A 51,254-nucleotide genomic window follows, 5' to 3' on the forward strand; every position below is an offset into this window, starting at 1 on the left:
CTGTTCTGGCAGCTCATTAACATCCAGCAACTCTATCGGTAACGAGGTCACCCGTCTGCTAATCGCCAGCCACTGATTTTCCTGCTCAGACTCATGTCGGGCCAGACCTTCACTGATAAGTTGCAGAGTTCCTTGCATGCTGTCAGCAAGATAACGGTCAACCCTTTCACTCTGCCAGTAGCGGTATATAGCCGCAGAACCTGCAGCAATAACCACAGATGCAAACAGCAGCCCAAGGTAAATTCTGAAAAAAATACTTCGCATAATCCCAGGTTCGCCTGATATCAGACACAAGTCACAAGAATGTTTATATGATTACGCTATTTTAATAGCAATGACGCAGAAAATAAGCTTTAACAAGTATCTTTATGTACTCATATAGCGCTGTCGATGACATATCATGTAAAAATATCCCGGATGCCCGGAATATATAACAACCAGGATGACAGAGTATGCCTATGCCCCTTATAACCAGAACAATCACACCTTTATTTGCCGCCTGTATATTGTCGCTAGCTGTCAATCAGGCTATTGCTGATAACGATACCACTCTGGTACAGAGAGGAGTGATCGGCAAAGGTGCCGGAGATGACCTTTATGTACTCTCCCCTCATCTGATTGACAGCAATTCGACTATCACGATTACAGATACCCAGGGCAGTAATACCATTCAGCTGACAGCAGGACTTGAAGTCACCAGCTCGAAAGTTGCAGCAGATAGCCTGCAACTAACTCTGAGTCATGGCACTGTCATCACGGTGCTTGGGGCGGGTAACATGGAATATATTGTTGGTGGAGATCCCCTGACAGGGCAGAGTGGTAATAGTTTTTCCTATGACTCATTTGTCACGGGTATTCTGAGTACATCTGTACCATCATCGGGAATATCTGATGGTGGCAGTGCCACTCTGAATGCCGATGGCTCAGCAGAAACAACGCCCCCCATTAACGATACGGCCACGAACACGATAACTTTGACCAGCCCGGCACTTAAATCTCAGTCGATTCTGCCACTCAGTGCTACTTGCGATGGTGCCGATAATGGCCGCATGATCCCGTTACAATGGGGCGGTCTGCCCACAGGCACCCAGTCACTGGCAATCACTATGCACCATTTCCCGAATCCGAATGATACCGATTTATCAGGTGCCCACTCTTATCTGGTACTTTATGATATCCAGGCATCAGAAACCGATATGGACGAGGCTGAAACCAATATAGGCGTTCTGGGTATTAACAGCGTCAACGATCAGCAAAGTTACTCTGCACCCTGCTCTAAAGGCACGGGTGATAATGACTATATCATCACACTGCATGCCTTATCGGTAGCTCCGGGAGGGCTGGGGATTAATGGCTCAACAACAGATCTGCAGACATTTTTTACAGCAGCCAGCGCCAGCACTCTGGCAACGAAAGAACTGACCGTCAGCCGCTCCCGGTATAACCCGGAGAATGACGATCATGTCCCCACCAGCATACCGGCTACCTGTGAAGAAAAACAGGCTTCACTATCTGATTATAATCACCTGATTAGTACCAGTTGCACAGATTCAGAAATGATCATCACATCTGCAACCAGTCTGCCAGAGCGCTCGGAGCTGAATGATGACAAAGAGAATGTCGGCATTCAGTCATGGATTGGCCGGGTGCCATTAAGAGATGATGTATCCTGGGCAGTACCAATGAATCCCGTTTATCTTTCTGAACCCGTGAGTAATATTAATATTCATCATCCCATTGGTATCGCGGCAGATGGCGTCCCCATTCTGCACTACGCCAAGGAAAGTGAACCGGATGAAATTGCTCAGCTGGGTCAGGATTACAGCGACCGGGATACAGTACTACTGGGAGAGATAGACCAATGCGGCGCCCACGCAGGTAATGGTGAAGACTACCATTACCATATGGCTCCGGTGTGTATGATGGATACACACAACCCCTCTGAGCCTATTGCCTGGATGTTTGATGGTATCCCGCTTTACTTTGGTACCGGAGGCGGCATCATGACTACCAACGGCACCCATTATGGCGGTGGTCGCTATTCGGATCTGAATTATCTGCCTCAGGCCATTAAAAATGGATCGGCGTTTCTGGATGAGTGTAACGCATATGATCTGCATGGTGATGGCAGTGAATACGTGTACTACACTACTACCAATGCTCCCTATACTATTGGCTGTTACCGGGCTCAGGCCTCTCAAAGCGGCAGTATTGACGGCCCGAGACACTTTCAGGGAGGCAACCGTCTGGATGATTTCACATTCGGTACGGAAGTTACCCTGACCGACTACGATACTATGTCATTTGACAACAAACAGTGGCAATTCGTGACAGCAGAACCCAAACCTGAGAATAAAAATATTCCTCAGGATAATACTGCTCAACTGATTTATCGCCTTCTGGAAGAAGGAGAAGACGGTTATCAGGCCGGACTGGATTGCTACACCTTCCGATATCGTATTGATGCCACTCAGACAGACGGCAGCGGTGATACCGTGACCACTCATTGCCGATAAAACCGCGAAAACATTTTATTGTTCACTGATACAGGCAAAGGCAGCGTTGCTAAGGTGCTTTTGCCTGTAATCTGTCTCTTTCAGGATAACTATCAGATATGAAATACCTGACACTGTGTTTTGCCTTTATGCTGGCATTACAGATTACGGATGCATCAGCACATGGCCTGCGTATGACAACAGCCGATGTTGCACTCAGGCATAACAAGCATCTGACCATCACAATACGTACATCTGTCAGTGATTTATTTCGTCAGATGAACTGGCCAGGGAAACCCTCTTCACTGCTGCACCTTGCCGCAGCCGATAAAAAAACGTTCAGTCAGTTTCGTTCTGCCCTGATTAAACTACTACAGCCAATTCCGGTCCAGGCTGGCAAGTACGCCCTGCAAAACCGTCGTTTGCAACTGCCGGGGCTGGCGGACTTGCAAAAGCTGGTTCAGGTTGAGGTCGCTGAGCAGGCTTTACAAAAAGATCTTGACGTATCGAAACACGCCCATTCCGTTAATGATCGACAGAATTATCTCAGAGCAGAGCTATCAGGCTTTATCAACAACAAACCTTCGATACCACAGCAATCTCAGGTGTTACAAATAGTATTTCCAGCGGCTCTGGGGAAAATTCTGGTCACCTACAGCAAACCACAAACACGAACGCTATCACCGGGCAAAGACAGCACCTATTATCGCCAGATGCTTTAACATCGGATACAGCAGATATTTCTGACTACGGGTGATGTGACAATAAAACGAAAGCCCCTCAGGTAAAGTGTCCAGTGAGGCCGTTCTCTTTTACAGAGCCCGACCCGTAGTCAGATAATGTGCCCAGTCACCACGTTCACGCTGCGTCGACAGCCGGGCTGCCGTCGCATAATCATAATCTACCCGGATATGCTCAACATTCCATCGCTTTTTCTTCTGCTCAATAATCGCATAAGAAGCGTGGGGGGAGTAATTTTCCATAGAGTGCAAGCAAGGCTCATCATCACGATAAGCGGGTAACCCTACACTCCCCGGATTGACAACCAGTTGTCCGGTTTCCAGCTGTACCGTTCTGGGAATATGAGTGTGGCCGCATAGAATCAGAGAAGAGGTATTTCCTTTAATCAGTTTCAGTATCTCTTCCTGAGAACGCAGCACAGGCCGTCCATCAGAGACATCCTCCAGCAGATAAATCAGGTCATCTCCCGGAATACCATGACACAGATAGATATCATCTGTTAACTGCAGTTCAGACGGCAGCTGCATCATCCACTCCAGAGGTTCTTCTCCCAGATCTTTATGGATAAATGCCATCGTCGCATTCGCTTCAATATCCTCAGGGGAAGCCTGCCAGATCTGTCGATCCTGGTTACCACTGATAGTCACACAGGGATGCTGTTGCAACAGTAAATAGGTTTTAAAAGGCGCAATAGGCCCATAAAGGATATCTCCTAAGTTGATCACATGATCAACCTCCCGGTAGCTGATATCATCCAGTACAGCCTGCAACGCAAAAGCGTTACTGTGTATATCGGAAAGAACGGCTAATTTCACAATAAAATGCTCTTCTGTTAAACACGATCCATCTGATGACATTACACAATACTGACGAGGGCAGCCAGTGTTCAGCTTTTTGCCTTTGCTCCCGGACCTGATACAGCCAGAACCCCACCCAGCGTAATCAGAACGATCCCTGCTATCGTGTTCATCTCAAGACTCTCACTCCATAACCACCAGCCCATCAAAGCAGCGAAAGCAACAGAACCATAAGTAAAAGGCCCTAATTGTCCAGCAGGTGCCATACCATAGGCTTTACTCAGAAACAGCTGGGCCAGCGTAGAAGCTGCAGCCATAACCAGCAACCAGAACAACTGAATCATCGTCACAGGTTGCCATACTAAAGTAGCGGGACCCGCTGACAGAATGGCACTGAAAAAAGCAAAATAAAATACAATTCTCTGGGGAGACTCACTGTCACGCATCCGCCGAATCGTCACTTTAGCCAGAGCCCCCAGCATTGCACCAGCCAATGCAATAAGCACCGCCAGATTCATAGCCCCATCCTGTGGATTCAGTACAAAAACAGTACCCAGAAAACCGACCACGATAGCAAACTTAACCATCGTGCTGATGCGTTCTCCCAGCCAGATCAGCGCAATCACCGGGATAAAAAAAGGTGCGGTCTGTTTGATCAGCGCGGCCTGTGCAAGTGGCAGATGCCCCCATGAATAGAAAAGGCAGGTCATTGCTACAACCCCAACACCGGCCCTCATAAAATGAAAACGCAGTTTTTGTGTACGGATTGCCGATAATCCATTACTCATCAGCCAGGGAACCAGCAACAGAATGCCCAGAAAATTACGAAAAAAAACGATCATTTGCACCGGCATATCGTCGGCAATATATTTTACCGTCATACCCGAAAGAACCAGAAACATTTCGGATATCAGAATCAACCCTGCGCCAATGATCAGACTTCGCTGCATTGAGAGAGTGGAATGCATAGGCTATCTCGCATTTGCAAAACAAAGCATTATATACAAATCAGTCAGTTAGCTAAGCTTATTCTGATAAAACACGACCAAAGACTGAATCTATATGTCGCTTCATTCTGGATCAGCTTTCTGACCAGAAGCCTTTAACAGGCCACTGACAATAAGAGTTAACATGTTAATATCTCTGGAAAAATAGCGGCGTTGATATAGCAGGAGACAATATGTTCACACTACATCCCAGATTAAATCAGGACACATTTCAAATTGCTGATTTGCCTCTCTCACGCCTTTGTATGATGAATGATGAGCGTTTCCCATGGTTCATACTGGTGCCCCGTGTTAATGATATTACGGAGATTCATCAGCTTGCTGAAAATGACAGAATGCAACTGATGAGGGAATCATGTGTTCTGGCAGAAACGCTGATGAGTATTTTTTCCGGATACAAAATGAATGTTGCTGCTCTGGGGAATATGGTACCTCAGCTGCATATACATCATGTCGTTCGTTTCCAGGAAGATGTCGCCTGGCCTGGCCCAATCTGGTGTACCGGCACGCCTGTTGCAATGGATGATCCAACAGTATCGCAAAGGCAGAAACAAATACTTGATGCTCTTTGTCAGATATTACCGGATACTATCCGATTATGATCCTGATACAGGACTGAAACGTAAACCAAACACGGATCAATCGGCATTGGAGCAGATATGCAGGCTTCTTTCATTTCTTCATTAAATGACATCACTGAATCACAGTGGATGCAGCTGACACATAATGGGAATCCTTTTATGCGCAGAGAGTTTTTGCTTGCGATGGAAGTCTCAGACGTCACCTGTCAGAAAAGTGGCTGGCAACCCATGCATATGATACTGACTGACCACCAGGGACTGGTGGCTTTTATGCCGGTATATCTGAAAAACCACTCTTATGGAGAGTATGTATTCGACTGGTCATGGGCTGATGCCTGGGAAAGGTATGGACTGGCCTATTATCCTAAGCTGGTCAGTGCGGTGCCTTATACCCCCAGCCAGAGCCAGCGTATTCTGTTAAGAGCTGGTATTCAGTTAGCGGATGTTGCTCATCTGATCTTTGATACGATCAGACAGCAAGCCTTGCGGCTCGGTGCCTCATCCTGGCATCTTCTGTTTCCGGATGATGATGAAAATAAACAGCTGGAACAAGCTGGAAGCATGACCCGGCTGAACTGTCAGTTTCACTGGTTTAATACTGGACAATGGCAGGATTTCGAGCAATTTCTCGGTAGTTTTTCCTCCCGAAAGCGTAAAAACGTACGCCAGGAACGAAAGAAAGTTGCTAAACAGAATTTATCTCTCAGACGTGTTATGGGACAGGAAATCACCGACCAGGAGCTGGAGCACTTTTACCACTGCTATCATCTCACATATATGCGGCGTGGCCGTCAGGGGTATCTGAATAAGGCATTTTTTGAGCATATTGTCCGATCTATGCCTGAACAGATTATGCTGGTAATTGCAGATTATCAGCCAACCGATACAACAAAACCTGAATCCGTTGCAGCAGCGCTGTTTTTTTATGACGAGCACTCTTTATACGGGCGCTACTGGGGCAGTAAGGTTGATGCGGATTGTCTGCACTTTGAGGCTTGTTACTATCAGGGCATAGAGTTCTGCCTGGAGCAGGGCCTGCAACACTTTGATCCGGGAACTCAGGGAGAGCATAAAATCAGCCGTGGATTTCATCCGGTGATTACCACATCTAACCACTGGATCGCGGAAGAAGGCTTTATACCGGCCATTGAACAGTTTATTCAGGATGAAGCCGAGCATACTATGCAATATGCAGAACAGGCCTGTGAATTATTGCCTTACAAAGATCAGTAGATAGCCACAATATGTTTCGGAGTAGCCCCGCATAGAGTATGGAATAATGGCCTGATCAGCGGGTCATTTTCTTCACAAATACGACAACAAACAGTGCCAGGGTAAAACTGCCACTAAACGCTTCTGCTGCAGTAAAAAAACGATTCCAGCCAACAGGAGTAATATCTCCGTATCCCAGTGTCGTAAACGTCACCACACTGAAGTAAAGCACATTCAGAAAGCTGACAATATTGTCTGATAATGATGCTTCAGAGTTGAACTGCAGAAGCTCTTCACTATCAATGACACCATTGGTGAAAAAGACAATGGCATAACCCAGAATCATCATGACAGAAAAAACAATTACCCGGAGAGGTCTTTCACCATAACCACAAAACAGGTCTACCATTTTAGAGACCATACGCTGTGTTGACCATAAAGGCATCTGATAGCGACGCATAACCATTTCACGCCGGAAAAAGTACCCAGCCTGTTCAAACAGGCCTTCATTTTCCAGAACCCGTCGCAGATTACGATAAACTTCTTCTGCCTGTTCGAAATAATCCAGCCTGACGGTTTCAGTCTCACTCTTTCGCGCTATTTGTTCCTGGGCTACATAGTGCCCCCACTGAACATGATCCAGTCGGGCCCCTTCCAGTCGGGTACCCAGTAAGTTAGCATTTTTCAGATTGGCACAGTGCAGATTGGCTCCTCGCAAGTCCGCCTTCATTAAGGATGCACTTTCCAGATTAGCTGCAAACAGGTGGGCTTTTTGCAGATTCGAACGATAAAAATCACAATATCTGAGATCAAAACCTGTTTTTGAACCATGATTGACCAGGTTAACATCATTCAGATCAGTGCGACGCAGGTCATAGCCCTGCATGATACTTTGCTGCTTAGATTGCTGCTCTAAACGTGCCTTAAGATCAGGTTCTTTTTTAAGTGTTTCAGCATCATGCCAGTAACACAGATTCCGACCATCTGTTTTTTCCTTGCAGGAAAAACCCTCAGGGCTGACATAACAACACTGATGTTTCTCAGACATAACCTGTCTCCAGCAAACCAGAACAATCCGATAAACACCTGAACAGCAATACCTTGCTCAGGCATATATCCCGCACATATTGTTACAAAGTGTTGTATCTGATCGTCAAAGTCGCAAGTAATCAACAGCTTAAAATGTTAATTCTGTAAAAAAATCCTTTATGCGGGTTCCATAGCGGGTGGTAACGAAGAATCAGCAACTGTGTTTTTCAGGGCTTCAAGGCGATTAGCAAAACGCCTGTTCTCTGGTATCTGGCTCAGTACCTGTAGCTTTTCAAGCGTTCGGACAACGGGATTCTGTAAGCCAGCTATAGCCAGCTCACATCCGCTTTCCTGGCACTGCTGAATTAGCTCTTCAATAACCATCGCAGTAGAAGAGCCGATCAGAGGCACATCAGTCATATCCAGTATCAGCAGGTTGTAATCACTATAAGCAACCAGCTTCTGGCGTACTCCTCTGGCGGCGGCAAAACTTACCGGGCCACGTAAAACATACAATAATGTTTTACTCTGATGCCCTGATAACAAAGCTCTCTCTTCAGCACTCAACTCAGAGGCACTTTCTGCTTCACGGTACACTGAAAAGTTCTTCAGCTGAATTTCCGAAAGTTGCCTGACGGTATACATATTAGCGATAAAAACACCCACACCAACCGCAGTAATAAGATCAACAAATAGTGTGAGCCCAAGCACCAGTAACATCAGAAAGGATACAAACGGAGGGGCTGAAAACAGTCTGCGGATAAAACTCCAGTCAATAATATCCCAGCCAACTTTAATAAGCAGACCGGCAAGAACGGCCAGAGGAATATATTCAGCGGCACTGCCTGCACCAAGAACAACAATCAGTAACACAACAGCATGAGTCGCGCCTGATACAGGCGTCTGGCCACCTGCTCTTATATTCACCACTGTTCTCATCGTAGCCCCGGCTCCAGGAAGCCCACCAAAGAAACCAGAAACCATATTGCCAAGCCCCTGGCCCGTCAGCTCTTTATCAGAATGATGCTGTGTATGAGTCATGTTATCAGCCACTAGTGAGGTCAAAAGGGAATCAATCGCTCCCAAAGCCGCCAGAATAAGCGCAGATACCAGCATATCCATGACCAGTGATGCTTCAAATACAGGCCAGTGCCATTGAGGAAAACCGGTGGGAATTTCACCGATAGTGTCTACGGTTAGTGGGTCCGTTAACCCCATCGCAACAAGGGTTCCAACGCACAGGGCTAATAGAGGTGCAGGAATAATTTTACTGTATCGGGCAGGCCAGATACTAACCAGAAAAAGAGTCCCCAGCGCTAATAAAACGGCAGGCCAGTGAATTGCCGCTAACTGATCCGGTAATCTCTCAAGCGCCATCAGTACACTTTTTGATGACTCATGCCCCAGAACAGGCCCGAGTTCAATCATGATGATGATAATGCCGATACCACTCATAAATCCTGAAATAACAGGAAAAGGAACCTGGGTAATATATTGTCCGAAGCGGAGCATGCCCAGTAACATCTGAAAAAGACCGCTCAGCATGACTACAGTAAATGCAATGGCAGGTCCGGTGACCGGATCAATCGCAGCATACTGGGTGTACACTGCGGCCATAACTACCGTCATCGGCCCGGTTGGCCCGGAGACCTGGGCAGGCGTTCCACCAAAAACAGCGGCAAAGAAACCGGTAAAGATAGCCCCGTATAAACCGGCAATAGCTCCCGCTCCGGAAGAAACTCCAAATGCCAGCGCTAATGGCAAGGCAACGACAGCTGCGGTTAGCCCTCCATAAAGGTCTCCTTTCAGGTTTCCTGCACTGAAACTTGCAAGCGACATAACCTATCTCCTTATTTTTGTTTTTCTATGATATTTCCTTGTCACAGAATCACAGGCCGGTAAATATAGTGATCTCATGACCAGGCATTCACAAGCCCCACCTTAGACTCATAACCCTGTAAATAACGCAGTTATATCCGTTACAGAAAGATTCTCAGATTTTATATACCCTTTTGTCGTGGTATCTTATTCGCAAGCATCAACTTTGATTTAGAAAAGGATAAGACGTTGATTAACTCCTTGAATACGATGAAAAAATGTCTGGTCGGAGGCTTACTGGCTCTATCTCTTACGGGCTGTCAGAGTGCGTATTACTCAGCAATGGAACAGGTAGGATTTCATAAGCGGGATATTCTGGTTGATCGAGTTGATAGCGCCAAAGAAGCTCAGGAAGAAGCTCAGGAACAGTTTAAAGACGCTCTTGAGCAGTATAAGTCTGTTGTCAGCTTTGATGGCGGAGAGCTTGAAAGCCTGTACAACCGCCTTGAAGCGGAATATGAAGACAGTAAAGCGGCAGCTGAAGGTGTTACCAGCCATATAGCCAAAGTAGAAGATGTTGCAGAAGCATTATTTGAAGAGTGGCAGGAAGAACTTGAGCAATACCAGAATCGTCGTCTGAAAAGCCAGAGTGAACGCCAGTTGCGTGATACCCGTTCACGCTACAGAAAACTGATCGCTTCTATGAAGAAAGCAGAAAAACGTATGGAGCCGGTATTAACAGCACTGAATGACAACGTACTCTTTCTGAAGCATAACCTGAACGCCAGAGCGATTGGTGCCCTGAAAGGTGAACTGTCTACGATCCGTCAGGATGTCGATATTCTGATTCGTGATATGCAAGCTGCCATCAACGAGTCGGATAAGTTTATTGAAACTCTGGGCAAGAACCAGTAAAACGGCCCTGGGTTCAGGCAAGGTAATCATTCTGGCATCGCTTATGCCGGAATGATTAACCTTCAGTGTCAGCTGATGCAGATATTTATTCGAGATTTCAGAACGATACGTCTTTGCCTTCTGGCTCTTTCCATTTTAAGACCCAGACTGGGTTAAACTCTGCCCGGCCAATAGAGCAGGCAGAGTCAGATCTGAACTAATACATCTGGACAAGCGCAGACAGAGTCAGGATTTGCACCGATAACGAGGCGTTATTTCTCTTTCAGGTCCAGGTTGTCGATAACATACAGCGTGTTACTATCAATAACCGTTTTGCCCTGATCCAGATATTTCTGCTCCAGCTTACCTTTAGTAGCCCAGGTAGCAAAGTCATCATCATTCAGCACGCCCAGCTTCGTCGGACTGATCAGCCACATACCTTCCAGTTTGTCGTGAGGGTAGTTTATTGCTTTCACCAGATCGACAACCAGAGATTTGGTCACGGGTTTGATACCCTGCTGCTCCAGTTCAGCCCAGCCTTTTTCCAGTACAGTTTCCTCTACGGTTTTACCATTGATCATAAGCCCGAGCTTCTCATCCTGAGATAAGGCTGCGTCTGCTTCCAGTGATTCAAGGTTAGTTGCATCAGCCAGATCAATACGATAGATGTGCTTCATCGCTTCAGGCTTATCACGCAGGAATGCTCCATCCCGTTCAATAACAACAAACTCTGTTGCAGAAAGCGCCGCGATACCAGAGTTAGAGTTTTGCGGTTTTTCCTGTTTATAAAGGTACTGCCCTGTTTCACCGCTTTTCAGGTTAACCGTAACAATACGTGCCACATTCAGGTTTTTAACCTTTTTATCCGGGTTATACAGAGTCGACTGCATAATCCCTACCAGCGTTGTCTCATCAGGGGTAATGGCTAAACCTTCCATACCACGATTCGGTCGACGATTTGCGAATTCTGCAGGTAAATTAATACGGGTTCTGTCATCGTGAGCGAACGCATTAATACGGCCGACCTCTACACCATTCTCATCAAAATGTACGATATGAGGGCCATATTCATCACTGATCCAGAATGAACCATCTTTCAGAGCCACAAGGCCCTCACCATCCAGTCCATAATCATCCAGGCGGATTGGATTGCTATTAGCATCGTAAGGCTGATCTTGTCGCTTAGTGATTGGCTGCCCCATGTTGTCATAAGGAGTTTCACCTGTACCTCCAAGATCAGAACGATTAGGCAAGCCACTGATAGGCGTACCATCAGGCTTTCTGAGCAGAATGGTTTTCACCAGATTCACATTGCCATAAGCATTCACTTCAAACAGGCCAATACGTGGTGTGTAATCCGGTGTCGGGAAGATTTTTCCCTTACCATACTGCCCTTTTTTGTAAGTTGCATTAGGCCCACGGTCGGTTAAAGCATAAAACTGATTCCGGTTAGTCGGATGCGCTGTCATATCCGAACCATAACCACCGTTACGAATTTCAAGCATATTCCCCGGCTTTGCATTATCGGCGATATCATTTCTCAACACCTGATAAGGCAAAGGAGCACCCTGTTGCTTATTTACTTTATCTGCATTGAGCGTTTCAGCAAAAGAGTTGCCAGGGGCGATGCACAACAGTGCTAAAGACAGGGTCGACAGCCTTTGTTTTAACGTCATCTTGTAACCTTTTATTGTATAGAGAAGCGCTTGCTGCTTCAGGCTAAAGTCGACGGCATACTAGGCGAGAGATATTACTGACTAATGAACAAATTTTGACAAAAGGCGACCATATTTCAGCCCTGGACGAGCTGATTCCGATAAACAGCTGATTAAAAAATTAAGGCAAGCCCGAAAGCCTGCCTTAACTGCAAAGCACTAACGATTCGATATCGTCAGAGCAAACCTTTAAATCATTTCAATCGCTACTGCAGTTGCTTCACCGCCGCCAATGCACAGAGAAGCCACGCCGCGCTGTTTACCCAGACGCTTCAGCGCATGGATCAGAGTGACCATGATACGGGCACCGGATGCACCAATCGGATGACCCAGTGCACAGGCACCACCGCTGATATTAACTTTAGCAGGGTCCAGCCCCAGCTCCTGAGTTGCCAGCATAGTGACTACGGCAAACGCTTCGTTGATCTCAAACAGATCAACATCATCTGTGCTCCAGCCCACTTTATCCAGCAGTTTTTGCATAGAACCGATCGGTGCAATGGTGAACTCAGCAGGCTTTTGTGCGTGAGTTGTATGGCCAGCAATACGCGCCAGGGGCTGCAGGCCACGGGCTTTGGCTTCGCTTTCACGCATCAGTACCAGCGCTGCGCCACCGTCAGAGATAGAGCTGGAGTTAGCCGCTGTTACTGTACCATCTTTTTTGAATGCAGGGCGCAGAGTAGGAATCTTCTCTGGCTTAGCGTTACCTGGCTGTTCATCAACGGCTACCTGAACTTCACCTTTGCGAGACTTAATAGTGACTGGCGCGATTTCAGCTTCAAACCAGCCTTCAGCAATTGCACGGTTAGCGCGACTCAGAGACTCAATAGCAAAATTGTCCATCGCTTCACGGGTAACACTGTATTCATCAGCAGAAGCCTGAGCGAAGGTTCCCATCAGGCCACCTTCGTATGCATCTTCCAGGCCGTCAAAGAACATGGAATCCAGTACCTCACCGTGGCCCAGACGCATACCGCTACGGGCCTTAGGCAGCATATAAGGTGCCTGACTCATGTTTTCCATACCACCGGCAACCATCACATTGCTGGAACCGGCCAGAATCTGGTCATGGGCATCCATAACCGCTTTCATACCAGAACCACACATCTTATTGATAGTGACACAACCGGCAGCCAGAGGCAGACCTGCTGCCAGAGAAGCCTGACGCGCCGGAGCCTGGCCCAGAGCACCGGGCAGTACACAGCCCATAATAACCTGATCAACATCTTCAGCCGGAATACCAGCACGCTCAACAGCTGCTTTAATTGCAGTTGCACCCAGATCAGGAGAACGAACATCGCTCAGAGAACCTAACATGCCACCCATAGGGGTACGGGCTGCAGAAACAATTACTACCGGATCTTGTGTATTAGACATCAGTCTTCTCCCAATGTACCTGCTGCATAATAATCATAAGTTTTTTGCAGACACAGCATGTACTGAAATGAATATTTATACATCGTACTATGTATGAACAAGCCGTATCATAAAACGTCATTAAGTGACCATTTAAGGCACAAAAAATTACACCTTATTCACTATAACGTGATGCAAAGGCTTACTGATATCAAACGTTCAGGCCACGCCAGGGCAAGCTGCTTTCAGGTTTACATAAGCATTGACTGTACAGCTAAGCCTTTTTCTATAAAGAGCTTTGCTATGACAGACATTATTCAGATCCATAAGACCAAATGTGCCCGTTCAGAGACAGAGTGACTCCTTCCTTCAAGTTAGTCGCCGATGCCTTGCATCGGCGGTAACCCGTTCAACAGCCTTGCAGTAAATATATATCAGGTGCTGAAAACCGATACGGCATCACGCAGAGATTGTGCCTGATCATCAATTTTCTGACTGGCCTCTCTGTTCTGATGCACTGTTGTGGCGGTCTGATCTGTAATTTGACGAATCGTGCTGATATTTCTGCTGATTTCATTAGCAGCACTGCTTTGTTGTTCAATAGCAGAAGCCACCTGAGAAGCCATATCAGAAATTTCCGTCACATCTTCGGTGATAGCTTTCAGAACCGCTTCTGCTCCAGATGCCTGCTGGCGACTATCGCCGCCTTTCTCCCGGCATTCATCCATCAACTCAACAATACCCATCGTTTTCTGTTGTAATGAACTAATGATGCCAGAAATTTCAACCGTCGCTTCCTGAGTACGTCCGGCCAGAGTGCGCACCTCGTCAGCGACAACTGCAAACCCTCGTCCTTGCTCACCGGCTCTGGCAGCTTCAATCGCCGCATTCAGTGCCAGTAAATTCGTTTGTTCAGCAATCTCCTGAATAACATTCAGCACCGAGCCAATAATTTCACTTTCTCTCGATAACTGTTCAACAGTAGAAACAGAGCTTTCCAACTGATCGGATAATGTATGAATTTTTTCAATTGCCAATTGAACCTGTTTCTGTCCTTCCAGAGCATAGGCATGAGTATTGATCGCTTTATGAGCAGTCTTTTCTGTATTACGGGCAATCTCTTCAATAGTGCCAACCATTTCGGTAATTGCATGATTGACCATGGAGGTTTCTTCTTTCTGACGTTCTATATCATCCACGGTCTTTGCCGCATTATCTGATAAAGCCTTCGTCGACGAATTCATTGTATCCACTGCCATATTGACCCGACTGATAACATCCTGAAATCCAGCCAGCATCATATTCAGGGAGCGGGCTATCCCGGCTATTTCATCATTGCCTTTGTCCTTCATGCGCAAACTCAGGTCATGCGTCTCATGAATTCTTCGCACCGCGCCCTGAATATTGTCAATTGACCGGAAAACAGAACGGCCTATACGCCAGGACAGGGCACTGCAAAGTATCAGCATGCCAACAAATAAAAGACTGGACAGCCATTGAGACTGCTGTATACGAGCTTCCAGAATAGTGTTTACTGAAGTAAACAGCGCCTCCAGCATCTCTTCAGTACTGCGTACTGTTTTTCTCATCTCAAGGAGTAGGCCCTGCTGACTATCCAGCCCAAGTGCCTTAGCCTGATCAGCATATTCCCGGAATCGGGTGCCATATAACTCCGCCAGCTCAATCAGCTCACGATCCGCAGCTCCAGAGCTTACCAGATACTCTAACTGCCTGAGCATACTGCTATGCAGACCATCAAACTTTTTCAGGTATTTAACATTACTACGCAGCATAAAGTCCTTTTCAGCCCGGCGTAGCTGTAGCATGGTGATCATAATTTCATCGGCCCTGACACTCTTCAGCGCTTGCTCCAGCTGATGCACTGCGGCTCTCAGTTCTCCCCTCAAACCCGATGTATGATCTAACCCCATCAGCACCGTAACATCCGTTACGTTGTGAAATGATTGCTGATAGCGCTGCGTCACCACTTTCAGCTGCTCCAGTTGCTCTGTACTTTCTCCCTGAGTCCGCAGCAGGGCAATCAACTGATCCTGATTTTGAAGCATCTGCACTGTTTTCTGATCAAAGCGCTCTACGTATTCCAATTCAGAGCGAGCAAGGAAGTCTTTCTCTTCTCGTCGTAACTGAAGCATATCAGTTTCCATCTGCAAGGCCAGAACCTTACCTTTGTTCAACTCTTTTACCGTCTCAAGAGTAAAAATAAACAGTAAATACATAATCCCCAAAGAACACACTGCAATGAGGGCATTTGTCATCAGTTTGTGCTTAATCAGCATGAGGTTTTTTACCTTAAAAATAATTATCATTCAGTTTTTTATTGTTAGCTGAGTATTATCTGCCAGAGAAAAGCTGCGTTACCCATAGCAATCCAATGAAACAAAACTGAAACAATTATGTCACATTTAATTCTGTTTACATACCTTTACTAAATCAGATAAAGACAAAAAAAGACGTTAACACGCACTATCTATCCTACATTGCGCCGGGATCTGTACGACTTAAGAAGAATAGATCCGAAACAAGAAATACCGGGTAAACCTTCACAACAATTTCATCTGCACTCCGGTAACTTTTAAGCCTCTGTTAAGTTTTACATGCTTATATATTTACAGCTCTGAACAAAATATTCTGGTATGCCCTGAAAATACAGCTGCGTCCTGTGCAAAAGCCTGGTTCAGAGATAAAGAAAATAGTACAGGTATTTTTTCAGTTTCAGTGTGATACAGTAATGAAGCGGAAAGATAAACATGCTTTATTTAACAATAACTTAAAAAGAAAGTATTCAACCATGGATATCAGGATGTTAAAAAACTGGCGGCCCGGAGCAGCCTCTTGTAGTTTTATTTTTTTTGCTATTTTATTTACCGTCTGGCCTGAACTGGACATCATGGTCACCGGTTATTTTTTCGATAGCACAACATCATCCTTCCCCGCCAATCAGAATCCCTTTGTCAGGTTCATTTACTGGTTTTTTAAAGAACTGCCTAACCTTATCGTTCCCATCCTGCTGATTTTCAGTCTGGCAACTCTGTTTAAACGCTGTCCGGAAAAATACAAAGCCAATAAGCGCAAATGGTATTTTATGCTGGCTTTTCTTTTAATTGGTCCGGGCATACTGGTACACACAGGTTTTAAGGATAATTGGGACAGAGCACGCCCCAGAGATGTGGTTGAGTTCGGCGGCAATCTTAACTTTACTGCGCCATTGCAAATCAGTGATCAGTGCCAGAAAAACTGCTCTTTTGTCAGCGGACATGCCGCTATGGGCTTTTCTTTTATTGCTCTGGGATGGGTACTGAAAAGCCGGTTATGGCTGATGTGTGGTATTGGTCTGGGGTTATTTGTCGGCGGCATACGAGTGATGCAGGGTGGGCACTTTCTGAGTGATATTATTTTCTCTGGTTATATCTGTTATGCCTCTGCCTGGATTATGGCCCGCTGGATTCTTCGGGAGGAGGATAAAACCGTTGATAAAAAGCCAGACCTGGTTGAAACGTCCTGATTTTATCTGTGCTCGAAACATTAAACCCGAATTTTATAAATCGGGTTTGATGTTTCCAGAGTCTTTATTGCCTGATGAGCATACTTTTCACAATACTCCAATTCTAGCAGGCCCTGATTCAGCAGAACTAACGATTAAGACTCAGTATGTAGCAGATGCTCAGCCAGAAATGCTCTGGCCTGCTCCGTCAGAGGACTGGAACGACGGGTCACTTCATCCATCTGTACAATCACAGTTTCTGCATTGGCCACGCATCTGCCATTCTGAAATACACTCTGATATAGCCCGATTGAACTATTGCCCAACCGAATCAATCCGGTACCAATATCTACTTGCCCCGGCCAGCGAATCTCACCCATCAGATTCAGATTGAGATTAGCAATGACAAAAGCGCCATTTTCGGCAGTCAGCGGCGTATCAGGGTTATAGAGAAACTCCACACGCCCGGTTTCCAGAAAGGTAGAAAATACCGCATTATTAACATGTCCCTGACGATCCGTATCAGCATAACGAATCTTATCAAATGTCTGAAAAGGAAAATCCTCCAGTTTCAGATCTGCTCTTAGCGTCATACTAAACTCGCATGATAATAATCATATTAAAGCCAAAATATCGCATGATTATCATCATGTCAAAATACGATATATCCAGTCAGTAACAACGACAGCGATAAAGGACAGAGTTAATCAGCCATATCAGAAGGCCAGTTTTCAAAGTGAGACACACGATAAGCCGCAGCATACCTTGCCATAGCATCAGGAATCACGGCTTCGCCCCAGTTTTCACCAGCAAAGTTGATCAGACTCTGCACACTTTCCCACTGACTAATCATCAGATAAGTATTCGGAGTCCACTGCGTCGGCTTTCCGATGCTGACAGTAAGACAACCCTCTGTGGCCTGAGTTGCGGGTAAAGCCAGATTTGAGAAATCATGTTCAAACTCAGTTCTGAGAACTGGATTTATTTCAACTTCAAAAATTCGGGTAATCATTTTTTACTCCTTGTGATCAAAATAGCTACCGTGATCAAGAACCAGTTACATTCAGCTATCTCTAAATCAGACATGAAAAAGACATATACAGTCGCACCTTCAGCGATACTCTGCGCAACACCGGTCAGAAACGTTTCAGACAGAAATAATGCAATGAAATAGCTCGATTTTTAACCACTGACAGCGTAATGATATTGAGCTATAACGGGGAATAATTGTATCTGTCGATACTCTTTGGCAACACCAGAATCAGCAGAGTAAATGGACATGCAAGAACAAGAATTCGATCAGCTAAAGAAAAAAATTACCGGACTAAAAGAGCGCCTGAAATACCCTGAAGCCATACAGGCTATCGAAGCAAATTCTGGCAGTGATAGTTTTAATAAAGAACAATCGACCTGGCTGACTCAACAGCAAGCACAATGTATCTATCAGGATCGGGAGCGACACCCAGGGCAAAGACTGGATGAAGCTCTGGATAAGCTGCAGGAGCTGAACCCGGAAACAACAGAAAACAGTGAAACCCTGGGGATTGCCGGTGCCATTTACAAGCGAAAATATCTGTTTACCGGACAATCCCACTATATTGATGCTGCACTGAACTACTACCTGAAGGGGGATAGATATAGCGATAAATCCCAGGACCATTATGACGGCTATAACGCGATTAATGCGGCTTTTTTGCTGGATCTGAAAGCATTTAATCTGGCTCAGAGCACGCTCTGCCTACAAGATCACAGTCCTCAGATTGATGATTTTCGCCAACAGGCAGAACAGCTCAGACGGGAAGTCATTCGAGATATAACACTGCCATCAGAGCATATCAATAAGCAGCATTGGTGGTCATTAATCACATTGGGTGAAGCTCAACTGGCACTTGGGGATAGCGAATCTGCCAAAGATACTTTCCAGAAGCTGGCTCCATTGATAGATCAGCATCCAAATAACAAAAATAGAGTTCCTAAATGGCAGCAAGATTCCAGCCTTCGGCAACTGGCACACCTGCCCCATCTGCTACCCAGCCTGGAAAGAGACGACACTCGAAAAGCCCTTTCAGTCTTCTTCGAAGGTAACGATGCTGCTTTTGATTCAATAATTGAAGGTAAAGTTGGATTGGCTTTATCAGGAGGGGGATTTCGAGCCGCATTTTATCATCTGGGTGTACTGGCTAGACTGGCTGAAACGGATACTCTGCGTAAAGTCGAGGTATTGTCTTGTGTATCCGGCGGTTCAATTATCGGAGCACGCTACTACCAGCTGGTTCGCCATCAACTATCTACTCTGGCCCCGGCAGTGCTGAATGCTAATCCAGAAGGAACTCGTGCACTCTACATCGATATTGTTAAACAACTTAGAACAGACCTTATCACGGCAGTCCAAAAGAATCTTCGTTCCCGTATTCTGGGCAAGTCTGATCGAATCTTAAAAATGATCACAGATCCAGAGTACACCCGAACCAGCCAATTAGCAGAATTATACGAAAAACATTTGTATAGTTTGCCGACAGAGCTACAGCATTGTTCTGAGGCAACAGAAGAGTTAATGATGATAAATCAGGAATATCTGGAGAGTGGAAACCTCACTGTACCGGATATGTCTGCCGAAGATAAAACAAACTGTATTCTAAGCAACCTGATCATTAAGGTACCAGGCGAATCAAACTACAAACCTAGATGGGACAATTGGAAAAATGCCTGCAAGGTGCCGATTCTGGTACTGAATGCCACTAATCTGAATACCGGGCGAAGCTGGCAGTTCACCGCAAACCGCATGGGCGAAGCGCCCTGGAGTCTGGAACCTGAAGTGAACAGCAATGATCACCTACACTGGTTCCGCTATAGTGAAGGTCCGGGTAAATATTCACGGTTTTCTCTGGGCACAGCAGTCGCTGCTTCATCCTGTGTTCCTGGGCTATTTCATCCAGTGTCATTGCCCGATATCTATTCAGGGCATACCGTACAATTGGTCGACGGTGGTGTATTTGACAACCAAGGCTCAGCAGCACTTTTAGATGAGGGCTGTAATGTTGTTCTGGTCAGTGATGCATGTGGCCAAATGGAAACGGACACTGATCCATCTCCAAGTATTGCAGGCTCTGCTTTGCGTTCCAGTGATGTGATTCAGAGTCGTCTTCGCGTCGCCCAATACAAAGAACTTAGAGCCAAGGAAGAAAGTGGCATCATCCAAAAAATGATGTTTATTCATCATAAATCGGGCTTTGAACCTACTGTATGGGAAGCCTTATCGGATGCCCCTATCACGGATGATAACGCCGAGTCAGGCTATGCCAAATATAAGATCCATCCTGACTATCTGGAAGCCTTATCCCGAATTAGAACCGATCTGGATTCATTTTCTGACTTGGAAATTGATGCTCTGATGTACAGTGGCTATCAGATGACAAAATTTGATCGCGAGATGCTCCCGGTTAATCCCGACGATGATGAAGAGTGGGGTTTCTGGGCTATAACCCAACTTGCAAATGGGCCGGAAGCTCCTCGAACGGATATCCTGCATCTTCTGCAAAACGGGCAGAACATGTTCTTTAAAGCCCTACAATCCCGTTTGGTCCGGTCATACCTTAAGCCTTCAATAGGTCTGCTGATAGCTATATTGGTAGTCGTGCTCGCACTGGTACTATTTATGATTGGCTTTTCTCTAATGGACCGATTTACCTTTTTCGTAATCATCGGCGCTGCAATTGGAGGGTATCTCTGGTACCAAAAGCGTAAGAAGAAACTAAAACCCATTATACGAAAAGTGAGAAAAGCACTACTGGGATGCCTCGGCATGGTGCTCCATATTGCCTTTAAAATAAACCTTAAATACTTAGATCCAGCTTTTCTTAAATCGGGAAAACGCTCCAATCTCAATCAGGATGATCAATGATTAAGCCTCAGCTCTTTATCAGCTACCGACATTCACAAGAAATCAAGGCCCAAGATCTGGAACAGCAACTGGAAGAAGCAGGTTTCAATGTTTTTCTGGATCAATCCAATATAGAAACGACAGATAGTATCAGCGATGAAGTGAAGGAAGGCCTTTCTTCCTCTCATGTCATGCTGGTGCTGTTCAGTAATGATTATCCTGAAAGCCGGTTTTGTCAGTTTGAATTGACCACAGCATATATCGCCGCCTTTAACGAACTGAACGGTGCACCCAATAAACGGATTTTTGTACTTAACCTGGATGAAGGCAAAGATAAAAACTCCAAAGCTCTGGAAAAGCTTCCCATAGAGCTACAAGGTGCGCTACATCTGCCAGGTGATCATCAAAGCCTGATCGAAGCGATCAGAACGCAGATGGACATCATCACCCATCAAGGCAACAAAACACTGGGCGAACTGGGGGCTTTCCAATTTGCTCCCGGATATGGCCGCAGAATCCACAGTTCTCCTCGTTTTGTCGGACGCGAAGCTTATTTCTGGCAACTACACTCAGCATTGCAGCAAACTCAGAATCCTATGATTACCGGCCAGACCAACCCGGATTTAGCCGAAGTCTCTGGAATGGGCGGTATCGGAAAAACCTTACTGGCTGAAGAATACGCACTGCGATTTGCCGCCGCTTATCCCGGCGGCATTTTCTGGCTGGATGCCTACGGTAGCTTTGATCCCAAAGCACCAGATATCGAAACCTTTAAAGCAGCCTGTACAGAGCAATATCGCAAAGTAGCCGCAGAGTATGGACTACAGCTAGCTCACGATGCTGATTTACCAGCTATTCAGTATCAGATTCAACAAAAGATCAAACAGCAGGGCCAACGCTGTTTATGGATAGTGGATGATATCCCTTCTGGACTGGCTAAGCACCTCAATAATGAGATCAAAACTTGGTTTAGCCCCTGCCCTGAACTAGCCCCGACATTAGTTACTACCCGCAGTCGCGAATACAGCACCATAGGTAAAGATTTACCCCTGGATGTGCTGGATCATGAGGCTGCTCGTCAATTGCTCAGACATCACTTAAAAGAGAAGCTTGATCATCAGAACTCAGAAGCAGATCAACTGATTGAAAAGCTGGGCCATCACTCTCTGGCGTTGGATATTGCGGGTACAGCCATTGCCGAGTATCAGCAATCTATCGCAGAGTATCTGGAAGAGTTAGACGAAGATATCGCTGAACTGATTGATGTCCCTGACGAGATTGTTGCAGCGGTTCCCACGGGCTGTGAAAAAAGCATCGTCCGATCCCTGCAAAAAAGTATTTTAAAACTCTCCGATAACAGCCTGGATTTTCTCCGGCTGGCCGCTAACCTGGCACCAGCTCCAATTAAACAGAGCCTGTTTGCAGAGATTCTGAAAGTTACAGATGAACTCTCAGCATCAAAGGCCAGAAAACAGGCCAAATTATCATTGCTAGGGTGTAAACAGCTCAATCTGAGCAAACAGTTTGAACCGAAAGAGGACGATGAAAGTAATCAAACTGATGAACGCTTCTGGTCAGTACATGCCTTAGTGTCTGAAGTGATTCGTTTTATGGACGAGTCAGAAAACGAACGGTCATTGGCCTTAAAAACGACAGCAATAATTGTGCTTACCCGTGTTATTAAAGTCATGACACACGGTACGGACTATCAGTCCATTCAGGCAATCAGCTCAGAAATTGAGCATAGTCGTTACCTGACTCAAAACCTTCAATCGGAATATCAAAAAAACCTATTGATTACCTTGGGTGAGTTTGAGCATCACAGAGGGAACCCGAAACTTGCGATACGATACTGGCAAATAATAAGCAATTACTATGAGGAAATTTTAGGTAAAGATGCCTCTGAAACTTTATCTTGTATGAATAACTTAGCTTCTGCATATGGAAATATTGGTGACCATGCTAAAGCGAGGGAGTTACAAGAGTATGTATTAGAACAACGGCTGATCTCATCACCTGAAAATGAACAGAGTATTTTATCCAGCATGAATAACTTAGCTTCTACACTGTGTCATTTGAAAGAACTTCCTCGTGCTAGAAAATTACAGGAGGATGTGCTTGATAAATCGAAAGCCTTGTTTAGTGATAAAGATCCAAAAATTATTGCTGCTATGAATAACTTGGCATCTACGCTGTTTCATTTAGGAGACTATCCTGAAGCTAAAAAGTTACAAGAAGGCGTGCTGGAGCGTCTCAAAGCTCTGCCTGATAAAAATTATCAAGATATATTGACTGTTATGAATAACTTGGCATATACATTCTGGTTCTTATCAGAGTGGGAAGATGCAATTGAGTTGATGATCCATACAAATAGAGGCTTCGTTCACTTTTTAGGTAAAGATCACCTTAAAACGTTGAAAAGCCAGAGCACTCTGATTAGTTTTATGACTCAAGTTGGCCTCGCTTCTAAAGCCAAGCCTTTGATCTTTGAGTTACAGCAGACCTTGGAACAAAAACCCGAGCTTAAACAGCTTTTTTCAACAGGCTTAATATTGAAATAGGGATGCTTATGCCAAATCAAAAAAACGCACCATTATGCTTTATCCTGATGCCTTTCGGTGTTAAGCCTGATACCAATGGACGTCTGATCGATTTTAACGCCGTGTACACAAAGATTATCAAGCCTGCGGTTATTGATGCGGGGCTGGAACCGCTGCGGGCAGATGAGGAAAAGTATGGTGGAGTGATTCATAAAGCAATGTTTGAACGTTTGCTATTGTGTGACTATGCCATTGCAGATCTGACTTCCGCCAACGCCAATGTATTTTATGAGCTGGGTATTCGTCATGCTCAGCGCCCGGCTTCAACCGCTCTTATTTTTGCAGAAGGACGCGGCGCATTACCCTTTGATGTGACTAATCTCCGGGGTTTACCTTATCAGTTAACAAAAACAGGCAAACCTAAACAGGCAAAGATAGATCGTAAGCGTTTAACCAAAATGCTCATCACTCAACGTGAGCAGCCTGCTGATGATAGCCCTTTATATCAAATACTGAATAATTACCCCGATATTCAGCATATGAAAACAGATACTTTCCGGGATCAGGCAGATTATTCGGAGCAGATAAAAGAGGCCCTTGCCGAGGCTGTAGAGATCGGCAGCAAGCAAGAACATCATAAAAAAGCGGTTAAAGCAATTAACCGTATTCTGAAGCAACAAAAAAACCTGGCGGAGGCTGAGCCCGGCATTTTAGTGGATATTCTGCTTTCTTACCGTGAATGCAGTGCCTGGCCAGAAATGGTGTCACTGGTTGAAAAGTTGCCAGAAGAACTGAAGAAAACAGTACTGGTTCAGGAGCAGTATGGCTTAGCTCTCAATCGCAATCAGCAAAGCGCTAAAGCCGAAAAAGTCCTGAAAGCCCTGCTTGATCAGCATGGCCCATCATCTGAGACACTGGGAATCCTTGGACGAGTTTATAAAGATTTATGGAAAAATGCGATTGATGCCAGGCAGACCCGGCAAGCAAAAGGCTATCTGAAAAAATCTATTGATACTTATGTTGCCGGTTTTAATGCTGATATTCGGGACGCTTACCCAGGTATCAATGCTTTGACGTTAATGGTGCAAAGTGACAAACCTGACCCAAGGGCTGAAGAGCTTAATACTGTCGTTGCTTTCGCAGTAAAACAGAAGATGGCAAAAGGTAAACCGGATTACTGGGATTATGCCACGCTGCTGGAGCTGGCTGTTCTGGCACGTCATAAAAAGCAGGCCGATGAATATCTTAACGAGGCTTTGGCCTTTAAGGGCGGTTATTGGGAAGGAGAAACCACAGCCAATAACCTCAATATGATTTGCTCTGCTTATCAAAAGCAAAATATTGACACTGGCTGGCTGGAAGTAATTATTCAGGCGTTGCTTGAAGAGGAATAAGCGGGCCATGCAAATTGAGGCTGAAGCCATACAGCGAACAGGCTCTCTTGAAAGAGCCCAGGCTGTTTTCAGCCCCAATTTATTGCTGAATACTTTGCAGGAAGGTAAAAATTGATATTCCCTCTTCTGACGAATTCAGCATTCTGCGTTGGATTATGGATCTGGTGTCGGCTCGAACACGGGTTCCAGAGTATCCGCAAACAGTATATTTTCACTCCACTGTGCCAAATCCTCAGTTTCAGCAGATTCGAGTTTATCTGATACCCAGTCAGGCAATTCACCAAAGCGACGGTTAAGCAGACGGGTTAAAAGCTCAATCTGCCCTTTTCTCTCGCCAATTTCTATGCCTTTTTCCATGCCATTATCTGTAGCATCTTTTAACAGGCTGGCTTCCTCATACCGTGCCCTTTCTCTGACAAATGCCATACGCTGGGCTTCTTCATCAGCACTTAAATCTTTAACCCGTTGCAAAGCATCTTTTACCGGTTGATAAGCAATATCGGCCATGATTAATTCCTCCTGCCAGTGTTCAAAGAACGTAATCCAGGCATTTAAAGCACCTGACGAAAGATTCAGCTTGTCAGCTTTTCTCATTTCGATCAGATTCAGTTGCAGCTCTTTCCCTAATCTTACCTCAGGTTGGTGACGATCTCTCTGTTCAATCAATAACCAGAATCTGACAGTCAGCCCTGTATTCCTGACTGTTTTTCTGGGACAATGCGCGACTTCGTAGCACACGCTATAATTTGCCCGTGATTAGCCTGATAGAAAGCGATAACGAATGAGCGCATTGACCAGTAAACATAAATCAGCCCCTAACCTGTTCTCCTACCCTCTTTACTGGGCGGAGTGTTTTGGTACGGCTTCATTTCTGCCGACAACACGGGAGGAGATGGATCAGCTGGGCTGGGATAGTTGCGACGTTATTATTGTCACCGGTGATGCTTACGTGGATCATCCGAGTTTTGGTATGGCGGTGATGGGTCGTCTGCTTGAGGCTCAGGGGTTCCGTGTCGGCATTATTGATCAGCCGGACTGGCGTAATCCTGACGACTTTATGCGTCTGGGCAAGCCGAATTTCTATTTCGGTGTCACGGCAGGCAATATGGACTCACTGATCAACCGTTATACGGCTGATCTGAAAGTACGTAACGACGATGCTTATACCCCTCATGGTGAAGGTGGTAAGCGACCAGATCGTGCGGTTATCGTCTATTCTCAGCGTTGTAAACAGGCCTATTCTGATGTGCCTGTGGTGATTGGTGGTATTGAAGCCAGTCTGCGTCGTATCGCTCAATATGATTACTGGAGCAACGAGGTACGCCGTTCAGTGCTGATCGACTCGACCGCTGATATTCTGCTGTACGGTAACGCAGAACGCGCCATTATCGAGCTGACTCAGAAAATGGCAGCAGGTATCGAGCTGGATGAGCTGACCGATATTCGTGGTACGACGATTGTGCGTGATGCCGCCCCTGGTGGTTATACCGAAATTGATTCCAGCCGTGTGGACTGGCCGGGCAAGGTTGATCAGATCCCAAGCCCCTATGAGTATATTCCTGAAGGCAAATGTCAGGATGGTGACGACGAGGACGAAGATCCTGATGTAATGCCGATCCGTGTGATTCCGGCACCGCTGAAGGGTAAATACGGTAAGCTGGAGCAGGAAAAAACCTATATCCGTCTGCCTTCCTTCGACAAAGTACATAAAGATCCTGTGCTGTATGCTCATGCTTCCCGTGTACTACACCTGGAGTCCAATCCTCATAACGCTCGTGCTCTGATTCAGAAGCATGGCAAAAAAGAGATCTGGGTTAATCCACCGCCAATTCCGCTGGAAACCGACGAGATGGACGGTGTATTTGGTTTCGCTTATCAGCGTGTCCCGCACCCGAAATACGGCGATGCTAAAATCCCGGCCTATGAGATGATCCGCTTCTCGATCAATATTATGCGGGGTTGTTTCGGTGGCTGTACCTTCTGTTCGATTACCGAGCACGAGGGCCGTATTATTCAGAGCCGTTCTCATGAATCCGTTCTGAATGAGATCGAAGATATTAAAGAGAAGCTACCGGCTTTTACCGGCCATATTTCTGATCTGGGTGGTCCGACCTCAAACATGTACCACCTGAACTGTAATGATCCTGATATTCAGGCATCGTGCCGTAAACTGTCCTGTGTTTACCCGACGATCTGTAAAAATCTGAACACCGATCACAGTCCGACGACGGAACTGTACCGCAAGACCCGTGCGATTGAAGGCGTGCATACCGTATCCATCGCTTCTGGTTTGCGTTATGACCTGGCGGTAGAAGATCCGGAATACGTCAAAGAGCTGGTGACCCATCATGTTGGTGGGTATCTGAAGATTGCACCGGAGCACTCAGAAATGGGTACTCTGAGTAAGATGATGAAACCGGGTATGGGAACATACGATAACTTTAAGCGTATGTTCGATAAATACTCAAAAGAAGCCGGTAAAAAACAGTATCTGATCCCATACTTTATTGCTGCTCACCCTGGCTGTGAAGATGAGGATATGATGAATCTGGCACTGTGGTTGAAGAAAAATGATTTCCGCCCGGATCAGGTGCAGACTTTCTATCCGTCACCTATGTCCCTGGCAACAGCCATGTATCACTCTAATAAAAACCCGCTGAAGCAGGTGACCTATAAGAGTGAAAAGCTGTACACCGCTAAAGATTATGATCAGCGTCGTACTCAGAAAGGCTTCCTGCGCTATCACGATCCTAAGAACTGGCCTGCTCTGCGTCAGACGTTGCGGGATATGGGACGCCCGGATCTGATTGGTGATGGCAAACATAAGCTGGTACCCGGTGAAGATAAAGATCCGGTCAACCCGCGCAGCCCACGTAAAGCACGTCCGGGCCAGCAAACCGGTGCTTCGCATAGCTCTAATCGTCCTACGCTGAATAAATCCGGTAAAAAAGCCTCAGGACAAGGCAGCGGTAATAGTCGTAACCAGAGTGCCAGCAATAAAGGTGGTTACGCTAAAGCGGGTGGCAGTGGCAAGACCGGGAACAGTGGTAAAGCTGGGAATAGCAGTAAGAAAACAGCTCGTCCTTCTGCTAAAAAAGCAGCAGCATCCGGAAAACCAGCAGGTAAAAAAGCAAGGCCAACCAGTAAAAAGCGCGGCTAAGCTATTGAATGATAACAAACAGAGGCTATAGCCTCTGTTTGTTATAGTAAGGGGCAATCTTTTATGCTGCAGCCATAATACGCTGGAATGCCAGTTGCTGGCGAACACTCTGATTACCTTCACACCAGTTGTAACCAATACGCTGCCAGATCGGATCATTGGCATCCAGACCTAATGCCTGAATAAAGTCCTGCTGTACCACCATAAACTGGTGTTTATAAGGCAGCAGATATCCCCCTTGCTGCTGATGTACAGTCAGTGCTTCAGAGTAATCCCTGCACCAGTGATTAAGGAAAGTCGTACAACGGCCAGGATACCAGAACTCTCCGTAGCCTTGCCGATGGTCAAACCGGCCTTGCGGGCCATGCTCAGCAAAATAGGACTCACAGCTTAAAACCTGACGGGCATGTTCCCAATCGCTAAAACCAAATTGACGGGCAATATAGCGCTGACAATGTTTCAGCTGTATCACTTTTTGTTCTGCGATATTTTGTTGAGCAGCATTGTGCTGATCAGTATTTTGCCGGTCATTATCTTGTAAAGCGGCTTTTTTTAAATCAGCGTGGCGCTTTGTTGATGCCGTATCAGATGCGACGTGTGATCTACTGACAAGCTGCACTAATCCAGCAGGTGCCGGTGAGGTTTTCAGAAGTTTTTTCGCGCGGATTTTCAGCTCTTCTATTGGCGTAGTCATTATTCAATCCCAGAGTCATTTTTGTTTCCCGCATAACAAAGCTTCAGAATTAAATGATAATGCTGGCCAATGATGGCTATTTATTCAGAACAGGGTGAGATCCTCTTGGCGGGCAGGCGTCCCTGAACACCTGTCCGCGCATTATGACGATCCTTGTCCGTAAAGGCAAATCGATTAATCAGGCAACAGAGCGCTTACTCACCCGTCCCTTCAGCAATAAAAAGACAAAATAGCTACCGCCAATCAGTGATACGACAGTGCCAGCCGACAGCTGAGCAGGATAGATCACGACCTGCCCCAGCCAGTCCGCCAGTAACAAAAAGGTAGCGCCCAGCATAGCAGCGACTAACAACTGAGGTACAACGGCTCTGGCTCCCAGCATAGCGGCCATATGAGGTGCTAATAGTCCGATAAAAGCCACAGGTCCCATAACGGCCGTTGTCAGTGCGCACAAACCGGCTGATATCATTAATAACAGCACAAAAGCCCGATTCACATCTAATCCACGGGCCTGCGCAACTGATCGTCCAGCTGAAATCAGTGTTAGCCAGCGATGGCAGATCAACGCCAGCCCGACCATGATAACGGTTCCGGCTAACAGCAGTATGGCTTCTGACGTGTCGACTTTATAGGTCGAACCCGATAACCAGCGCAGAATAGAGTACACATCATCGGTGCCTTTAATCAGTACAAACTGCACCAGGGTTTCAATCAGTGCTGCCAGGGCAATACCGGTCATAATGACAACAGAAGGCGCATACGCTTTACGCCTGCCCAGCATCAGCAAAATAGCCAGCGTCAGCATACTGCCGCCAAAAGCGACTACCGGACCAGAATTATGATCAAACTGCCCTGCCAGCATGCCTGAGACCACAATGGCAAACACTGCTCCGGCAGACATACCTAACAGATCCGGGCTGGCCAGTGGGTTATGAATAAGACGTTGCATAATCACTCCGGCAATGGCCATCCCCGAACCAGCCGCAATGGCAGTGCTGATTCTTGGCCAGCGCAACGACCAGATAAATTCACTGGGAATGGTCACCAGCCAGCCTTGTTTCAGTAGCTGAACAAAACTACTGGCAAACAGCACCAACAGGAACACCAGCACCAGAGCCAGCAGCGTAATACGACTTAATCGCTCTGCCCCTTGTGGCATACGGAAAAACAATTGATCCTGCGCAGATAAACGCCGGTGTGTAAACCAGATCAGAGCCGGAGCACCCACTAAAGCGGCAGTAATACCAGAAGGAATAAGCTCTACCGTAAACTGACTCAGATAAAGCGCCAGGCTATCGGTCATAAGTAACAACAGAATCCCCAGTGCCGCACTGACCAGTAATTCGCTACGAGCAGTCACCGCACCAAGTGATCGGGCAATATTCGGGGCGATCAGCCCGATAAAACCAATCACGCCGACAACCGTCAGTACTGATGACACCAGCCAGATGCCGCAGACCATCAGCAATAAAAACAGCGCGGCTACATTCATACCACGAGCAGCAGCACCTTCCTGCCCTAAACGCAATAATGTTAATACCCTTGGCCCAATCGCCAGAATCAGCACTATGGCACTTAAACGGGGTAGTAACCAGAGAACAGAATCCCAGCCATTCTGTGACAGATCACCGGCTCCCCAGATAAACAGGTTACGAGCATACTGATCATTCAGCAGGATAATGGCGCTGGTCAGTGCTCCTAGCAGAATATTTACCGACATACCCGCCAGCACAACCGGTAAACCACTCAGGTTCTGCCAGCCCGCAATCAGAATGACCAGTGCCATCGACAATAAAGCCCCCAGCATGGCAAAACTGGCAGCATAATCTTCTACCAGAGCAGGCCACCAGATATTAAGAATAATCAGCGCCAGCCAGGCACCACTGGAAGTGCCCAGAGTCATGGGTGATAACAGAGGATTACGGGTCAATTGCTGAATCAGACTACCGGTTAATCCCATCACCATGCCGACTAACAACACCATGGCTAAGCGAGGTAAGCGGGCATAAAAGTACTCATAATCACCGAAAGTATCTGAGGGTTGCCCCATAATCAGCTGCCACTGTCTGGCCGGTGAAATTTCTGTCCCTATCTGCAGATAAATCAGAGACAGAGCAATAATCAGAGCTGTAAATCCCGGAATAAAACGATTTCGGGGCACACTACCAGCTACAGCATGAGGTAAAGAAGATGACGTCAACACTACGTCCTTATAGGTCAAATCAGGGTCAAATGAAATCAGGGCGTATCAGGTCAGGTTAGCCCAATGGAGCCATATCTGGCTTAGTTATAATTTAGTCCGCAGCCAGTAGCTTATTCATCAGCTACTGGTTTCATTGCCAGCGAGTTACCAGCATACTGAGGCGCAATTTCTAACAAGCTTTCCGTTAGTGCTTCAGCCATATAGCCCAGAGACATAGCGCCACCGTATGTCCACGCCGGTTTAATACGATTACTGCGCCCGGAGCGGACAAAAGGCATCGCCTGCCAGATAGCTGAGCCTTTAAGCTTCTTCTCCTGCTCAAATGGCGTAAAGTACAGCACCACGCCCTGGTTAATATCTCTGAGATTGAGCAGCCGGGTCTGAGTAATGCCCCATTGGGTCATCGGCTGTGGCATTGCCGGACGGATACCCAGCATCTCCAGCGCATATTGCGACATCGAGTTATCACCATAGACATACACAGAGGTCAGGCTGGCAAAGCGAATGGTGGTCACTTCTGGCAATTTGCCATTAAAAGCCCGTTGCAGTTTGTTTTTCAGTCGATCAACACGGGCCTGCATCTGCTGTAGCTTCTGTTCAGCGAGAGCTTCTTTCTGCACCAGTCTGGCCAGAGTCCGGAACGTCTCAACTGCTGCTTCTGCGTTATTATGATGTTTGCTGAAAGTATCGAAGTACAACACCGGAGCAATACGCATCAAACGTTTTTTCAGAGCTTTATGGCGATGAGTAATCAGAATCAGATCCGGTTTTATAGCGGCCAGACGCTCCAGGTTAGGCTCATCCCGTAGCCCCAGTTCCTCAGTCGAGTCAGGGACACGGGGCCTGACCACCCATTCGTGGTAGGCATCTATTTCCGGGATAGCCACCGGAGTAACACCCAGTTCTATCAGTTGCTCTGTCAGATCCCAGTTCAGTACTGCGATGCGCTCAGGGGGGCGTTCAAAGTAAAAACTCTTTTCTGAGTCTTTAATCACATAGCCCGTTTTTTCAGCAGTCTGATTCAGGGAAGCCTGGTCAGAACTCTGTTGCCAGTCACTGTCGCTTAGTCCGACACGACGATCAGACATCGCCAGTTGCAGATTATCGGTGGAAATAACCCGGCTATTTTTATCATCATAGGCATCAACCGAAGGACTCAGTAGCAATAACAGCGCCAGCCAGAACAATAACCCGAAGATCACCGTAAACGGCAGGGTAAACCGCAGCTTAAAATTCATGCGATACCAGATGGCCTGGCCGGTATTTTTCGGGAAAAAACGCTTTAACATACCACCGCCACCTTATGCAGATTATCCGGGTGATTCATCAGTCTGACTGGCACCTGATACAGCTCCGTTAGCAATTCATCATTCAGGAAACCGGTATCCTGTTCCTGTGTGCGCCCCTGTTGCTGTTCTGAACCATGCACAGCACCCTGATAAAACAGCTCTCCACCTTTCAGTGCGATCACCTGATCAGCAAAACGGGATACCAGATTCAGGTCATGCAGAATCACTATTACTCCGCGTCCGGTTTCCTGGTTCAGTTGTTTCAGCAACGCCATCAGGTCGTACTGATGACTCAGATCCAGTGCCGAGGTGGGTTCGTCCAGCAGTAATACCGGGGATTGCTGAGCTAACAGCATGGCGATCCAGGCTCTTTGCCGCTCACCACCGGATAACTGATCAGCCAGAGTATCGGCATAAGCACTGACTTCAGTTTGCTGCATCGCCTGAGTAATAATCTGCTGATCTTCCTTTTGCCAGCGCCCCAGCGTACCCCTCCACGGGAAACGTCCCTGACGTACCAGTTCTCTGACCGTCAGCCCTGCCACTTCAGGCAAGCGCTGCGGTAAAAACGCGATCTGGCGGGCCAGCATTTTTTGCGATAATGACGCCAGTAACTGTCCCTGGAATGCAATCTCTCCCTGATCCGGCGTTAACTGTCGCGCCAGCAGATTCATCAGCGTCGATTTTCCCGAACCGTTATGCCCGAGAATGACCGTGAAGGCCTTATCATCAATACTCAGCTGATCCAGTTTCAGAATCACCCGCTGATTTCTCTCAATACGGATATTATGTAGCTCAAACATCAGATTATTCTCGGTATATCACAGGGTATAAAAGTGCCAGTCAAAGCTATTCGTCATCGTCATCAGGCCGCTTTATTTTTCTTCAGCCGGGGACAGTTTGCGCATAAATCACCATCTTCCCGGCGATAATGCATGCAGCAGGTCAAGCGCTTCAGGTACAGGCCCGGCCCATGCGGCTCAATCATCTCAGTCGAAGACACCGCCAACAGAGCTGGTTTTTCTTTCAGTCGCAGATAATGTTCAACCGGCAGTTCCAGTCCCTTCAGCCATAAAATGGCATCAGCAATAAAACGCTCTTTTTCATTAAGTCTCTGGTGCAACCAGGGCGCCGCAGTAAAACCCCAGTGCTGCTGCTCTTCTTGCGTTAGTGTTTGTTTTACAAAGCTATTCAGCTCATTTGATGCTTCCGCAAGCCGTAGTAACGTCAACAGCACGCGATCTGCCATAACCCGCTGGCTTTTAGCTTTCGAAAAACCACTGATCCGCTCAAACTCCCACTGCAACTGCTGAATAACAGGCCTTATCTGCTGACAGGCCAGAGCAATCAGTTCGGGAACCGTACATCCGGAATATTTCAGACAGTACCAGCGTCCTTCAGGTAAAAAGAAACCTGAGACCATGTCACCTTTCTGCTGCTGGGCCAGTTTGCCCAGAGAAGAAGGCACAGATCCCAGGCAGTAGAGACTGAGAAAAGAAAGGTATAATGGCTGCCAGGTCAGCACGCCCCAGCCCCGGGTCTGCCAGTAAGGTTTTCCCGAGGACGCATGAAGACTCTGCAGCTGATGATAGAAACGCTGCAGAGCTAGAGTATTGTCCTGCCCGGCCCGGATCAGCTCCGGGCCACCTTCGCCACTTTGCCCCGTCAGGGCTGGAGATACCTGGCTGGCCAGATCAAACAGGACTTCATTTTTTTTATCAGAGATAACAATATCGGGCATCAGTGCCTTATTTACCTTGTATTACGTGAATCAAAAGTCATATTTCAGACTGGCCTCCACAGTGCGCTCCGCACCAAACCAGCAGTTATTAGCGTCGTAGCAGGTGTAGGATTTTTCATCGAACAGGTTACTGATGCTGAAGCGCACACTGGCACCGGACATGGCGGCATTAAGGCCAGCCAGATCATAGGAAACAGACAGGTCTGTCAGCGTGGCAGATGGCACCGTATCCGTATTCAGAGCATCCATCTGAGCTTTACCAATATGGCGGATGCCATAGCCCAGGGTGGTTCCGGCCAGCGCGCCGGTATAGAAGTCATAATTGGCCCAGACAGATACCATCTGTTCCGGAGAGCGGATCGGAGTCTTACCCTGCAGACCATTGTTGTCTTTAGTCACTTCCACATCCTGCCAGGTATAAAACGCCGACAGGGACAGGTTATCGTTCAACTGAGAACTCAGCTCCAGCTCGACACCTCTGGATTCGATCTCACCGGCCTGAATCTGATCATATGGCGAACCCTGAGGGTCACGGGTTGGAACATTATCCTTGGTGATGTGATATGCCACTACAGAACCGGACAGGCGGCCATCCTGAGATTTATACTTAACACCGGTCTCCCACTGCTCACCAGCAGATGGTTTGAATTTATCGCCATTACGATTAGAACCGGTCTGAGGCTCAAAACTCTGGGCGAAGCTGACAAAAGGCGCAAAGCCATTATCCAGGCTATACAGCGCGCCCACACGACCAGACACCTTGTGCTGAGTCACCTCATTATCAACCGGCGCACTATATTTGGTGCCTTTCTCAGACCCGGAGTAATCGTCATAACGCACACTGCCGATCAGAGTCAGCTGATCAAAACGGATCTGATCCTGCAGATAAACTCCGATCTGCTCATGCTTTTTATCGAAATTACTGCTGTACAGCGTGTTAGTCATATTGACCGTGCTGCGATCCACCAGGTTATTGTTCTGGTTAAACAGATCAATGGCGACAATGGTGTCATCTTCATAACGGATGTCAGAATCCAGTTTCTGATAGTCCAGACCAATCAGCAGATTATGCTCAACAGAACCGGTCATAATGCGGCCTGATAACTGATTATCCAGCGTGATGCCATCACTGGTCTCATCGGTCATATAAGCCTGACGATTCAGTGTGCGCATATCCTCATTCAGTGAAGAGGAATAGGTGTTTTCCTGATACGCTTCGGCCTTCATTACTCGGGCCTGATGCAGGAAGGTCCAGTTATCGTTCAGTTCATGGTTGATTTTGTAGCCGAACAGCGTGACTTCACGTTCATAGGCGTTCCAATTCTGATCACCGGCATAGCTGTTATTATCAAACTTACCATTCGGATTATCACGAAACATACCAGCCGCTGGCATGGTATTGTGAATTCCCATTTCAGGATCATCCTGATAATAGAGGTTGAAGTTGATCAGGGTACGATCAGACACCTGCCAGTCCAGCGATGGCGCTATCATACGGCGCTTATCACTGGCCGTATTAGCCTGCGAGTCCTGATCACGCACCAGACCCACGACCCGGTATGCAAAATCAGACTCACCGATCTGACCGGTAGAATCAAAGCTGGCTTCTTTTTTATTGTAGCTACCAGTAGCCAGCTCAATGCTGTGTGCGGACTCTGTCTGTGGCTTTTTACTGATCAGGTTAACCATGCCACCTGGTGGCATACTGCCGTACAGTGCTGATACCGGGCCTTTAAATACTTCAACCTGCTCCAGCGCTTTCGCATCAATCTGAGGCTGAATATTCCAGTCGTTATACAGCAGCTGCAAACCGTCGTAAGCGTTCAGATAATTAGAGAAACCACGAATGGTAAACTCATCAAAACGAGTCACTGCTCCACCACGCAGCTCAGTATTAACACCTGTGGTGTAACGCAGAGCAGCTGCAACAGAATCAGCGTTGCGCATCGTCAGGTCTTCCTGATCAATCACTGAATAACCCTGTGGGGTCTCTTCTGGTGGCAATGCCGTTTTGGTTGCGGTATTACGGTAGGTACCACCATAAATCACCAAATCATCCTGAGCTTCAGCGCCACTATCTGCCGTTACGGTAATCGGTGAAAGCGCTGCAGCAACAGCCAGTGCCAGCAGATGCGGCCTGAAGCCTGGTGCAGATTGAGATTGATACGGTGTATTCATGGAGTCTCCCGGATAAAATCGAGTAGTAAGAATGAGTTATCTTTGAAATAGAAATTATTCTCAATAATATTGATTTTAACCGTCCCAAACTTAACCATTTGGTGCAAATCACCTGGCCAGTTATCATTTTTACCACTCTACTGAGACACCACTGGTATCCAGTACTCCATCTCCAGATGTTCGCCATTAGCTACGAAATCGGCTGGATATATTTCAAGATCAAACCGATTCAGCCCGCTATAACCCGATCCTGGTAACCAGTGACAGATAAACCACTCCAGAGTGTCATCCAGTAGATGAGCCGGACCAGAAAAAGGAATCACCGCATACTCCTGGGCCGGAATGGTCAGTTGCTCCAGAGAAGGCACACTGGTTTCTGCACTTCTGACGCAGGCCCAGTAATTAATACCGGTATCTCCGTCATCCAGACCACTGGTATCCAGTACACCTATACCCTGCACTGAATGTTCATCAAAAATCACATCGTTCAGAGTGCACTGATTCAATAAACACGAGGATAATGTGCGCCAGATCTCGGGCACTCTGGCAGCAAAATCAGGTTGTTCAGAAAAAATGCCCTGAATCCTGCCGGTTACACCCTGTACCTGGAACTCCGCCTGACTTTCCACTCGAATCTGCAACAGCTTATTTGCCAGTTCCTGTGGCAAACTGATCTCTCTTGCAGGCCACTGCAAAGACACTAACGGCGTTTTTAAACCGGTGCGCTTACCACGCTTACGATACTGGCCCGGTGTACAGGCAAACATCTGGCGGAAACTTCTGCTAAAGCTGATCTCTGATTCAAAACCACATTCCAGAGCAATATCCAGCTGCTTTCTTTTGCTGATCAACAATAGCTCTGCAGCCCGACTCAACCGGAGCTCCCGGACATACTGAGCCACACTCAATCCGGTGTAATGATTAAATACCCGCTGAAACTGCCAGCGTGACCAGCAGCTTTTCTCTGCCAGAGACTCGACAGTTAAGGTCTCATCGAGATGATCATGTATATGATTCAGAGAGCTCTGAATTCGTGAGAAGGCGGTATCCTGCATCGCTATCTGCATCGGCAATCAGTTGATGACAAAAAGATAACAGCAAATAATAATAATTTCTATTTAAAGTTTTAAAAACCATATGTCGTAATATTTTGTAATACCCGAATACGCAGCTCGTTGCTACTTTAAGCTCATTCACTCTGGCTTATATCTGAATTTAATCACTACACATACCTGCAACCATATGGCGTAAAAACAAAGCAGATAATGTATTTAAGCCCTCCATCTGCTGAACCAAACCAGACTAACAACAGGGTGACTCATGTCCACTCAGATATCAAACAATCAACTCCGGTCAGATTTGTGCCACCACTTACCGAAACTGGGGTTTGGTGTGAGCCTTCATAGCAGTCACTTTGAATGGTTACTCAGAAACGATCTGAATCCAGCCGCTTTCACTTCCCTTGTACGCCCGGTAGACTGGTTTGAAGTTATCAGTGAGCACTTTCTGAGTGATGATGGTTTTACTCATTACATTCTGGATAGGATTCGGGAACGTTATCCTGTCGTCATGCATGGTGTTTCCTTGTCTATCGGAACAACCGCTCCTGTAAACTGGCACTATCTGCACCGGTTGAATGCCCTGATCAAAGGTATCCAGCCTGCCTGGGTATCAGATCATATCTGCTGGAGTGGAATATCAGGAACACATAGCCACGACATGCTTCCTTTGCCTTATACAGAAGAAAGCCTCAAGCACGTGATTAAACGGGTTAACGAAGTTCAGGATTTTCTCCAGCGCCCTCTGGTACTGGAAAACCCTGGTTGTAGTCTGCAATTCCAGCATGCCGGAATGAGTGAAATTCAGTTTATTACGACACTCTGTAGCGAAACGGGGTGCGGTTTACTGCTTGATATTAACAACCTGTACCACTCATCTTTAAATCATCATTTTGATGCAGAAGACTATATCCGGTCACTCCCACATCAACAGATTGTTCAGATGCATCTGAACGGATCCGTTCATTGCGACAGACAAAGTGATCATACCCACAAGGCTACAACCTCGGGACAGGTATGGCAGTTGTATCAAAAAGCCCAACAACAGGCTCCGGATTGTCCTACGCTGCTGGAATGGGATACCAGTATTCCTGAGTTTCCACATATGGTAGAAGCACTTAATCAGGTAAGGCGTGCTTTAAGCAAAGACTTACCCGTTGGAGAAATGCGCTGCAAGCCCGGAACCATACTTCCGGATTCAGGTATTACGTCGCAGCCAATTCACGATAACCTGCGAACCCGTTACGCTGAATCTGAATGATCCGCAGAGAGAACAAGAAGAATCTCAGAATCAGAAAAAAGCTGATGTGATATCCCTCAAAGAGATACAGAGGAAACAGAATATGACTGTCTCCTCTGATAAAATCGTATGTTATGTACCAGAGAGGTTTATGAAACACTCTCTTTTTTAGCCGCCAGCTTCTGGTGAATATTATTCTGACGATAGTTCAGAGTCGGATGCAGCTCGGTTAATTCAAAGCCAATACTCATATAACGGCGATCAAAAACAGGCTGAAGCTGCTGAGTGAAGGTCTCAAATACTTTATCTGCGGCCGCTTTCAGTACCTCAGGCTCACGACCCGAGCCCACTTTGGCTGTCAGATGAACAAACGTATTATCCGGATCACCTTCTGCAATACGGTAATGCTCACAACGTACAGCGCGAGTACGGATACCACCAATTGGAAAAACACCCGTGGCAATAGCCGTTTCATTCAGTGCTTCAAATAATGCCGGAATATCCAGGTCATCATCCAGATTGGCAGAATATTCCATAATAAAATGCGGCATAAATCATCTCCTGGAAACAGTATCAAACGGTTCTGAATCAGATGACCAGCTCCGTCAGATTAAAACAAAAAAACCACAGCACCTGTTCTCCAATGAGAACAGGCGAACTGTGGTAAATAGCACAAGCAAGTGTCTGAAAAAAATCATTCAGTCGGATTAACGACCTAAAACAGGTACACGGTGAGTATCGTGAGCGATACACACGTTTTTGGTTTCCATGTAGAAATCAAAACTCCAGTCACCGCCGTCACGACCGATACCGGACATCTTCATGCCACCGAACGGAGAAGGCAGGTTACGGTTGTTTTCTGAGTTCACCCACAGCATACCGGCTTCAACTTTGTCCGCCATACGCATGGCACGACCAGTGTTAGCGGTCCAGATATAACCGGCCAGACCGTAAATGGTGTCGTTAGCCAGTTGTACCGCTTCTTCTTCAGTGTCAAATTCAATCGCAGTCAGCACAGGGCCAAAGATCTCTTCCTGGGCGATACGCATGTTGTTTTTCGCTTCAACAAACAGCGTTGGAGTCACGTAGTTACCCGGACCCATTTCATCACGCAGAGACTTACCACCGACCGCGATCGTTGCGCCGTCTGTTTTAGCAATCTCAAAGTAGCTGGTCACTTTCTCGTAGTGGCCAGTGTGAACCAGAGGACCTACTTCAGTGTTAGGGTCCAGAGAGTGACCTACTTTCAGGTTGGCCACACGCTCTTTCAGTGCTGCTAGGAACTTGTCTTTGATACCGCTTTGGATCAGCAGACGGCTGGAGCTGGTGCAACGCTGACCGTTCAGGCTGTAGATCATAAATACAACCGCATCCAGAGCGCGGTCGAAGTCGGCATCGTCAAATACGATCACTGGGTTCTTACCACCCAGTTCCAGGTGCAGACGCTTCAGTGTATCAGCCGTCTGTGCCTGAATCTTTTTACCTGTCGCAGAGTCACCTACCAGAGCAACCGCTTTAATCGCAGGGTGTTGAGTCAGTGTCTTACCCGCAACAGCACCAAAACCGTTAATGGTGTTCCAAACACCTTTTGGCAGACCGGCTGCTTCTGCACACTCGGCCAGAATCGCACCAGTCAGCGGGCTCAGCTCAGCGGGCTTATGTACAACGGTACAACCCGCTGCCAGTGCTGGAGCGATCTTCCAGGTGGACAGCATGAACGGCGTGTTCCATGGCGTGATAACCGCCACAGGACCGATTGGGCTACGTACCGTGAAGTTGGTGTGTTGGTCCTGATGCAGAGACAGACCATTACGGGCTTCAGGGGCCTGATCCGCGAAGAAACGGAAGTTAGCTGCGCCACGTACTGCCGCCTGACGCATAAAACGCAGAGGCTGGCCACAGTCCATCGCTTCAACCAGAGCAATCTCTTCAGCACGTTTTTCCAGCTCGTCACCCAGACGGTGCAGAATCTTCTTACGCTCAGCACCTGGAGTAGCGGCCCATGCAGCCGCTGCTGCCGCTGCCGCTTCACAGGCTGCATTGACGTCTTCGTCAGTAGCTGCAACAACTTTACCCAGGTAGCTCTGGTCAGTTGGAGTCGTGTTATCAAACGTCTCACTACCAGTACCCAGAGTCCACTCACCATTGATGTAGTGACCCAGAGTGTTTTCTTTAAAGCGGGCCAGATAACCCTCGGCTTTAGCGATATTTTCGTTCAGTTCACTCATTTCGAAATCTCCTAAGGTTATCTGATTAGTATTTGTCGCCGTAGAACTCTTGCTCAGACACGATGTACGTGGTCAGAGCACCGACTTTTTCAATTTCACACACTACGGTGTCACCAGGCTGCATATCTTTCAGACCTTTTGGCGTACCGGTGGCGATCATATCGCCTGGCTTCAGGGTCATGATCTTGCTCAGGTATTCCACCAGGAAAGGTACGTCGAAGATGATGTCTTTTGTGGTGCCTTCCTGAGTCAGCTCACCGTTTACGTGGGTGGTCAGACGCAGATCAGAGATATCCCCTACGTCTTCCTTGTCGATCAGCCATGGGCCGATTGGGCACAGGGAGTCACGGCTCTTCACACGCAGGTTTGGACGGTAGTAGTTTTCCAGGTAGTCACGGATCGCAAAGTCGTTACATACGGTGTAACCGGCGATGTAATCCATGGCATCTTCACGGGAGATGTTCTTACCTTCTTTACCGATTACCGCCACCAGCTCACACTCGTAGTGTTGGAATTCGATATTGTCCGGACGGTAAGAGTTCTGCTTGTGACCAGTCAGGGTGTTGGCACCTTTCAGGAATACCAGCGGCTCTTTTGGTGGCTCAAACGCCAGCTCAGCAGCGTGATCGGCGTAGTTCAGACCCAGTGCAAAGATGGTGCCTGGTTTTTTGATTGGCGATAACCAGGTCACTTCGCTTTCGCTGATAACTGTACCTTCAGCAGTAACCAGATCACCCTGATCGTTAACGGTTACGTCCAGCTCTACATCGTTGTGTAATACGCGTGCGTGTTTCATCGATTATGCCTCCACCTGGTTAGTCAGTTCAGTTACACCGGCGATAGAAGAAGTTACCTTGTCGCCTTGTTTTACTGGGTGACGGTCACCAGGGAAGCCCACAGCAATCGCATCGCCAGGTTGCAGCGTCATAATGTTAGAGATGATGCTGATCAGTTCAGCAACGCCACGGTGCAGTTGACTTACAGGCAGCTCACCAACAGTTTCACCGTTAACCTGAGTGACAACAGTCAGCGCCTGTGGATCAGCCACATCGCTGGCAGGTACAACCACAGCACCTACAGGTGCAGTACCGTCCTGGCACTTACCTTTGATATCTGGACGGTAGTAGCTTTTCTCTGGCAGAGAGAAATCATGAGTCAGGGTGTAACCCTCAACGTAGCTCAGTGCCTCTTCAGCACTGGTACGACAACATTCTTTACCGAATACCACGGTCAGGCTCGCACCCACAACCAGGCCTTCTTCATTCCAGGCGATGGTGGCACCGTCAGTGTTCCAGGTGTTGTGCGGCTTGAAGTACAGCACCGGCTGAGTCGGTGCTGCTTTATAAGGTGCTTCGTTAAAGGTCGCATCCAGTTTGTCCAGCTGTTGCTGGTCGTTCAGTGCAACGCACACCAGCTTCCCTGTTACGATAGGGTTAGTACTCATTTGCTCTATCCTATAGTTTTCTAATCTGATGCCCAGTGTTTGCCGGTTTGGCTAAACACCGGGGCTTAAAATCTTTGCTGAAAAAGCTAATTCTGTGCGAGAAACTAATTTTGCACGCAAGCGAGTCTGCTACAAAAAGCCAGCCCACTACGGAGCTGCTTAGTAGCTGCTGGAGCCTGAAGACTCTAACTCTTCTCCAGACTTGAATTTCTCAGCCAGCTGCTTAGCGCCATTACTTAGAATCAGCGTATCCACACCGACACCGACAAAGCGGGCACCCACTTCAACGTAGTGCTGAGCCTTGGCAGGGTTGATACACAGCAGCCCCGCCGCTTTACCAGCTGCAGTAATGGTGCGAATACCGTTTTCAATGGCTGCAACCACTTCCGGGTGATCCGGGTTACCGATATGGCCCATCGACGCAGACAGATCGGAAGGACCGATAAATACCGCATCAACACCGTCAACTGCGGCAATTTCCGCCAGGTTCTCGATAGCCGTTGTCGTTTCCGCTTGTACGATCAGACAGATCTCATCGTTAGCGTTTTGCAGATAGCCTGGAATACGATTCCAGTTAGCAGCACGAGCCAGGGAGCTACCCAGACCACGAATACCTTGTGGAGGATAACGGACCGCTTGCACCAGCTCACGGGCTTGTTCTGCTGTATCGACCATAGGTACCAGTACGGTTTGCGCACCGATGTCCAGAATCTGTTTCAGCAGTGCAGTGCGACCTTCTACCGGGCGAACGATAGGCGACACATCATAAGGTGCCATCGCCTGCAGGTGAGTGGTCATGGCGTTCAGATCAAACGGCGCGTGTTCACCGTCGATCAATACCCAGTCAAAACCAGCACCGGCGCAGATCTCAGCGCAGGTACCACCAGGCAGCCCAAGCCATAAACCCCATTGGGTTTTGCCTTCTTTCAGCCCCTGCTTGAATTTATTTTTTGGCAGTTCCATCGTTTTGCTCTCTTAAAGATTGTCGGGAAGTACTGAGTCAGTGCCCTGACTTAAACAAAACGAGCCGTCACACTACCCAGAGGACCAAAGTCCGCGTGTACGGTATCACCGGCTTTTACAGGTACAGGACGGGTAAATGAACCTGACAGAATAAACTGGCCTGGTTCCAGGCCAACACCATGAGGAGCAAAACGTTTACATACCCAGCTGATACCATTAGCCGGATTCCCCAGAACACCTGCTGCTACGCCGGTCTCTTCGATCTGACCGTTCAGGTACAGCAAACCTGCTGCCCAACGCAGATCAATTTCTGTTGGCTTAACCGCACGGCCACCAAAGATCACACCGGCATTAGCCGCATTGTCAGAAATGGTGTCGAAGACTTTACGGGTATAGCCTGTTTCAGGGTCAGTACGCAGACAACGTGCATCAATCAGCTCCATAGCCGGGATCACGTAGTCCGTCGCGTTCAGTACATCAAAAATAGTGACGTTTTCACCAGACAGAGGTTCTTTCAGCACAAAGCCCAGTTCCACTTCAATACGTGGGTCCAGGAAATCAGACGCTTTGATCTCAGCGCCATCATCAAAGAACATAGACTCCAGCAGTACGCCGTAATCTGGTGTATCAATCTGAGAAGCCATCTGCATAGCACGGGATGTCAGACCAATTTTATAACCACGAATGCTATCGCCTTCAGCGATTTTACGATCAACCCAGCACTTCTGAATGGCATAAGCATCGTCCATGGTCATATCCGGATAGTCCAGTGTCAGCGCCGGAAATTGTTTACGCTCTTTTTCCGCCTGATACAGACGTTCCGCAGCATTCTGAATTTGTTCCTGAGTCAGCATATCGCGCCTCTTTTCTTATTGATCTGATCTCAGATACGGCTTACAGGCTTTACCGAATAAGAAAAGCTGATGCCCATGAGTCGTATCAGGTTATGCCTATTAGATAACATATTAATTAATATGTTAAGTATATTCTCAGAAAAAATTTAATTTTTCCTGTCTGACATCAAAAAAAGCAGTGACTTAATCATATGAAGAAGCTGACCAAACCTTAAAAAGCATTTATTTTTCAACGAATAACAAAAACTTCTACCTATAACCTACCGTAAAAGATCAGGTTCGGAACCAGGACATCATTTGTTTTAATTCTTCAGCCATACGAGCCAGTTCTGCTCCGGCCTGAGTCGTTTCTTCCAGACAGGCTGCGTTCTGGTGCGCCAGCTGATTCAGATCAGATACATTGGTCGACATATCATTAATCACCTGGCTCTGTTCTTCTGTTGCCCCGGCAATCTGATTTCCCATTCTGCTAATATCAGACACAGTTTCTGTAATAGCCGCTAATGCCATTCCTGCCTGATCTGATTGCTGTACCACTGCATCCGTCTGCTGACAACTTTTCTGCATCGCTTCTACTACTCGGTTAGAACCATGCTGTAACTGCTCAATAATGGTGCGAATCTCTTCTGTAGATTCCTGAGTTCTTGTTGCCAGCACGCGTACCTCATCAGCCACGACAGAGAAGCCTCGACCTGATTCTCCAGCTCTGGCCGCTTCAATCGCTGCATTCAATGCCAGCAAATTAGTCTGATCAGCAATACTCCGGATCACTTCCAGCACCGATGTGATTTTATTACTGTTTTCTTCCAGTTCAGACACAACACGGCTGTTATCTGTGATTTGTTCAGATAATGCTTTAAGTCGTGCCATAGCTTCTGTCATTACGTTGTGACCTTGCTGAGCCTGACGATCTGCTTTCTGAGAAAACTGTGATGTATGGGAAACATCTCTTACTACATCATGCACTGCTATGCTCATCTGATTCATCGCCGTTGCCAGTGAATCAGTACGCTGTTGCTGAGTCTGTATATTGCGGCTGGCCTCTGACATTGCCATCGACACCTCTTCAGCGGCCGAAGACAGCAGACTACCGATCTGACTCGTTTTTCTGATTATCTCCAGTAGTGCCTGTTGCATCTGTTTCATAGATCGCTGTAGCTTTCCAATTTCGTCATCACCATCAACGCAAATATCTACTGTCAGATCACCTTCAGATACTTTTTTCATTTCACTGGCTGTGACCGCTAAACGACAAATAACATTGTGGCTGATCAGCCAGCTGGTAAGCACTCCTATACATATTGCCAGCAGAACAGACACTAACTGCACCATAAAGGCCTCTCTTTCATGCTCTAATGCCCGTTCTGCTGCTGCATGGGTAAATTGTTCAATTTCGGCCAGCAGCTGTTTAAGATGCTGATCAAGCATATTCTCGTTCTGAAACACTCTGGCAGTCAGTGCTCGCTCGGCAGTTTTCCCCTTTTCCATCAGATCAAAGACCTGATATGCCATAGCTTCAAAGTCATGGTGTTCCTGTTTAATCTCTGCCAGCTTCTTCAGTACCATGCGAAACTCTTGTTTATCTTCTGGCAGATAAGTACCGTTTAGAGTGCTCTCTGCCAGCAGAGCGGCATCTTTCAGGTTTTTCTCAATGTGGTTGCCGGATTGATCGAACAGCTGCCGCTGTTCAGTAAAGCTCTGATAATCCGCAGCAGAAGCTGGTTGACCCTGCGTAAGTAGCAGGCCATAACGCATACCCCGCTCAAAATGAATGGCTTGCTCCAGCTGATGTTCTGTCAGCAGAGTTAATTTCTCAGTCAGCGGAATGTCCTGATGAGCAATGGTTTCCAGCTCATCTCCAATATTTTTCATTGCAAACAGCGCTGTTACCGACATAATCACCATCAGAATAATCAGCAACAGCGCATTGCCCATAACCTTCGCGCGGGTAGAAAAGCGATTCAGCAGAGTATCCATATCACCCTCAGCTACATTAGCTGTGTATACCGTTACACCCTGATCTGAGTATAGGAAGTGAATTTCGCAGCTGCTAAAAAAATACCGATATTCGCAGACGCGTTTGTTGTCACATAGCTAATGACAAAAGATATAGCCTGAATCTTTTCTCTTTCTCTGGCTCTCTCAAATAAAGAGCTGACACACAGAACATCGCATTCAGCTTCAGAATCGAACGATACAGCCGATAGACGGTATATGGCACAAATGTCATGTACAGCAAATACTCAGGCGCCTTTGTCTGACGCCGGTTTGTCTGAATAATTACGAGGTGATGTATGGATATAAAACCCTCAGCCCAAGTTAATGGAAAACTCACAACAACACAGACGGCTAAATCAGCCCCTCAATCACCAGTTTTAACGGCCCCATTCTCAACTAGCCCGAAAACAGAATCTGTCAGTCTGAGCGCAACCAGTCAGATCAGCACAGAGGACTTTGATGCTGCAGTAAAAAGCCTCCAGGAAGATGCATTATCCGGTTTTAGTGGTATCAAAAACGGTCAGTTTGGTATGAGCGCTAATATTGATATCGGCCGATACAATCTTCATCTGGTTGATCAGCGTGTGGAATCTTTGCAAAAGCAATACGGTGAAGCACTGGATAGCGAAGCTCTGAAAAAACAGTTAGTGGAACTCAGCGGTATAGAAACTGAAACCCCTCTGAAAGGCTCAAACAGACAGGACATAATCCCTGAGAACTCCATATTGTATTCTCTGAAAGAGAAAGATGTTCAGGCTCTGACCGACATCTATATCTATGCCAGAGAAAATGATCTGGATACCGATCAGATTGACGGCTTAAGTTTTATGATAGGACTCTACCGCTATGGGCAGGCGAATCATCCTGATATTGCTTACCCAATCAGAGAAACATCTGATACTGAACTGGAACAACAGGCCAGAGCTATCTATTCAAGTCCAGGTTCTGACGTAGTCAAATTCGAACAAGGTTTTCTGGACTTTGCCCTTAACCCGGATAAACGATTGCTGACCTTCAGTAAAATTATCGATATGGATTTCATGGAAAAGATTACTGGACACAGGTGCAGGTGATGCTGAGTTTTTACCTACACGACAATATAAAGTTGGAAAAGCAAGAATCACGGGATCAGAAGCTGAAAGGGCTAAAGTAGAACAGGCATTAAATCCGGATGAAAAAGACCTGAAAAACTTGTCTCCGGAAGAAGCCCTTCAGTATCACCTGACCAACTGGATAGAAGCTCATATACAACCCGATTCACCGCTCAGAGATTTACTTGAAGGCCTTCCCCATAAAGAGCAGGCCCGGTTATTCAGCCAGATGAATCTGATCGACTTGCTGTAAAAACGTTTGAACGATCAGGCGTTTCAGAAATAAACGCATCGGGGGCTATCAGCCAGAAATATATGACTGCCCCTGATTATTCTATGCGCCCCCCCGAAATAGAGACTTATCGCCAAAGTGCTTTGAGCTGGCGGAATTAAATACGGAAACAGATAACTAGCTACTCCGGAATACCTCTCAAAATTCACCTTTGTCATAGCAGATCACGCCATTCTGACGGAGCCTGATAACAATCGACATAATAAGATTCATTATCGCTTTCAGTCAGAAAAGGCTAAGATGACAGATATAAAAATCTGCCTGATTCAGAATATTACGATCAATCTTATGAACCAGAGGCAGTAATCCCGACGTAATAACCTGAAATAGTCTTTTTAAGAGGTGTTCATGTCGTCACTCAGGCTTGTAATGGGGGATCAGTTATCAGAAAGCGTTTCGTCTCTCCGGGACTACCAGCCTGGTGATACTGTTCTGATCTGTGAATTATGGCAAGAAACAACTTACGTTCGACATCACAAGAAAAAACTGGTGTTTATGCTGTCTGCTATGCGCCACTTTTCCCAAGAGCTGAAGCAACATGGGATGAAGGTCAAGTATTTTACTTTGCCAGATGCCCTGACCTGCTTCAGTGAAGCAATACGTACCGTATTAAGTGATGCGTCATATCAAAAAGTCATCGTGACTCATCCCGGTGAATGGCGAGTATTGCAGGAGTTGCTGGATCTTAAGAATCAGTTGAATATCCCTCTGGAGATAAGAAAAGATGACCGTTTTCTTTGCTCGCGGAAAGAATTTGTACACTGGGCTGAGGGGCGCAAACAACTGCGTATGGAGCACTTTTACCGGGAGATGCGTAAACGCTTCAATATCCTGATGGAAGATGGTAAGCCTGCAGGCGGACAATGGAACTTCGATAAGGACAACCGTAAGCATCTGCCAGATGATCTTATTCCTCCACTTCCGGAGCGTTTTGAGCCAGATAAAACAACCCGACAAGTGATTGACACCGTTAACCAGCTATTTCCAGAACATTTCGGAGATACAGACAATTTCTGTTATGCCGTCAATCATAAGGATGCCTTGCGAGCACTGGATGACTTTATCAACAACCGGCTCAGACTATTCGGCGACTACCAGGACGCTATGCGTCAAGGCTCTCCCTGGCTATTTCACTCCATCATCAGTCTTTATCTGAACATAGGGCTACTAACGCCAATGCAGGTTATTCCAAGGGTTGAAAAAGCTTTTAATGAATTCAGAATCCCGATCAATGCTGCTGAAGGCTTTATTCGCCAGGTTCTGGGCTGGAGGGAGTTTGTTCACGGCATCTACTGGCTGCATATGCCAGACTACCCTAAATGGAACACCCTGCACTCTCGGCGCCCTGTACCCGGTTTTTACTGGAGTGCAGATACAAAGATGAACTGTATAGCCGAGTCTGTGCGCAACACTCATGACAATGCCTACGCCCACCATATCCAGCGTTTAATGGTACTGGGTAACTTTGCACTGCTTGCAGGTCTGGCACCAGATAAGGTTAACCAGTGGTATATGGAAGTCTACGCCGATGCTATTGAGTGGGTAGAGCTACCTAATGTTCATGGCATGGCGCTGTTTGCAGATAATGGTATTTTTGCCAGTAAACCCTACGCAGCCGGTGGCAGCTATATCAATCGCATGTCAGACTATTGCAGGCATTGCTACTTTAATGTCCGGTTAAAAAGCGGCATGCAGGCTTGTCCCTTTAATTATCTGTACTGGGATTTTCTGGACAGAAATAAAACCTATCTGGGCAACAACCCACGTCTGGCGTTGCCATATAAGAATCTTGCCAGAATGAGTGATCGTCAGAAAGAGTTGTTCCGGGAAGATGCCAGAGTATTTTTCCGCTCACTTGATAAAGAACAGTACTCTCAGCCAGCACTGATAGATGAAAATCAATGAACTGTCATTAACATGCTACTACTGGTAAAGCTTCACCCATTTTTAAATCAGATAAGAAATGTCACAAAACCTTTATTGCAGCGCAACACAATAAGCGTATAGTCCATAAGTACTAGCGGATAAGGAGTGTTCTCAAATGTCAGAGACACAGTTTGAAATATTGCAGGGCTGGAAAACAGACGATATTCTGGATGGCGTTCGCTTATTGTTGACCGTCACAGAAGTCAGTAATCTGTCAGAATTATTATACCTTAATCAAATGGCAGAAACTTACCGACGCCTTTTTCCTGTGTGCGTGACCTGTCACGACTAATGGTGAGGCACCTCATCCGGCTGTTTGTTAAGCTCTGCACAGCCGGATATTACACAGCAGGTGTATACATCGGCCACGAACCCAACAGTCCAAACGGATTTCCATTCTTGCCGCAGCTCTTTACAGCGGCAACTCAATTCACTACAGTTCGCCTCTTTTTTATCAATTGCAGGTGAAGATATATGGCTGTTAATCAGCACGATGTCATTATTATCGGAGCCGGAGCTGCCGGTCTTATGTGTGCCATCAGCGCTGGTCAGCGTCAGAGAGATGTGCTGGTTATAGATCACGCCAGAAAACCGGGCAATAAAATCATGGTGTCTGGTGGTGGTCGCTGTAACTTCACTAACTACTATATAGAACCAGACCGTTACCTGTCGCGAAATCCTCATTTCTGTAAGTCAGCTCTGAGTCGATATACTCAATGGGACTTTATTGCTATGGTCGACAAACACGGACTGCCTTATCACGAAAAAGAGGAAGGCCAGCTGTTTTCTGACCTGAAATCAAAAGCTATTCTTGACATGATGCTGAAAGAGACAGGGCAAGCTGGTGCCCGTGTACAGCTAAAAACAGAAGTTGACAAGATCAGAACTCTCCCAGAAGGCAAGGCTCCATATCGCTATCAAGTCAGTACCAACCAGGGGGACTATCAATGTCAATCCCTGGTCATCGCCACAGGTGGCTTATCTATGCCGACCATGGGAGCAACGGGCTTTGGTTATCAGGTTGCAGAACAATTTGGACTTAACATACTACCAGGGAAAGCAGCACTGGTGCCTTTTACCCTGCAACCAGAAGAAAAAGAACTGACAGAGCCTCTGTCAGGCCTCAGCACTCCAGCAGTACTCAGCTGTAATAAAAAAAGCTTTACCGGTAGCCTCCTATTTACACACAGAGGTATCAGTGGCCCACCTGTACTACAAATCTCATCTTACTGGAACCCTGGCGATGAACTCCAGATTGACCTGCTACCGGGCACTGATCTGAAAGAGATACTGAAAGATGGCAGGCAGAATCGTCCCAAAACAGAGTTAAAAACCTTATTATCAGATTACTTTCCAGCTCGTCTATCCAAAGCACTATGTGAGCAATGGTTCAAAAACAAAACACTCAGTGAACTGAGCAATGCGGATATCGACCATATCGCCAGTTGCCTGCACCAGTGGCAACCTCGTATATCAGGCACAGAAGGCTACCGCACAGCAGAGGTCACACTAGGCGGCGTTGATACTGACGAACTATCCTCAAAAACGATGGAAGCTAAAAAAGCACCAGGACTCTACTTTATTGGTGAGGTTGTAGACGTATCAGGCCACTTGGGAGGCTTTAACTTCCAATGGGCCTGGTCCAGTGGCTGGGTAGCAGGTGAGGTTGTATAAAAACTCTAATGGCAGACCTACAGGCTATGCAGCACACTGTGCCTGGTAGCCTGTAAGCTTCATTCATCACTCAAACTGTAGATACAAGAGACCAATACAGGATAATGAAACTGTTTTCCATCCTACAACGAAAAAACCCCGGTCATAGAGACCGGGGTTCTTAATTTAAAGCTTGATGATGTCCTACTCTCACATGGGGAGGCCCCACACTACCATCGGCGCTGTACCGTTTCACTGCTGAGTTCGGGATGGAGTCAGGT

Annotated in this window: 41 protein-coding genes and 1 rRNA gene (1 of these 42 running past the window's edge); 16 read left to right on the forward strand and 26 right to left on the reverse strand. The window is 46.8% G+C overall.

What is annotated here, in order from left to right:
* Nucleotides 1-264, reverse strand: partial view of an ATP-binding protein gene (locus H4O21_RS06100; RefSeq protein ID WP_182807956.1) — the 5' portion only. The gene continues 1,362 nt to the left of window position 1, outside the view; 264 of the gene's 1,626 nt are visible here — the first part of the coding sequence; the start codon lies at nucleotides 262-264; its stop codon lies beyond the left edge, outside the window.
* Nucleotides 265-452: 188 nt separating this feature from the next.
* Here H4O21_RS06100 and H4O21_RS06105 point away from each other — a divergent pair, with 188 nt between their 5' ends.
* Together H4O21_RS06105 and H4O21_RS06110 are read left to right on the forward strand one after the other, a co-directional pair.
* Nucleotides 453-2,516: a YbhB/YbcL family Raf kinase inhibitor-like protein gene (locus H4O21_RS06105; protein ID WP_182807957.1), complete on the forward strand. Its 2,064-nt coding sequence runs from the start codon at nucleotides 453-455 to the stop codon at nucleotides 2,514-2,516.
* A gap of 98 nt (nucleotides 2,517-2,614) precedes the next feature.
* Nucleotides 2,615-3,217, forward strand: a complete 603-nt coding sequence (locus H4O21_RS06110; RefSeq protein WP_182807958.1) for a hypothetical protein — start codon at nucleotides 2,615-2,617, stop codon at nucleotides 3,215-3,217.
* 90 nt (nucleotides 3,218-3,307) lie between these two features.
* Here H4O21_RS06110 and H4O21_RS06115 read toward each other — a convergent pair whose 3' ends face one another.
* Nucleotides 3,308-4,051 (reverse strand): metallophosphoesterase family protein, encoded by a 744-nt coding sequence (locus H4O21_RS06115; RefSeq protein WP_368737524.1) that lies wholly within the window; start codon nucleotides 4,049-4,051, stop codon nucleotides 3,308-3,310.
* A 71-nt stretch (nucleotides 4,052-4,122) separates the two neighbouring features.
* Nucleotides 4,123-5,001, reverse strand: a complete 879-nt coding sequence (locus H4O21_RS06120; RefSeq protein ID WP_255487160.1) for a DMT family transporter — start codon at nucleotides 4,999-5,001, stop codon at nucleotides 4,123-4,125.
* A 212-nt stretch (nucleotides 5,002-5,213) separates the two neighbouring features.
* On the opposite strand from H4O21_RS06120, the gene H4O21_RS06125 reads away from it, so the two are divergent.
* The gene (locus H4O21_RS06125) at nucleotides 5,214-5,642 is read left to right on the forward strand and encodes an HIT domain-containing protein (RefSeq protein ID WP_182807960.1); all 429 of its coding nucleotides are present in this window, start codon (nucleotides 5,214-5,216) and stop codon (nucleotides 5,640-5,642) included.
* A gap of 57 nt (nucleotides 5,643-5,699) precedes the next feature.
* A complete protein-coding gene (locus H4O21_RS06130) occupies nucleotides 5,700-6,854 on the forward strand; it encodes a GNAT family N-acetyltransferase (RefSeq protein WP_182807961.1) in 1,155 nt (384 codons plus the stop codon).
* 55 nt (nucleotides 6,855-6,909) lie between these two features.
* On the opposite strand, the gene H4O21_RS06135 is transcribed toward H4O21_RS06130, so the two are convergent.
* Together H4O21_RS06135 and H4O21_RS06140 are read right to left on the reverse strand one after the other, a co-directional pair.
* Nucleotides 6,910-7,881, reverse strand: coding sequence for a pentapeptide repeat-containing protein (locus tag H4O21_RS06135; RefSeq protein ID WP_182807962.1), 972 nt, complete (start codon nucleotides 7,879-7,881; stop codon nucleotides 6,910-6,912).
* A gap of 158 nt (nucleotides 7,882-8,039) precedes the next feature.
* Nucleotides 8,040-9,701 carry a SulP family inorganic anion transporter gene (locus H4O21_RS06140; RefSeq protein ID WP_182807963.1) on the reverse strand — a complete coding sequence of 554 codons (1,662 nt, stop codon included), beginning with the start codon at nucleotides 9,699-9,701 and terminating at the stop codon, nucleotides 8,040-8,042.
* A gap of 228 nt (nucleotides 9,702-9,929) precedes the next feature.
* On the opposite strand from H4O21_RS06140, the gene H4O21_RS06145 reads away from it, so the two are divergent.
* The gene (locus H4O21_RS06145; protein WP_255487161.1) at nucleotides 9,930-10,595 is read left to right on the forward strand and encodes a DUF2959 domain-containing protein; all 666 of its coding nucleotides are present in this window, start codon (nucleotides 9,930-9,932) and stop codon (nucleotides 10,593-10,595) included.
* Between the two features lie 251 nt (nucleotides 10,596-10,846).
* Here the strand turns inward: H4O21_RS06145 and H4O21_RS06150 are convergent, their stop codons facing one another.
* The 3 genes from H4O21_RS06150 to H4O21_RS06160 form a co-directional block, all read right to left on the reverse strand.
* Nucleotides 10,847-12,250 carry an esterase-like activity of phytase family protein gene (locus H4O21_RS06150; protein ID WP_182807964.1) on the reverse strand — a complete coding sequence of 468 codons (1,404 nt, stop codon included), beginning with the start codon at nucleotides 12,248-12,250 and terminating at the stop codon, nucleotides 10,847-10,849.
* A gap of 228 nt (nucleotides 12,251-12,478) precedes the next feature.
* The gene (locus H4O21_RS06155; protein ID WP_182807965.1) at nucleotides 12,479-13,666 is read right to left on the reverse strand and encodes an acetyl-CoA C-acyltransferase; all 1,188 of its coding nucleotides are present in this window, start codon (nucleotides 13,664-13,666) and stop codon (nucleotides 12,479-12,481) included.
* 413 nt (nucleotides 13,667-14,079) lie between these two features.
* Nucleotides 14,080-15,942 carry a methyl-accepting chemotaxis protein gene (locus H4O21_RS06160; protein WP_182807966.1) on the reverse strand — a complete coding sequence of 621 codons (1,863 nt, stop codon included), beginning with the start codon at nucleotides 15,940-15,942 and terminating at the stop codon, nucleotides 14,080-14,082.
* 524 nt (nucleotides 15,943-16,466) lie between these two features.
* Between H4O21_RS06160 and H4O21_RS06165 the strand changes: the two genes are divergently transcribed.
* Nucleotides 16,467-17,168, forward strand: coding sequence for a phosphatase PAP2 family protein (locus H4O21_RS06165; RefSeq protein WP_182807967.1), 702 nt, complete (start codon nucleotides 16,467-16,469; stop codon nucleotides 17,166-17,168).
* A gap of 134 nt (nucleotides 17,169-17,302) precedes the next feature.
* Here the strand turns inward: H4O21_RS06165 and H4O21_RS06170 are convergent, their stop codons facing one another.
* Nucleotides 17,303-17,740: an acyl-CoA thioesterase gene (locus H4O21_RS06170; protein WP_182807968.1), complete on the reverse strand. Its 438-nt coding sequence runs from the start codon at nucleotides 17,738-17,740 to the stop codon at nucleotides 17,303-17,305.
* 110 nt (nucleotides 17,741-17,850) lie between these two features.
* Complete coding sequence (locus tag H4O21_RS06175; RefSeq protein ID WP_182807969.1) at nucleotides 17,851-18,159, reverse strand: antibiotic biosynthesis monooxygenase family protein; 309 nt, start codon at nucleotides 18,157-18,159, stop codon at nucleotides 17,851-17,853.
* 267 nt (nucleotides 18,160-18,426) lie between these two features.
* Between H4O21_RS06175 and H4O21_RS06180 the strand changes: the two genes are divergently transcribed.
* The 3 genes from H4O21_RS06180 to H4O21_RS06190 are packed head-to-tail and all read left to right on the forward strand — an operon-like array spanning nucleotide 18,427 to nucleotide 24,961.
* A complete protein-coding gene (locus H4O21_RS06180) occupies nucleotides 18,427-21,048 on the forward strand; it encodes a patatin-like phospholipase family protein (RefSeq protein WP_182807970.1) in 2,622 nt (873 codons plus the stop codon).
* Nucleotides 21,045-23,588: a tetratricopeptide repeat protein gene (locus tag H4O21_RS06185; protein ID WP_182807971.1), complete on the forward strand. Its 2,544-nt coding sequence runs from the start codon at nucleotides 21,045-21,047 to the stop codon at nucleotides 23,586-23,588. Before H4O21_RS06180 ends, H4O21_RS06185 begins: the two co-directional genes overlap by 4 nt.
* Before the next feature lie 8 nt (nucleotides 23,589-23,596).
* On the forward strand, nucleotides 23,597-24,961 hold the full coding sequence (locus H4O21_RS06190; protein WP_182807972.1) for a TRAFs-binding domain-containing protein: 1,365 nt from the start codon (nucleotides 23,597-23,599) through the stop codon (nucleotides 24,959-24,961).
* Nucleotides 24,962-25,114: 153 nt separating this feature from the next.
* Here H4O21_RS06190 and H4O21_RS06195 read toward each other — a convergent pair whose 3' ends face one another.
* Nucleotides 25,115-25,627, reverse strand: a complete 513-nt coding sequence (locus H4O21_RS06195) for a DUF4351 domain-containing protein (RefSeq protein WP_182807973.1) — start codon at nucleotides 25,625-25,627, stop codon at nucleotides 25,115-25,117.
* A 115-nt stretch (nucleotides 25,628-25,742) separates the two neighbouring features.
* Here H4O21_RS06195 and H4O21_RS06200 point away from each other — a divergent pair, with 115 nt between their 5' ends.
* Nucleotides 25,743-28,121 carry a YgiQ family radical SAM protein gene (locus tag H4O21_RS06200; protein WP_182807974.1) on the forward strand — a complete coding sequence of 793 codons (2,379 nt, stop codon included), beginning with the start codon at nucleotides 25,743-25,745 and terminating at the stop codon, nucleotides 28,119-28,121.
* 61 nt (nucleotides 28,122-28,182) lie between these two features.
* Here H4O21_RS06200 and H4O21_RS06205 read toward each other — a convergent pair whose 3' ends face one another.
* From H4O21_RS06205 to H4O21_RS06235, 7 genes are all read right to left on the reverse strand, one after another.
* Nucleotides 28,183-28,815 carry a hypothetical protein gene (locus tag H4O21_RS06205; RefSeq protein ID WP_182807975.1) on the reverse strand — a complete coding sequence of 211 codons (633 nt, stop codon included), beginning with the start codon at nucleotides 28,813-28,815 and terminating at the stop codon, nucleotides 28,183-28,185.
* Nucleotides 28,816-28,993: 178 nt separating this feature from the next.
* Nucleotides 28,994-31,015, reverse strand: a complete 2,022-nt coding sequence (fhuB, locus tag H4O21_RS06210) for a Fe(3+)-hydroxamate ABC transporter permease FhuB (RefSeq protein WP_255487162.1) — start codon at nucleotides 31,013-31,015, stop codon at nucleotides 28,994-28,996.
* 113 nt (nucleotides 31,016-31,128) lie between these two features.
* Nucleotides 31,129-32,307, reverse strand: a complete 1,179-nt coding sequence (locus H4O21_RS06215) for an ABC transporter substrate-binding protein (RefSeq protein ID WP_220495529.1) — start codon at nucleotides 32,305-32,307, stop codon at nucleotides 31,129-31,131.
* Entirely contained in the window at nucleotides 32,301-33,110 is an 810-nt protein-coding gene (locus H4O21_RS06220) for an ABC transporter ATP-binding protein (RefSeq protein ID WP_182807976.1), read from the reverse strand. The genes H4O21_RS06215 and H4O21_RS06220 overlap by 7 nt, the downstream gene beginning before the upstream one ends.
* Nucleotides 33,111-33,172: 62 nt before the next feature.
* Complete coding sequence (locus tag H4O21_RS06225) at nucleotides 33,173-34,048, reverse strand: (2Fe-2S)-binding protein (protein WP_182807977.1); 876 nt, start codon at nucleotides 34,046-34,048, stop codon at nucleotides 33,173-33,175.
* 30 nt (nucleotides 34,049-34,078) lie between these two features.
* Nucleotides 34,079-36,226 carry a TonB-dependent siderophore receptor gene (locus H4O21_RS06230; RefSeq protein WP_182807978.1) on the reverse strand — a complete coding sequence of 716 codons (2,148 nt, stop codon included), beginning with the start codon at nucleotides 36,224-36,226 and terminating at the stop codon, nucleotides 34,079-34,081.
* A gap of 137 nt (nucleotides 36,227-36,363) precedes the next feature.
* The gene (locus H4O21_RS06235) at nucleotides 36,364-37,281 is read right to left on the reverse strand and encodes a helix-turn-helix domain-containing protein (protein ID WP_220495530.1); all 918 of its coding nucleotides are present in this window, start codon (nucleotides 37,279-37,281) and stop codon (nucleotides 36,364-36,366) included.
* Nucleotides 37,282-37,546: 265 nt separating this feature from the next.
* Between H4O21_RS06235 and H4O21_RS06240 the strand changes: the two genes are divergently transcribed.
* Nucleotides 37,547-38,545, forward strand: a complete 999-nt coding sequence (locus H4O21_RS06240; protein WP_182807980.1) for an MbnB/TglH/ChrH family RiPP precursor modification enzyme — start codon at nucleotides 37,547-37,549, stop codon at nucleotides 38,543-38,545.
* Between the two features lie 128 nt (nucleotides 38,546-38,673).
* Here the strand turns inward: H4O21_RS06240 and H4O21_RS06245 are convergent, their stop codons facing one another.
* The 7 genes from H4O21_RS06245 to H4O21_RS06275 all read right to left on the reverse strand — a co-directional run bounded on the left by H4O21_RS06245 (nucleotide 38,674) and on the right by H4O21_RS06275 (nucleotide 45,990).
* Nucleotides 38,674-39,075, reverse strand: coding sequence for a 5-carboxymethyl-2-hydroxymuconate Delta-isomerase (locus H4O21_RS06245; protein ID WP_182807981.1), 402 nt, complete (start codon nucleotides 39,073-39,075; stop codon nucleotides 38,674-38,676).
* 156 nt (nucleotides 39,076-39,231) lie between these two features.
* On the reverse strand, nucleotides 39,232-40,752 hold the full coding sequence (gene hpaE / locus H4O21_RS06250) for a 5-carboxymethyl-2-hydroxymuconate semialdehyde dehydrogenase (protein ID WP_182807982.1): 1,521 nt from the start codon (nucleotides 40,750-40,752) through the stop codon (nucleotides 39,232-39,234).
* A gap of 25 nt (nucleotides 40,753-40,777) precedes the next feature.
* Nucleotides 40,778-41,548 (reverse strand): fumarylacetoacetate hydrolase family protein, encoded by a 771-nt coding sequence (locus tag H4O21_RS06255; protein ID WP_182807983.1) that lies wholly within the window; start codon nucleotides 41,546-41,548, stop codon nucleotides 40,778-40,780.
* 3 nt (nucleotides 41,549-41,551) lie between these two features.
* Nucleotides 41,552-42,196 carry a fumarylacetoacetate hydrolase family protein gene (locus tag H4O21_RS06260; protein ID WP_182807984.1) on the reverse strand — a complete coding sequence of 215 codons (645 nt, stop codon included), beginning with the start codon at nucleotides 42,194-42,196 and terminating at the stop codon, nucleotides 41,552-41,554.
* A 159-nt stretch (nucleotides 42,197-42,355) separates the two neighbouring features.
* A complete protein-coding gene (gene hpaI, locus H4O21_RS06265) occupies nucleotides 42,356-43,159 on the reverse strand; it encodes a 4-hydroxy-2-oxoheptanedioate aldolase (RefSeq protein WP_182807985.1) in 804 nt (267 codons plus the stop codon).
* Between the two features lie 50 nt (nucleotides 43,160-43,209).
* Nucleotides 43,210-44,013, reverse strand: a complete 804-nt coding sequence (gene hpaH / locus H4O21_RS06270) for a 2-oxo-hept-4-ene-1,7-dioate hydratase (RefSeq protein WP_182807986.1) — start codon at nucleotides 44,011-44,013, stop codon at nucleotides 43,210-43,212.
* Nucleotides 44,014-44,286: 273 nt separating this feature from the next.
* Nucleotides 44,287-45,990: a methyl-accepting chemotaxis protein gene (locus tag H4O21_RS06275; RefSeq protein WP_182807987.1), complete on the reverse strand. Its 1,704-nt coding sequence runs from the start codon at nucleotides 45,988-45,990 to the stop codon at nucleotides 44,287-44,289.
* Between the two features lie 317 nt (nucleotides 45,991-46,307).
* Between H4O21_RS06275 and H4O21_RS06280 the strand changes: the two genes are divergently transcribed.
* The 5 genes from H4O21_RS06280 to H4O21_RS06300 all read left to right on the forward strand — a co-directional run bounded on the left by H4O21_RS06280 (nucleotide 46,308) and on the right by H4O21_RS06300 (nucleotide 50,994).
* On the forward strand, nucleotides 46,308-47,084 hold the full coding sequence (locus H4O21_RS06280; RefSeq protein WP_182807988.1) for a hypothetical protein: 777 nt from the start codon (nucleotides 46,308-46,310) through the stop codon (nucleotides 47,082-47,084).
* A 118-nt stretch (nucleotides 47,085-47,202) separates the two neighbouring features.
* Nucleotides 47,203-47,355, forward strand: coding sequence for a hypothetical protein (locus H4O21_RS06285; protein WP_182807989.1), 153 nt, complete (start codon nucleotides 47,203-47,205; stop codon nucleotides 47,353-47,355).
* Nucleotides 47,356-47,742: 387 nt separating this feature from the next.
* The gene (locus H4O21_RS06290; protein WP_182807990.1) at nucleotides 47,743-49,299 is read left to right on the forward strand and encodes a cryptochrome/photolyase family protein; all 1,557 of its coding nucleotides are present in this window, start codon (nucleotides 47,743-47,745) and stop codon (nucleotides 49,297-49,299) included.
* Nucleotides 49,300-49,435: 136 nt separating this feature from the next.
* Complete coding sequence (locus H4O21_RS06295; protein ID WP_182807991.1) at nucleotides 49,436-49,612, forward strand: hypothetical protein; 177 nt, start codon at nucleotides 49,436-49,438, stop codon at nucleotides 49,610-49,612.
* 182 nt (nucleotides 49,613-49,794) lie between these two features.
* Nucleotides 49,795-50,994 (forward strand): BaiN/RdsA family NAD(P)/FAD-dependent oxidoreductase, encoded by a 1,200-nt coding sequence (locus H4O21_RS06300; protein ID WP_182807992.1) that lies wholly within the window; start codon nucleotides 49,795-49,797, stop codon nucleotides 50,992-50,994.
* Nucleotides 50,995-51,164: 170 nt separating this feature from the next.
* On the opposite strand, the gene rrf is transcribed toward H4O21_RS06300, so the two are convergent.
* Nucleotides 51,165-51,254, reverse strand: a 5S ribosomal RNA gene (rrf, locus tag H4O21_RS27790); the annotation flags it as partial.

It is taken from the genome of Oceanospirillum sediminis (assembly GCF_014164585.1).
GTDB lineage: Bacteria > Pseudomonadota > Gammaproteobacteria > Pseudomonadales > Halomonadaceae > Oceanospirillum > Oceanospirillum sediminis.

Bases quoted from the DNA above. Each gene is read 5' to 3' on its own strand.
- H4O21_RS06105 (WP_182807957.1), top strand. From the start codon at position 453: ATGCCTATGCCCCTTATAACCAGAACAATCACACCTTTATTTGCCGCC.
- H4O21_RS06110 (WP_182807958.1), top strand. From the start codon at position 2,615: ATGAAATACCTGACACTGTGTTTTGCCTTTATGCTGGCATTACAGATT.
- H4O21_RS06120 (WP_255487160.1), bottom strand. From the start codon at position 5,001: ATGCATTCCACTCTCTCAATGCAGCGAAGTCTGATCATTGGCGCAGGG.
- H4O21_RS06125 (WP_182807960.1), top strand. From the start codon at position 5,214: ATGTTCACACTACATCCCAGATTAAATCAGGACACATTTCAAATTGCT.
- H4O21_RS06130 (WP_182807961.1), top strand. From the start codon at position 5,700: ATGCAGGCTTCTTTCATTTCTTCATTAAATGACATCACTGAATCACAG.
- H4O21_RS06135 (WP_182807962.1), bottom strand. From the start codon at position 7,881: ATGTCTGAGAAACATCAGTGTTGTTATGTCAGCCCTGAGGGTTTTTCC.
- H4O21_RS06140 (WP_182807963.1), bottom strand. From the start codon at position 9,701: ATGTCGCTTGCAAGTTTCAGTGCAGGAAACCTGAAAGGAGACCTTTAT.
- H4O21_RS06150 (WP_182807964.1), bottom strand. From the start codon at position 12,250: ATGACGTTAAAACAAAGGCTGTCGACCCTGTCTTTAGCACTGTTGTGC.
- H4O21_RS06155 (WP_182807965.1), bottom strand. From the start codon at position 13,666: ATGTCTAATACACAAGATCCGGTAGTAATTGTTTCTGCAGCCCGTACC.
- H4O21_RS06160 (WP_182807966.1), bottom strand. From the start codon at position 15,942: ATGCTGATTAAGCACAAACTGATGACAAATGCCCTCATTGCAGTGTGT.
- H4O21_RS06165 (WP_182807967.1), top strand. From the start codon at position 16,467: ATGTTAAAAAACTGGCGGCCCGGAGCAGCCTCTTGTAGTTTTATTTTT.
- H4O21_RS06170 (WP_182807968.1), bottom strand. From the start codon at position 17,740: ATGACGCTAAGAGCAGATCTGAAACTGGAGGATTTTCCTTTTCAGACA.
- H4O21_RS06175 (WP_182807969.1), bottom strand. From the start codon at position 18,159: ATGATTACCCGAATTTTTGAAGTTGAAATAAATCCAGTTCTCAGAACT.
- H4O21_RS06180 (WP_182807970.1), top strand. From the start codon at position 18,427: ATGCAAGAACAAGAATTCGATCAGCTAAAGAAAAAAATTACCGGACTA.
- H4O21_RS06185 (WP_182807971.1), top strand. From the start codon at position 21,045: ATGATTAAGCCTCAGCTCTTTATCAGCTACCGACATTCACAAGAAATC.
- H4O21_RS06190 (WP_182807972.1), top strand. From the start codon at position 23,597: ATGCCAAATCAAAAAAACGCACCATTATGCTTTATCCTGATGCCTTTC.
- H4O21_RS06200 (WP_182807974.1), top strand. From the start codon at position 25,743: ATGAGCGCATTGACCAGTAAACATAAATCAGCCCCTAACCTGTTCTCC.
- H4O21_RS06205 (WP_182807975.1), bottom strand. From the start codon at position 28,815: ATGACTACGCCAATAGAAGAGCTGAAAATCCGCGCGAAAAAACTTCTG.
- H4O21_RS06215 (WP_220495529.1), bottom strand. From the start codon at position 32,307: ATGTTAAAGCGTTTTTTCCCGAAAAATACCGGCCAGGCCATCTGGTAT.
- H4O21_RS06220 (WP_182807976.1), bottom strand. From the start codon at position 33,110: ATGTTTGAGCTACATAATATCCGTATTGAGAGAAATCAGCGGGTGATT.
- H4O21_RS06225 (WP_182807977.1), bottom strand. From the start codon at position 34,048: ATGCCCGATATTGTTATCTCTGATAAAAAAAATGAAGTCCTGTTTGAT.
- H4O21_RS06230 (WP_182807978.1), bottom strand. From the start codon at position 36,226: ATGAATACACCGTATCAATCTCAATCTGCACCAGGCTTCAGGCCGCAT.
- H4O21_RS06235 (WP_220495530.1), bottom strand. From the start codon at position 37,281: ATGCAGGATACCGCCTTCTCACGAATTCAGAGCTCTCTGAATCATATA.
- H4O21_RS06240 (WP_182807980.1), top strand. From the start codon at position 37,547: ATGTCCACTCAGATATCAAACAATCAACTCCGGTCAGATTTGTGCCAC.
- H4O21_RS06245 (WP_182807981.1), bottom strand. From the start codon at position 39,075: ATGCCGCATTTTATTATGGAATATTCTGCCAATCTGGATGATGACCTG.
- hpaE (WP_182807982.1), bottom strand. From the start codon at position 40,752: ATGAGTGAACTGAACGAAAATATCGCTAAAGCCGAGGGTTATCTGGCC.
- H4O21_RS06255 (WP_182807983.1), bottom strand. From the start codon at position 41,548: ATGAAACACGCACGCGTATTACACAACGATGTAGAGCTGGACGTAACC.
- H4O21_RS06260 (WP_182807984.1), bottom strand. From the start codon at position 42,196: ATGAGTACTAACCCTATCGTAACAGGGAAGCTGGTGTGCGTTGCACTG.
- hpaI (WP_182807985.1), bottom strand. From the start codon at position 43,159: ATGGAACTGCCAAAAAATAAATTCAAGCAGGGGCTGAAAGAAGGCAAA.
- hpaH (WP_182807986.1), bottom strand. From the start codon at position 44,013: ATGCTGACTCAGGAACAAATTCAGAATGCTGCGGAACGTCTGTATCAG.
- H4O21_RS06275 (WP_182807987.1), bottom strand. From the start codon at position 45,990: ATGGATACTCTGCTGAATCGCTTTTCTACCCGCGCGAAGGTTATGGGC.
- H4O21_RS06280 (WP_182807988.1), top strand. From the start codon at position 46,308: ATGGATATAAAACCCTCAGCCCAAGTTAATGGAAAACTCACAACAACA.
- H4O21_RS06290 (WP_182807990.1), top strand. From the start codon at position 47,743: ATGTCGTCACTCAGGCTTGTAATGGGGGATCAGTTATCAGAAAGCGTT.
- H4O21_RS06295 (WP_182807991.1), top strand. From the start codon at position 49,436: ATGTCAGAGACACAGTTTGAAATATTGCAGGGCTGGAAAACAGACGAT.
- H4O21_RS06300 (WP_182807992.1), top strand. From the start codon at position 49,795: ATGGCTGTTAATCAGCACGATGTCATTATTATCGGAGCCGGAGCTGCC.